General features: G+C 37.7%; 51 protein-coding genes and 1 pseudogene (1 of these 52 running past the window's edge). 28 read left to right on the top strand and 24 right to left on the bottom strand.

Annotation, left to right across the window (positions count from 1 at the left end):
- From RT723_RS06890 to RT723_RS06875, 4 genes are all read left to right on the top strand, one after another.
- Nucleotides 1-178, top strand: partial view of an ABC transporter ATP-binding protein gene (locus RT723_RS06890; protein WP_315946437.1) — the 3' end only. It extends 548 nt beyond the left edge of the window; 178 of the gene's 726 nt are visible here — the last part of the coding sequence; the start codon falls outside the window, past its left edge; its stop codon occupies nucleotides 176-178.
- Nucleotides 179-195: 17 nt separating this feature from the next.
- Nucleotides 196-2,706: an ABC transporter permease gene (locus RT723_RS06885; protein WP_315946436.1), complete on the top strand. Its 2,511-nt coding sequence runs from the start codon at nucleotides 196-198 to the stop codon at nucleotides 2,704-2,706.
- Nucleotides 2,707-2,721: 15 nt separating this feature from the next.
- Nucleotides 2,722-4,155, top strand: a complete 1,434-nt coding sequence (locus RT723_RS06880; protein ID WP_315946435.1) for a sigma-54-dependent transcriptional regulator — start codon at nucleotides 2,722-2,724, stop codon at nucleotides 4,153-4,155.
- Nucleotides 4,156-4,295: 140 nt separating this feature from the next.
- A complete protein-coding gene (locus RT723_RS06875; RefSeq protein ID WP_315946434.1) occupies nucleotides 4,296-5,513 on the top strand; it encodes a sensor histidine kinase in 1,218 nt (405 codons plus the stop codon).
- A 110-nt stretch (nucleotides 5,514-5,623) separates the two neighbouring features.
- Here RT723_RS06875 and ychF read toward each other — a convergent pair whose 3' ends face one another.
- The 17 genes and pseudogenes from ychF to leuS all read right to left on the bottom strand — a co-directional run bounded on the left by ychF (nucleotide 5,624) and on the right by leuS (nucleotide 22,557).
- Nucleotides 5,624-6,715 (bottom strand): redox-regulated ATPase YchF, encoded by a 1,092-nt coding sequence (ychF, locus tag RT723_RS06870; protein ID WP_216054416.1) that lies wholly within the window; start codon nucleotides 6,713-6,715, stop codon nucleotides 5,624-5,626.
- 42 nt (nucleotides 6,716-6,757) lie between these two features.
- Complete coding sequence (gene pth / locus RT723_RS06865) at nucleotides 6,758-7,348, bottom strand: aminoacyl-tRNA hydrolase (protein WP_216054415.1); 591 nt, start codon at nucleotides 7,346-7,348, stop codon at nucleotides 6,758-6,760.
- A gap of 26 nt (nucleotides 7,349-7,374) precedes the next feature.
- Nucleotides 7,375-7,995 (bottom strand): 50S ribosomal protein L25/general stress protein Ctc, encoded by a 621-nt coding sequence (locus RT723_RS06860; RefSeq protein ID WP_216054414.1) that lies wholly within the window; start codon nucleotides 7,993-7,995, stop codon nucleotides 7,375-7,377.
- A gap of 275 nt (nucleotides 7,996-8,270) precedes the next feature.
- Complete coding sequence (locus RT723_RS06855; RefSeq protein ID WP_315946433.1) at nucleotides 8,271-9,182, bottom strand: Tle-like phospholipase domain-containing protein; 912 nt, start codon at nucleotides 9,180-9,182, stop codon at nucleotides 8,271-8,273.
- Nucleotides 9,183-9,508: 326 nt separating this feature from the next.
- Nucleotides 9,509-10,480: a lipoyl synthase gene (gene lipA, locus RT723_RS06850; protein WP_216054412.1), complete on the bottom strand. Its 972-nt coding sequence runs from the start codon at nucleotides 10,478-10,480 to the stop codon at nucleotides 9,509-9,511.
- Between the two features lie 30 nt (nucleotides 10,481-10,510).
- Nucleotides 10,511-11,170: a lipoyl(octanoyl) transferase LipB gene (gene lipB / locus RT723_RS06845; protein WP_315946432.1), complete on the bottom strand. Its 660-nt coding sequence runs from the start codon at nucleotides 11,168-11,170 to the stop codon at nucleotides 10,511-10,513.
- 8 nt (nucleotides 11,171-11,178) lie between these two features.
- The gene (gene ybeD / locus RT723_RS06840) at nucleotides 11,179-11,451 is read right to left on the bottom strand and encodes a DUF493 family protein YbeD (RefSeq protein ID WP_216054410.1); all 273 of its coding nucleotides are present in this window, start codon (nucleotides 11,449-11,451) and stop codon (nucleotides 11,179-11,181) included.
- A gap of 91 nt (nucleotides 11,452-11,542) precedes the next feature.
- Entirely contained in the window at nucleotides 11,543-12,697 is a 1,155-nt protein-coding gene (locus RT723_RS06835; protein ID WP_315946431.1) for a serine hydrolase, read from the bottom strand.
- Nucleotides 12,698-12,897: 200 nt separating this feature from the next.
- Nucleotides 12,898-13,659 (bottom strand): septal ring lytic transglycosylase RlpA family protein, encoded by a 762-nt coding sequence (locus tag RT723_RS06830; RefSeq protein WP_315946430.1) that lies wholly within the window; start codon nucleotides 13,657-13,659, stop codon nucleotides 12,898-12,900.
- A 10-nt stretch (nucleotides 13,660-13,669) separates the two neighbouring features.
- Entirely contained in the window at nucleotides 13,670-14,785 is a 1,116-nt protein-coding gene (gene rodA, locus RT723_RS06825) for a rod shape-determining protein RodA (RefSeq protein ID WP_216054407.1), read from the bottom strand.
- Nucleotides 14,778-16,694 carry a penicillin-binding protein 2 gene (gene mrdA / locus RT723_RS06820; protein WP_315946429.1) on the bottom strand — a complete coding sequence of 639 codons (1,917 nt, stop codon included), beginning with the start codon at nucleotides 16,692-16,694 and terminating at the stop codon, nucleotides 14,778-14,780. Before mrdA ends, rodA begins: the two co-directional genes overlap by 8 nt.
- Nucleotides 16,695-16,706: 12 nt before the next feature.
- Nucleotides 16,707-17,176: pseudogene (gene rlmH / locus RT723_RS06815) on the bottom strand (23S rRNA (pseudouridine(1915)-N(3))-methyltransferase RlmH).
- 21 nt (nucleotides 17,177-17,197) lie between these two features.
- Nucleotides 17,198-17,542 (bottom strand): ribosome silencing factor, encoded by a 345-nt coding sequence (rsfS, locus tag RT723_RS06810; RefSeq protein ID WP_315946428.1) that lies wholly within the window; start codon nucleotides 17,540-17,542, stop codon nucleotides 17,198-17,200.
- Between the two features lie 120 nt (nucleotides 17,543-17,662).
- Entirely contained in the window at nucleotides 17,663-18,319 is a 657-nt protein-coding gene (gene nadD, locus RT723_RS06805; RefSeq protein WP_216054403.1) for a nicotinate (nicotinamide) nucleotide adenylyltransferase, read from the bottom strand.
- Complete coding sequence (holA, locus tag RT723_RS06800; RefSeq protein WP_315946427.1) at nucleotides 18,303-19,352, bottom strand: DNA polymerase III subunit delta; 1,050 nt, start codon at nucleotides 19,350-19,352, stop codon at nucleotides 18,303-18,305. The genes nadD and holA overlap by 17 nt, the downstream gene beginning before the upstream one ends.
- 5 nt (nucleotides 19,353-19,357) lie before the next feature.
- Nucleotides 19,358-19,846, bottom strand: coding sequence for an LPS-assembly lipoprotein LptE (locus RT723_RS06795; RefSeq protein ID WP_315946426.1), 489 nt, complete (start codon nucleotides 19,844-19,846; stop codon nucleotides 19,358-19,360).
- Nucleotides 19,847-19,983: 137 nt separating this feature from the next.
- The gene (leuS, locus tag RT723_RS06790) at nucleotides 19,984-22,557 is read right to left on the bottom strand and encodes a leucine--tRNA ligase (RefSeq protein ID WP_315946425.1); all 2,574 of its coding nucleotides are present in this window, start codon (nucleotides 22,555-22,557) and stop codon (nucleotides 19,984-19,986) included.
- A 421-nt stretch (nucleotides 22,558-22,978) separates the two neighbouring features.
- Here leuS and RT723_RS06785 point away from each other — a divergent pair, with 421 nt between their 5' ends.
- The 12 genes from RT723_RS06785 (at nucleotide 22,979) to RT723_RS06730 (ending at nucleotide 33,478) form a co-directional block, all read left to right on the top strand.
- A complete protein-coding gene (locus tag RT723_RS06785) occupies nucleotides 22,979-23,428 on the top strand; it encodes a GNAT family N-acetyltransferase (protein ID WP_315946424.1) in 450 nt (149 codons plus the stop codon).
- Between the two features lie 141 nt (nucleotides 23,429-23,569).
- Nucleotides 23,570-24,262, top strand: coding sequence for an aspartate/glutamate racemase family protein (locus RT723_RS06780; RefSeq protein ID WP_315946423.1), 693 nt, complete (start codon nucleotides 23,570-23,572; stop codon nucleotides 24,260-24,262).
- A 320-nt stretch (nucleotides 24,263-24,582) separates the two neighbouring features.
- Nucleotides 24,583-25,668 carry a GGDEF domain-containing protein gene (locus RT723_RS06775; protein WP_315946422.1) on the top strand — a complete coding sequence of 362 codons (1,086 nt, stop codon included), beginning with the start codon at nucleotides 24,583-24,585 and terminating at the stop codon, nucleotides 25,666-25,668.
- Between the two features lie 26 nt (nucleotides 25,669-25,694).
- Nucleotides 25,695-26,084, top strand: a complete 390-nt coding sequence (locus tag RT723_RS06770) for a P-loop nucleotide/nucleoside kinase family protein (protein ID WP_315946421.1) — start codon at nucleotides 25,695-25,697, stop codon at nucleotides 26,082-26,084.
- A gap of 160 nt (nucleotides 26,085-26,244) precedes the next feature.
- Nucleotides 26,245-26,751, top strand: a complete 507-nt coding sequence (locus tag RT723_RS06765) for a DUF6265 family protein (RefSeq protein ID WP_315946420.1) — start codon at nucleotides 26,245-26,247, stop codon at nucleotides 26,749-26,751.
- A gap of 266 nt (nucleotides 26,752-27,017) precedes the next feature.
- The gene (locus RT723_RS06760; RefSeq protein ID WP_315946419.1) at nucleotides 27,018-28,646 is read left to right on the top strand and encodes a methyl-accepting chemotaxis protein; all 1,629 of its coding nucleotides are present in this window, start codon (nucleotides 27,018-27,020) and stop codon (nucleotides 28,644-28,646) included.
- Between the two features lie 195 nt (nucleotides 28,647-28,841).
- A complete protein-coding gene (locus RT723_RS06755; RefSeq protein ID WP_315946418.1) occupies nucleotides 28,842-29,264 on the top strand; it encodes a tetratricopeptide repeat protein in 423 nt (140 codons plus the stop codon).
- A 249-nt stretch (nucleotides 29,265-29,513) separates the two neighbouring features.
- Entirely contained in the window at nucleotides 29,514-30,347 is an 834-nt protein-coding gene (locus tag RT723_RS06750) for a MipA/OmpV family protein (protein ID WP_315946417.1), read from the top strand.
- Nucleotides 30,348-30,363: 16 nt separating this feature from the next.
- On the top strand, nucleotides 30,364-30,819 hold the full coding sequence (locus tag RT723_RS06745; protein WP_315946416.1) for a DUF3019 domain-containing protein: 456 nt from the start codon (nucleotides 30,364-30,366) through the stop codon (nucleotides 30,817-30,819).
- Nucleotides 30,819-31,526, top strand: a complete 708-nt coding sequence (locus tag RT723_RS06740) for a response regulator (protein WP_315946415.1) — start codon at nucleotides 30,819-30,821, stop codon at nucleotides 31,524-31,526. Before RT723_RS06745 ends, RT723_RS06740 begins: the two co-directional genes overlap by 1 nt.
- Nucleotides 31,527-31,544: 18 nt before the next feature.
- Nucleotides 31,545-32,846, top strand: a complete 1,302-nt coding sequence (locus RT723_RS06735) for an ATP-binding protein (protein WP_315946414.1) — start codon at nucleotides 31,545-31,547, stop codon at nucleotides 32,844-32,846.
- A gap of 83 nt (nucleotides 32,847-32,929) precedes the next feature.
- On the top strand, nucleotides 32,930-33,478 hold the full coding sequence (locus tag RT723_RS06730) for a YdeI/OmpD-associated family protein (protein WP_315946413.1): 549 nt from the start codon (nucleotides 32,930-32,932) through the stop codon (nucleotides 33,476-33,478).
- Nucleotides 33,479-33,496: 18 nt separating this feature from the next.
- On the opposite strand, the gene RT723_RS06725 is transcribed toward RT723_RS06730, so the two are convergent.
- Nucleotides 33,497-33,916 carry a BLUF domain-containing protein gene (locus RT723_RS06725; protein WP_315946412.1) on the bottom strand — a complete coding sequence of 140 codons (420 nt, stop codon included), beginning with the start codon at nucleotides 33,914-33,916 and terminating at the stop codon, nucleotides 33,497-33,499.
- 119 nt (nucleotides 33,917-34,035) lie between these two features.
- Here RT723_RS06725 and RT723_RS06720 point away from each other — a divergent pair, with 119 nt between their 5' ends.
- Both RT723_RS06720 and RT723_RS06715 read left to right on the top strand, forming a co-directional pair.
- The gene (locus tag RT723_RS06720) at nucleotides 34,036-34,665 is read left to right on the top strand and encodes an FMN-binding negative transcriptional regulator (protein WP_315946411.1); all 630 of its coding nucleotides are present in this window, start codon (nucleotides 34,036-34,038) and stop codon (nucleotides 34,663-34,665) included.
- A 44-nt stretch (nucleotides 34,666-34,709) separates the two neighbouring features.
- A complete protein-coding gene (locus tag RT723_RS06715) occupies nucleotides 34,710-36,548 on the top strand; it encodes a hypothetical protein (RefSeq protein WP_315946410.1) in 1,839 nt (612 codons plus the stop codon).
- Nucleotides 36,549-36,628: 80 nt separating this feature from the next.
- Here the strand turns inward: RT723_RS06715 and RT723_RS06710 are convergent, their stop codons facing one another.
- The 4 genes from RT723_RS06710 to RT723_RS06695 form a co-directional block, all read right to left on the bottom strand.
- A complete protein-coding gene (locus RT723_RS06710) occupies nucleotides 36,629-36,844 on the bottom strand; it encodes a hypothetical protein (RefSeq protein WP_216054386.1) in 216 nt (71 codons plus the stop codon).
- A 163-nt stretch (nucleotides 36,845-37,007) separates the two neighbouring features.
- Nucleotides 37,008-37,745, bottom strand: a complete 738-nt coding sequence (locus tag RT723_RS06705; RefSeq protein WP_315946409.1) for a hypothetical protein — start codon at nucleotides 37,743-37,745, stop codon at nucleotides 37,008-37,010.
- Between the two features lie 158 nt (nucleotides 37,746-37,903).
- Nucleotides 37,904-41,077: an efflux RND transporter permease subunit gene (locus tag RT723_RS06700; RefSeq protein WP_216054384.1), complete on the bottom strand. Its 3,174-nt coding sequence runs from the start codon at nucleotides 41,075-41,077 to the stop codon at nucleotides 37,904-37,906.
- 12 nt (nucleotides 41,078-41,089) lie between these two features.
- Nucleotides 41,090-42,286 carry an efflux RND transporter periplasmic adaptor subunit gene (locus RT723_RS06695; protein WP_315946408.1) on the bottom strand — a complete coding sequence of 399 codons (1,197 nt, stop codon included), beginning with the start codon at nucleotides 42,284-42,286 and terminating at the stop codon, nucleotides 41,090-41,092.
- Between the two features lie 189 nt (nucleotides 42,287-42,475).
- Between RT723_RS06695 and RT723_RS06690 the strand changes: the two genes are divergently transcribed.
- The 4 genes from RT723_RS06690 to RT723_RS06675 all read left to right on the top strand — a co-directional run bounded on the left by RT723_RS06690 (nucleotide 42,476) and on the right by RT723_RS06675 (nucleotide 47,937).
- Nucleotides 42,476-43,090 carry a TetR/AcrR family transcriptional regulator gene (locus tag RT723_RS06690; protein WP_315946407.1) on the top strand — a complete coding sequence of 205 codons (615 nt, stop codon included), beginning with the start codon at nucleotides 42,476-42,478 and terminating at the stop codon, nucleotides 43,088-43,090.
- Between the two features lie 321 nt (nucleotides 43,091-43,411).
- Nucleotides 43,412-45,721, top strand: a complete 2,310-nt coding sequence (locus RT723_RS06685) for a S9 family peptidase (protein WP_315946406.1) — start codon at nucleotides 43,412-43,414, stop codon at nucleotides 45,719-45,721.
- Nucleotides 45,722-45,879: 158 nt separating this feature from the next.
- Nucleotides 45,880-46,170 (top strand): DUF1244 domain-containing protein, encoded by a 291-nt coding sequence (locus tag RT723_RS06680; protein ID WP_315946405.1) that lies wholly within the window; start codon nucleotides 45,880-45,882, stop codon nucleotides 46,168-46,170.
- Between the two features lie 147 nt (nucleotides 46,171-46,317).
- Nucleotides 46,318-47,937 carry a GAF domain-containing hybrid sensor histidine kinase/response regulator gene (locus RT723_RS06675; protein ID WP_315946404.1) on the top strand — a complete coding sequence of 540 codons (1,620 nt, stop codon included), beginning with the start codon at nucleotides 46,318-46,320 and terminating at the stop codon, nucleotides 47,935-47,937.
- 99 nt (nucleotides 47,938-48,036) lie between these two features.
- On the opposite strand, the gene kynA is transcribed toward RT723_RS06675, so the two are convergent.
- A complete protein-coding gene (kynA, locus tag RT723_RS06670) occupies nucleotides 48,037-48,885 on the bottom strand; it encodes a tryptophan 2,3-dioxygenase (RefSeq protein ID WP_315946403.1) in 849 nt (282 codons plus the stop codon).
- A gap of 317 nt (nucleotides 48,886-49,202) precedes the next feature.
- On the opposite strand from kynA, the gene RT723_RS06665 reads away from it, so the two are divergent.
- Entirely contained in the window at nucleotides 49,203-50,555 is a 1,353-nt protein-coding gene (locus RT723_RS06665) for a sodium-dependent transporter (protein ID WP_315946402.1), read from the top strand.
- An 81-nt stretch (nucleotides 50,556-50,636) separates the two neighbouring features.
- On the opposite strand, the gene RT723_RS06660 is transcribed toward RT723_RS06665, so the two are convergent.
- Nucleotides 50,637-51,542, bottom strand: a complete 906-nt coding sequence (locus RT723_RS06660; protein ID WP_315946401.1) for a helix-turn-helix transcriptional regulator — start codon at nucleotides 51,540-51,542, stop codon at nucleotides 50,637-50,639.
- A 146-nt stretch (nucleotides 51,543-51,688) separates the two neighbouring features.
- Here RT723_RS06660 and RT723_RS06655 point away from each other — a divergent pair, with 146 nt between their 5' ends.
- From RT723_RS06655 to mmsB, 5 genes are all read left to right on the top strand, one after another.
- A complete protein-coding gene (locus RT723_RS06655; RefSeq protein ID WP_315946400.1) occupies nucleotides 51,689-53,191 on the top strand; it encodes a CoA-acylating methylmalonate-semialdehyde dehydrogenase in 1,503 nt (500 codons plus the stop codon).
- Nucleotides 53,192-53,291: 100 nt separating this feature from the next.
- Entirely contained in the window at nucleotides 53,292-54,449 is a 1,158-nt protein-coding gene (locus RT723_RS06650; protein WP_315946399.1) for an acyl-CoA dehydrogenase family protein, read from the top strand.
- A gap of 51 nt (nucleotides 54,450-54,500) precedes the next feature.
- Complete coding sequence (locus RT723_RS06645) at nucleotides 54,501-55,277, top strand: enoyl-CoA hydratase (protein WP_216054373.1); 777 nt, start codon at nucleotides 54,501-54,503, stop codon at nucleotides 55,275-55,277.
- Nucleotides 55,278-55,374: 97 nt separating this feature from the next.
- On the top strand, nucleotides 55,375-56,502 hold the full coding sequence (locus RT723_RS06640; protein ID WP_315946398.1) for an enoyl-CoA hydratase/isomerase family protein: 1,128 nt from the start codon (nucleotides 55,375-55,377) through the stop codon (nucleotides 56,500-56,502).
- Nucleotides 56,503-56,555: 53 nt separating this feature from the next.
- Nucleotides 56,556-57,449: a 3-hydroxyisobutyrate dehydrogenase gene (gene mmsB / locus RT723_RS06635; protein WP_315946397.1), complete on the top strand. Its 894-nt coding sequence runs from the start codon at nucleotides 56,556-56,558 to the stop codon at nucleotides 57,447-57,449.
- The last annotated feature ends 222 nt before the right edge of the window (nucleotides 57,450-57,671 follow it).

The raw sequence follows: 57,671 nt of genomic DNA, 5'->3' as shown, positions 1-57,671 counted from the left end.
CAAAAATGCACAAGCGGTAATGAACCTTTTAGATCAATTGCATCAAGAGGGGTCAACCATTTGTATGGTGACACATGACCCTCGTGGCGCGAGTAGAGCACAACGAACTATTGAAGTATTTGACGGAAAAATTGTTGCAGATACTGTTAACGATAACACTGCCGCCATTAGCGTATAAAGGCTAGGGGAATAATTATGTCAATTGCAATTGAGTTAAAATATACCGCAAGAATGCTGCTTAAAAAGCCGATATTTAATGCGCTAACCATATTAATTGTCGCCATTGGATTGGGCTTAACCATCTACGCCTATTCAATTTTAAATAACTTAGTGTTTAAACCAATGACACTTAATGGTGATACTGAAATAGTGGCCATCGAAGCCGGATTTGATTACAACCACCAATTCCGCCAACGTCCTGACCCATTTCATTTACAGTTGTTAGATAAACAGTCTGGCTTATTTGAACAGTTAGGTTTTTATCTTGAAGGAACCACATTTGCCGGTGGCGCTAATTCCAGCAATGCAAAGCTGGCTATAGCTCGTAAATATAACGCCACTTATGTAAGTTGGAATGCTTTTGAATTAGCCGGTGTCCAGCCAATCAAAGGTCGAGGATTTACTCCAGAAGATTTCCATAACGGTGCTGAATCAGTATTTGTACTTAGTTATCAAGCGTGGCAACGCGATTTTGATGGCGATGATAATATTATTGGCCAAATGGTTCCTTTAGATGCTATGCCTTCTCGTATCATAGGGGTTATGCCTGAAGGATTTGCGTTCCCACAATTTGCTCAGATATGGCAACCTTTAAGCAGTTTAGGTGAAGGATACCTATCTCCAATCGAAGCCTCTGGCCGTAGTGTTTATGGAATGGCTCGATTAAAGCCTGGTGTTAGTTTTAGCCAAGTTGAAGATGCGGTGACGACGTTTAATAAAAATATTATTCCAGAGTTAAAGAAAGACTTTATTTGGCGCTTGACCAATGATGTTTATCTCACCGTAATGCCTTATAAACATGCCAGTATTATCCAATATTATAATGTGTTTATTGCGCTGTTTGTTGTTGTGTTCTTAATTTTGCTGTTGGCATGTATCAACGTAAGTAATTTGTTGTTGGCTCGGGTAAACGAACGCTTAAAAGAAGTTGCCATTCGGGTCGCATTAGGTATTCCTCGCAAGCGTCTGATTATGCAAATGTTATGGGAAAGTATATTTATTTGTATTACAGGTGGGGTGTTGGCCATTTTGTTTGCAGCTTATGGCTTAGAGGTCAGTAACGCTGTATTACAACAAAACTTCAGTGTACAGGGGGATAAACCATTTTGGTGGGAACTGTCGTTAGATAACAGTGCTTATTTGTTATTACTTTGTTCGGTTGTATTAATGATCATTATCACCGGTCTGATCCCTGCAATCCGTTCATTATCAGGTGATTTTAATGCAGTAATACGCGACGGTACTCGAGGTTCAATAAGTAAAAAAGCGGCTAATGCAGGTAAGGTTTTGGTGATTTCAGAAATTTTACTGTCATGCGTGGTATTAGTGATAGCAACTATATTGCTCGTCACGGGTTATTCGGCTGGTGTGGCTGACTACGGTGTTGATACAGACAAACGTTTAACGGCTCAAATTCAAATTTCACCAGAAAAATATCCAATCAGACGTAATACCGAGTTTGAATTTCAAGACAGACTAGCGCGCAGTGAAGTCTTATATAAATTAAAGTCTGCTTTAGAAGTTATGCCCAATGTCGATGCGGTTGCTATGATGAGCGAGTTACCAGGACGAGGTGAAGGTACTAGTTACTTCGAAATAGAAGGCCGTCCAGCTGCGGTATATAACGAAAACCCTTACAGTAATAATGAAGGTGTGGTGAAAGACTCTTGGCATGCAATCGGTATGGAAATGATCGCAGGTAGAGATTTTGATCATCGTGATAGAGACCCTGATACTCGCAGTTTTATCATCAATCAATCAATTGCAGAGGACTTTTTTCCTGATGGCGATGCGGTTGGTCATAGGGTGAGAAGAGTGCATAGAAACCGTGATCCTGGTGACTGGTCAACAATTATTGGTGTTGTGTCCGATACGTTTCATGGTTCGACAATGCGTTCATCGAGTGCAGCTTATAATACTTATAGTTTAGTTGATTCCTGGGGGCCTATGCGCATGAGTGTGGCTATCCATTACAATGGTCGTTATGTGGCGGCGCAAGCCTCATTAATGGATGCGGTTAACCGAGTTGACCCAGATATTGGTATTTATCATATTCAAAGTTATGACGATTTAATAAAACAACCTATGTTATTAATGTTATCTGTAAGCAAGATATTTCTATTTTGTGGTGTCATTGCGGCATTCCTAGCGGCGAGCGGTATATATGCCATGGCAGCGAATAGTATTACTCAGCGAACTCAAGAAATTGGAATACGAAGAGCCCTTGGTTCTCCGGACGGTAAGATTATAAATATGTTTATGAATCAAGCGGCTATGCAGCTAATCATTGGACTTACAATCGGCATTGGCTTATCGTTACTGTTAACGAGCATAATGACAGACACCATAGTGATCAGCGAAACGAGCTACTTACTCGGTATGTTTGGTGTGCCAATTTTGATTATATTTATGGTGTTAGTCGCCACCTTTATTCCAGCTAAAAAAGTGATCAAAATGGAACCTAGTGATGCCTTGCATCATGACTAATTAACCTTAGCCCTTATGGCAAACAAACATTTTGGTTTGTTTGCCAAACAAGTGGAAGAACAAATGAATAAACAACCTGCTTCCATTCTAATAGCAGATGATGACAGCAATGTTTTAATGGCATTAAAGTTATTATTAAAAGCAGAGAATTTTGACGTTACTGCCGTTGATAAACCTTTTGACGTATTGCAGTTAATAGAACGTAAAAACTTTTCCTGTGTGATCATTGATTTAAATTATCACCGTGACACGACTTCAGGACATGAGGGGCTTGAGTTGTTAACTGCGATAAAAAAGCGAGATGAACATTTACCTGTGATAGTGATGACGGGTTTCAGTAGTATAGATATCGTGGTTGAAGCCATGAAATTAGGTGCGGTGGATTTTGTTCAAAAACCGTGGAAAAATATTGAATTAATCGGAAAAATCCAAGCTCAAATAACCATTGGGGAATTGGCTCAAAAAGGCAGTCGTTTAGCCCAAGAAAATGCATTGCTAAAAAGTGAAGGTCAGTTAAAACGTCAACACATAGTTGCTGATTCTGCCAATATGAAAGCGCTATTGACACAAATAGAGCTGTTGGCAAAAAGTGATATGAATATACTTTTCACTGGGGAGAATGGGACAGGCAAGAGCATGTTGGCTTCTTATCTACATCATTGTTCGACACGTAATGAGCAGCCATTTTTATCAGTTAATATGGGTGCGATTACCGAAACCTTATTTGAAAGCGAAATGTTTGGACATGTTAAAGGTGCATTTACGGACTCGAAGGAGGCCAGAATAGGGCGGTTTGAACTTGCCGATAATGGCACACTCTTTCTTGATGAAATTGCAAATATTCCTTTGTCGCAACAAGCTAAGTTGCTGCGTGTTTTAGAAGAACGACAGTTTGAAAAAGTGGGAAGTGCAAAAACACAACAATTAAACATACGTATCGTTTCAGCAACCAATGCGGATTTGTCGTTAATGGTTGAACAACACCAATTTCGCCAAGACTTACTCTATCGATTAAATACAGTTGAAATTAACATCCCATCTTTGCGAGAACGTAAACAAGATATTATTCCATTAGCCGAATATTTTAGTGAGCATTTTTGTGAAAAATACCGAATAGAGAATAAAACCTTCTCTGATAAAACGAAGGATGTTCTAGTTAATTATACTTGGCCGGGTAATATTCGAGAGTTAAGTCATATAATTGAGCGTGCGATGTTCTTATCTCAAAATGATCAAATAGAAGTTTCTGACCTAGGTATTTCCGGCGTGGAGGTGATTGATAATTCACCAGAGCCGTTGAGCCTAAACAGTGCGAGTCTTGATGAGATTGAAGCTTACTTTATAAAACAACGGTTAGAGCGTTTTAATCATAACGTGCAAGAAACAATAGAGTCTTTAGGCTTGAGTCGAAGTGCATATTATCGCAGGATTGAAAAATACAAACTTTAAACATAAGCGTAGGTTATGAACAAAAAAAGCGACAAAGCTTCGAAGGGCTAATAGTTAAGTTAGTCGCTATTGCTTGTTTTACCCCAAGCATATTGCTGTTTTACTTTTTGATTAACAGCCCAATCTCAGTGTACTTGAAAATGTTAATCATCATTTTAGTTACTGTGGTTGTATCTTACGTTTGTTTTGTTGTGTATTTAAAAATAAACCATCAATTTCGTACTTCTACCAATTTACTTGAAGCCATAATTGTTGGTGATGGTTCAATGCGCGCCAGCTCGAAAATTACAGATGGCGCATTGGCTGAATTTAACCAAGTACTTAATGGCATAACTCAAGCGTTAAATAATCAGAAACAAGCGGTTAAAGAGCAACAATTATTATTTGCAAAAGTGATAGAGCAAATTGATGTGGCCATTATCGCTACGGACAATCAAGACAAAATAGTCTTGGTTAACCCAAGTGCAGAAAAGCTATTTTCTTGTCGTTTTGACGAGGTGAAATCCGCCTCAATTAGTCGATTAGGTTTACAGCATGTGGGTCAGCAAGATGTTAATAAAGTAGTGGAGTTTGAACTAAAAAAATACCGTAAAAAGGTGTATTTACATACCGATGAGTACTTATTAGGTGGTCAACGGCATAAACTTATTTTTATAACCGATATTCAACGCTTATTGCGAAATGAAGAACGCCAAGCTTGGCAACGATTAGTTAGAGTATTAAGTCACGAGATTAATAACTCATTAACGCCAATAGCTTCTATTAGCGAATCATTACAACTGATTTGTGAACAGGATTTAACCCTGTTAGATAATCAATCTGATTTAAAAGAGGGGCTGTTGGTCATTTCTGAACGAGCACAATCGTTAAACATGTTCATTAATAGCTACCATCAATTATCTACTTTACCTTCACCGGTTAAATCTCTGATTAATATTAATAAATTTATCTATTCAATTATCGCTTTATACCCAGATGTCAGATGGGATATCAAAGGCGACGCTCAACTTGATGTGTTCATAGACTCACAACAAATGCAGCAAGCGTTAGTAAATTTAATCACAAATGCCAAAGAAGCAAGTGAGTTAAACCTTGAATTAGATAGCACAATAGATTTGTCGATTAGCTGGCAAATTCTAAACGATAAGATCATTATTGAACTGATTGATAATGGCAGTGGTATCGCCAACCTTGATAATTTATTCGTGCCTTTTTACAGCACCAAAAGTAACGGTAGTGGGATCGGTTTAGTCTTGAGCAGACAAATAATTATGAATCATGATGGTGATTTACAACTTAAAAATCGTGAAGATGCTTTAGGTGTTAACGCTTCTATTTATCTACCTTTAACACTGTAGAGACTAATGCTAGTGTTGGCATTGAACCCGTTTTAAACCCTCTGAAGTTAATTTAAGCAAAAAAAACAGGCAAGTTAAGTGCCTGTTCTTTTAATCTAACAATTAGGGGGTTAGACGTTAAATCTGAAGTGGATCACATCACCGTCTTTCACTATGTAGTCTTTACCTTCTAAGCGCCATTTACCGGCTTCTTTAGCACCAGACTCACCATTGTTATCAACAAAGTCTTGATAACCTACAATTTCAGCTCTGATGAAACCTTTTTCAAAATCGGTATGGATTTTACCAGCCGCTTGAGGCGCAGTAGAACCTTCTGTATATGTCCAAGCTCTTACTTCTTTAACACCAGCAGTAAAGTAAGTGTTTAATTTTAGTAATTCATAACCAGAACGAATAACTCGGTTCAGACCTGGCTCTTCCCAGCCTAAGTCTTCCATAAATTCAGCTAAATCTTCAGGCTCTAATTCTGATAGTTCAGATTCAATTGCAGCACATACAGCCACAACTACGGCGTTTTCGGTAGATGCAATTTCACGTACTTTGTCTAAGAAAGGATTGTTTTCAAAACCATCTTCCGCCACGTTAGCAACATACATCGTTGGTTTCATGGTTAATAAGTTAAGATAACTGATTGCCGCTTTTTCTTCTTTTGTTAAATCTACAGAGCGAGCCATGCCGCCTTCATCAACAATCGGTTTTAGCTTTTCTAATACTTTAATCTCAAACTTAGCGTCTGAGTCTCCGCCTTTCGCTTTTTTAGTATTACGGAAAATAGCATTGTCGATAGAGTCCATGTCGGCTAATGCAAGTTCAGTATTGATTACGTCAATGTCTTCTTGCGGGTCGACTTTACCAGCAACGTGAACAATGTTTTCGTCGTCAAAACAACGCACAACATGACCAATAGCATCGGTTTCACGAATATTAGCTAAAAATTGATTACCTAAACCTTCACCTTTAGATGCACCTTTAACTAAGCCTGCGATATCAACAAACTCCATCGTTGTAGGTAATACTCGTTGTGGATTCACTATTTGAGCTAGTTTATCTAAACGTAAATCAGGAACTGGAACCACACCTGTATTAGGTTCGATTGTACAGAATGGGAAGTTGGCCGCTTCAATACCAGCTTTTGTTAACGCGTTAAATAATGTTGATTTTCCAACATTTGGTAATCCTACGATCCCACATTTAAAACCCATGATGGTTCCTTAATCTAATACTTAAAATTATGTTTAAATTGGTTATTCGGCACTAAACGTATGAAGTCGGCTTTGAGCCTTTTTCAAATCTTGTTTAAACCATATTTCAATACTTCTGACCGCCTCATCAATAGCGGCATCCATTTTTTCTTGGTCTGTTTGTGGCGCTTTGCCTAAAACCCAACCAGTAACTTGTTCTCTGTGCCCAGGGTGACCAATGCCAATCCTAAGCCGATAAAAATCTTTGTTGTTTGCTAACTTAGCAATAATATCTTTAAGCCCATTATGACCGCCATGACCGCCGCCTTTTTTTATACGGGCAACACCTGGAGATAAATCTAATTCATCATGTACAACCAAAATTTGTTCTGGTTTTATTTTGTAAAAATTAGCGAGTGCAGAAACAGATTTACCACTTAAATTCATAAAGGTGGTTGGGATCAGTAATTTTACTTCTTGTTCTGCAATAAATGTTTTGGCGGAATAACCAAAATATTTGGGGTCGTTTTTCAGGGTGATATTATTACTTCGGCAAAGTTCTTCAATGAACCATGCACCAGCATTATGGCGGGTGTTTTTATATTCGGGGCCTGGATTTGCCAGGCCCACGATTAGTTGAATGTCATTACTCACGAATAAGACGTAAGTTAATCAACTAATTATTCAGCGTCAGCTTCGTCAGAAGCTTCTTCTTCAGCTGCAGCGCCTTTAGGAGCGTGCAATGTAACTACTGCTAAATCGTGAGATTCACCTTTAGCTAGTTCTACAGATGTAACACCTTTAGGAAGTGTTATATCGCTGATGTGTAACGTTTGACCAAGTTCTAAACCAGAAATGTCTAATTCGATAAACTCTGGTAAGTCTTTAGGAAGACAAGTTACTTCTAACTCATTGATTGTGTGTGCAACCGTACCACCAGTTTTAAGGGCAGTTTCTTCACCAATGAAGTGAACAGGTACATTAGTGTGCAATTCTTGTTTTGCATCAACACGTTGGAAATCAAGGTGTAAGATAGTTGGTTTGAACGGATGACGTTGAACATCTTTTAAGATAACGTCTTCTTTCTTGCCATCAATAACTAATGTTAAGATATGAGAGTAAAAACCTTCATTATCTTGTGCTTGCCAAACTTTATTGTGAGCAAGAGCAATGTTTTGAGTTTCTTTTTCAAGACCGTATACGATTGCAGGAACTTGGTTAGCATGACGAAGGCGGCGGCTCGCACCCGTACCTTTGTCAGAACGAACTGTAGCTTCTAAAGTGTAAATAGCTTCAGACATTTGGAATTCTCCAGAATTAATAATTCTTTATTTAATTTTATGTTTTTTCTCGCGACCAAGAAAAAACGCATACCTCGCTTATCGAGGGCGGCGTATTCTAAGCGAAAGCCGGTTATTACTCAACCATTATATTGGGACTTGGGCGTATTTATGTTGTTTTTTATTATTAGCAATATGGCTTAAGTTGGACTGATTAGAATGAGGGGAGGGCAAGTGAAATCGATAATGGAGAAAGCCTTAGCCACTGGCAAAGTGACAAAGGCTTTTTTTAGGCGTTAAGGAACTTGGTAATTGCTACTATTGATGGATATATCGTAAAGTTTACATGCCATTACTTTCATATTGTGCTGGCTGATAGGGTTATTTGATTGCTCTAAATCATACCTAACTTCGATAATATCAGGGTTATCTACGGCTACAGGGAAAACACCTTTCATTAACAAACGTAAATAAGCGAGTATTTCACCATGTTCGTATACTCTATATATGGTTAAACCTTGTTTGCTTTCATTCCTGATTGGTGCCGGTATCGAATAAAAACCAGTGACTATCGATGGGTCAAAGGCAATGACTTGGTCAACTCTTTTATCGGCGTACGCAGCTTGTTGTGCTAATCCCCCGCCTAGGGAGTGACCCGTTGTGATCACTTTATACTCATTACCCCATCTATTCTGAATGTAATCTAACAAAGGTGAGATTAAGTCTTCAACTTGTTCATATTGATCCCACAGCAAAGGGATAGGTCGTGTTATCCATCGTAAATTAGCTGCCCAGTCTTCATATTCATTAAAGTCTGTACCTCTAAAAACAATTGAAATGATTTTGTCATTATCGTTGACCCACACTTCATAACCAACCACACCAACTTTGATATTCCACTCTGGAGTGACAGGGAAATTAGGTAAGTCGTTTGGCATTATCATTGACCATTGCTGCAAGTTAAACCGTTTTCCGTCGTCAACACATGAATTACTGGTTTCGTATGTCTCGTATACATTTGCACTTAATAAAGCAAAATGTTCCACATGGGTTAAGTTTTTGTCAATGCGGCCAGTTGGGATATCAATTACAGGTAATTGTTTAGGCTCATGAGGTTTATCTCTATAGATTAGGTGGTCTTTTTTTTGGGGAAAAGTAATACAACCGGATAGTAAAGACAGTAATAAAAGTATAAATATAAATTTCATATCAAACTACTCCTTGTAAATAAGAACATAAAAGTAACTTAATCAAGACTCCCGCAGCATATTACTAATACGCTCGAATAAGCTTTACCAATTAAAGAGGATATTTGGAATATGTACAAATTTATCGTTGAATTAATGTGGTTAGATAATGGTTAAAAGCGCGAAGGTTGAGTGATAAAAAATTACTATGGGAGTTTTCTGATTTAGTCTATCAAAATTGGGTAGGTTAAAAGGGGTATCTGGATAAGAAAGGAAGGAGTAACGTTAATATCGATGTTGTTTTGCCATCAATATTAACGTTATCAAACTTGATTAAGTAACCAAGTTTATTTTACTTCTTCACCTGCAGCTTGTTTGTCTGCATGGTAACTAGAGCGAACAAAAGGACCACTGGCAGCGTGTTTAAAACCTAGTGCATCCGCTTCGGTTTTGAACATGTCAAATTCAGCTGGCGGCACATAACGTTCAACTGGTAAATGATGTTTACTCGGTTGTAAGTATTGACCTATGGTTAACATATCTACGTCATGTTCACGTAAGTCTTTAAGTACAGCAAGGATCTCATCATTGGTTTCGCCTAAACCAACCATTAAGCCCGATTTAGTATCAACTTCTGGGTGCATTTGTTTAAAGCGTTTTAACAACTCTAATGACCATTTGTAATTAGCGCCAGGTCTAGCAAGACGATACAAACGAGGCGCTGTTTCCATATTATGATTAAATACATCAGGTGGAGCAGTCGATAGTATTTCAAGAGCCGTATCCATACGACCACGAAAGTCAGGCACTAAAATCTCTACTTTAATTCCTGGGTTGTGCGCTCGGATCGCTTTAACACAATCAGCAAAGTGTTGTGCACCGCCATCACGTAAATCATCTCTGTCTACTGATGTGATTACCACATACTTTAAACCCATTTCTTTAATGGTTAAGCCTAACTTTTCAGGCTCTTCAGCATTAGCCGGAAGTGGTCTACCGTGACCAACATCACAGAACGGACAACGACGAGTACAGATGTCACCTAAGATCATGAACGTAGCCGTACCGTGATTAAAACATTCAGGTAGGTTAGGGCATGAAGCTTCTTCACAGACAGAGCTTAACCCTTGGCTACGCATCGCTTTTTTTAGGTTATCGATTTTTTCACTTGATTTAGGTAAACGAATCTTTAACCAATCAGGTTTACGTAACATGGTTTCACGTTCAGAAGGCATTATCTTTACTGGGATTAATGCCATTTTGTCAGCATCTCTTAATTTAACACCAGCTTCTAATTTTGAAGATTTTACAGTAGTCATTATTTTTACCTAAAACACCTAATCGTGAAATTAATTATTTTCTAACCCTACAAGGGTTGTGATCTCTGTAGCGTTTAAAGACGCCGCTAGTATTTTTGTTAATCCATTTGCTGCTTCGGCCACTGTTTTAGGACCGTTGATTTTACTTGTTTGTAACATCTCTAGACCGGCATAACCACAAGGGTTAATTCTTAAAAATGGCGCCAAATCCATATCAATATTTAATGCTAAACCGTGAAAACTACAGCCTTTGCGAACTCGTAACCCTAATGACGCTATTTTCATTTCATCAACATAAACGCCTGGTGCATCTTTTTTAGCATAGGCATTGATGGAATATTGTTTTAACAACTCAACAATAGCGACTTCTATTTGTGTTACTAAATCACGAACACCCATTTTACGTCGTCGTAAATTTAGGAGTAAATATATTACTAATTGACCTGGTCCGTGATAGGTCACTTGCCCACCACGGTCAACTTTAACAACTGGAATGTCACCAGTGTTTAATAAATGTTCTTCTTTACCAGCTTGGCCTTGAGTAAATACTGGGTCGTGTTCCACTACCCATAATTCGTCAACAACAGAATCATCTCGATTATCTGTGAAGTTCTGCATGGCGTGCCAGATAGTCTGGTAATCACCAGTATCAATTTGCCTGATTATTAGTTGATCATTAAGCTCAGTCATTATTTGAACTATAAAACGTATCGGACAATATCGATAGCGCCCAATTCATTGTAAATTTGTTCCATTTGCTCTTTGCTGGTTACTGTTACAGCAATAGATACCGCATGGTAAGTACCTTTGGAGCTAGCTTTAATCTTTGGTGTGTAATCATTTGGCGCAATGGTTTGCAAAACTTCGATGATTTTAATTGGCAAATCGTCTTGGGCTAACCCCATTACTTTAAATGTCTGTTGGCAAGGAAAGTCCAATAGTTGATCAAAATGGGTGTCTTTAACTGTCATAAGGTGCGGCCTATAAAAGAAAAAATATATCGATGGATAATACCAAGCCGACCTAAAAGGTCGGCTCAATTAAAAAGGGTTATTACACGTATTACAGGTCGAGTTTTAAACGAACGTAATCTTTAAGTTTTTGGAATAAACTACCTTCATTTACTTCATCAAGCGCAACCAACGGGTATTCAGTGATCACTTCGTCTTCGATTTTTAATACCAAAGTTCCAACCACTTCACCTTTGCGAATAGGCGCTTCTAGCTCTTTATCAAGCGTAAAGTGCGCTGTTAGCTTTTCTCTGAATCCACGAGGAACCGTAATTGCAGTACTTTGGTTTATGCCTAAACGAACTTCTTCTTTGTCACCCATGTAAATACGTTGTTTAGCAAACTCAGTACCTGCTTCGTAAGCTACTAGTGTTTCAAAGAAACGGAAACCGTAATTAAGTAACTTTTTACTTTCTTTGCTACGCGCTCGTTCACTAGACGTACCCATAACAACAGCAACTAAACGCATACTGCCTTTGGTTGCAGATGAAACTAAAGAATAACCTGCAGCTGCAGTGTGGCCTGTTTTAATGCCATCCACTGCTAATGTTTTATCCCATAACAAACTGTTTCTGTTTAATTGAGATATGTTGTTAAAGGTAAAGTCTTTTTCTTTATATAGGGCGTATTCTTCTGGCACATCACGGATAAGTGCAGCACCTAACGTCGCCATATCTCTTGCTGTTGTCATGTGTCCATCGGCTGTTAAACCATGGCTATTTACAAAATGAGAAGATTTAAGACCGATTTCGTCAGCGTGAAAATTCATGATCTGTGCAAATTGTTCTTCACTGCCTGCGATATGTTCAGCCATTGCAACACACGCATCATTACCACTTTGAATAACGATACCGCGGTTTAAGTCTGCAACTGATACTTGTTTGCCAACTTCAATGAACATTTTTGATGAACCCGGGAAATTTTTAGCCCAGGCATTTTTACTGATTGTCACCATATCGTTAATCGAAATAGTGCCATTTTGAATCTCTTTACCAATGACATAACTGGTCATCATTTTGGTCAGACTGGCTGGGTTTAAACTTTCATCGGCATTTTTTTCAGCTAGTACTTTTCCGGTTTGGAAATCGACTAAAATAAAAGCTTTAGCGTTGATCATTGGAGGATTTGGTACCAATAGTTTGGCATTTGAAACAAATGAAAGGGTACACAAAGAAATACAAACTAACTTAGATAATAATTTTTTCATTTTTTTCCGATATAGGTTGAATATGATTAACGAGAATAAGAAGCGGTATTATCCACATGAGACTAACGCGTGTCTAGGGTAAAGGTAGCTTTCGTAGTGGATTTAGTAGATTAAGACAATTAAAAATGTCAGTTTTGATAAACAAAAAAAAACAGCAGAAATCACAGTAATAAAAATGATAACGAATAACGTCAACTTAACTAAGGTAAACTGCTCTCAACGATCGTTTTATTGTACTCATGAACCGACAGTTGGTTGCTAAATGATTCGGCCTCACTTTTATTTGCAAAAGGGCCAAATAAGAGGGCGACTTCATTATTAGATTGGCTAGATGAAAATTTTTGGTTCAACATAATGGATAAACCTTTACCGATTTCTTCGGCGTGTTCAAGGCTCTCTATCCCACTTAACTTGACATGGAACTGTTGCAGCACGTTTTCTTGTTGAATATCAGTTTCAGGAAAAACAACTTCTAAATGGACTTGTGCCGTACCAGTGTCATACACGCCAATTTTATAAGCCGCGGCATAAGATAAGTCGATTATTCTATCTTGATAAAAAGGGCCTCGGTCATTAACTCTGACGATAGTGGACTTGTTATTAGCGAGATTTGTTACTTTGACAAAACTCGGCAGAGGTAAGGTTTTATGCGCCGCGCTCATTTGATACATATTATAAATCTCACCGTTTGAGGTTAGGTGACCGTGAAACTTTTTACCATACCAAGAAGCTGTGCCTTTAGCGGTATATGGTTGTCGTTGGGTATGAGGCACATATTTAATACCTTTGATACTATAAGGGTTGTTGCCCCGCCCAATCCCTTCAGACGTCACAACGGCGTCTTTCAGCTCTAATAACGTTGGCGGTCTTGTTGGTGCGCTGTCATGTTTATGTTGATAACGACTTGTTGTACAGGCGGTTAGGTAGATAATAAACAGTAATGAAATAATCAGTTTTAACATAAACAATAACTTAAGTTGCTAATAATCGTTTGTTGGTTGCTATGGCCATTAATATGCCAAAACTGGCCATCAAAGTAACGATAGATGTGCCACCATAACTAACAAGAGGTAAAGGGACTCCAACCACAGGCATTAAACCCGAAACCATACCAATGTTTACAAATAAATATACAAAAAAGGTTAAAATCAAACTACCTGCGAGCAGTTTGGTAAACCCTTCTTGTGCGCGAATAGCGATAATAGTGCCGCGAATGATGACAAAGGCATAAACCGCCAATAATAATAACACCCCAACAAATCCAAACTCTTCACTAAATACCGAAAATATAAAATCGGTATGACGTTCAGGTAAAAACTCCAATTGTGATTGAGTCCCTTGTAACCAACCTTTTCCCTCAAGTCCACCTGAGCCAATTGCGATTTTTGATTGGATAATATGGTAACCAGAACCTAAGGGATCACTTTCTGGATTTAAAAAGGTTAAGACTCGTTGTTTTTGATAAGAGTGCATTAAGTAAAACCATAAGATAGGTAAAAATGCGGCGAACAAAGCAATTAAACCAAACAGTATTCTAAATCGTAATCCCGCTAAAAATAATACAAAAAATCCGCTGCTCGCGACCAACAAAGATGTCCCTAAATCAGGTTGCTTGGCAATCAATAAAGTAGGAAGGGCGATGATACAAAAGCTTATAAATGTATGTTTATTAGACGGCGGTAATGTGTATTTACTTAAAAACCAAGCCATCATCATTGGCAGCGATAGTTTCATTACCTCTGATGGCTGGAATTTAGTGACACCTAAGTTTAACCAACGTTGAGCGCCTTTACCCATATCGCCAAATAACAAAACGGCAATCAGTAAACCCACGCCAATAACAAAAATATGTGGAGCCCATTTTTGATAAAAAAATGGAGAGATTTGCGCAACGACCATTAATACACATAGGCCGATACCAAGACGAAACATTTGACGAATCGCCATGTCGATATCTTGACCGCCAGCACTGTATACCACCAAAACACTCAGTAACATTAAGGTTAGAATACCTAACATTAAAGGTACATCTATATGGAAGCGGAACCAAATGGAACTTCGGCGTCTCTCATTTTCAGTTTTAACCATCGTTTACATCCACAGTTGGGGCGGTTGTTGTTAAGTTACGTTTACCAGATAACCCTAAGCCAAAATAAAGGTCTAACATCTTACGAGCGATAGGTGCCGCATTAGCACTACCTCCGCCGGCATTTTCCACGGCAACAACAATAACAATGCTCGGGGCTTCAAAAGGGGCAAAACCGACATACATGGCATTATCTCGATATCGTTCGGCCACGTTTTCTACTTCATATTCTTCATCTTCTGCCAAGCTAAACAACTGAGCCGTACCTGTCTTACCGGCTGAACTATAAACGGCATCTACAAAGGCAGTTCTGGCGGTACCATCAGATGCATTAACTGTTTCATACATCGCATCTAATACGGTATCCCAGTGTTTTTTATCTTTGATATCGATTGGTGCTCTGTGTCTCGTAGGAGTTTCTTGGTATACACCATTTTTGGTCATTCCAGTGACTAATCTCGGCTCCACCACTTTTCCACGATTAACTAGCGCAGCAGTAGACATGGCTAATTGCACTGGCGTTGCTGTCCAATACCCTTGACCAATACCTATAGAGATAGTGTCGCCTTTATACCAAGGCTGTTTAAAGCGTGACTTTTTCCACTCTCGAGACGGCATGATTGCTTTGGACTCTTCAAATATGTCCACGCCAGTGTAATCACCAAATCCAAACTTAGTGCCAAATTCACTGATGTTGTCTATGCCTAAACGGTAAGCAAGATCATAATAAAAAATGTCACAAGATTGTTTAATCGACAGTAACACATCAACATGACCATGACCGCCAGGCTTCCAGTCTCTAAAACGGCGTTGACCTTCCACATTTGGAATATGCCAATAACCTGGATCTCTAATAGTGGTATGTTTTGTAATTAAGCCTTTATCTAAAGCTAACAGAGCAAGTTGAGGTTTTATGGTTGACGCAGGTGGATATTGCCCTTGAGTTACTCGGTTTAACATAGGTTTATCTTTTGAACCTATGATCTTTGAATATTCAACTTGGCTGATACCATTTACAAATAAGTTAGGGTCGTAAGTTGGGTTACTATAGAAAGTTAACAAAGCACCATCTCTTGGGTCCATGGCTATGATAGCGCCTTTATTTTCCCCTAAGATTTCTTTGGCTTTAATTTGCAACTCAACGTCTATAGATAAATGCAGATCAGTGCCTGAAACTGGCGGTGTAACACTTAATTGTCTTAAAATTCGACTGCGGTGGTTAACTTCAACCTCTTGGCTACCTGTGATGCCATGCAATTGATTTTCGTAATAACGTTCAATGCCGAGTTTTCCAATGCTACGAGTCGCGGCATAATTTTTAATTTGGTCGGTGTCTTCCAGTCTTTGTAAATCTTTCTTATTAATTTTTCCTACGTAACCTACGCCATGAGTAAAGTACTCACCAAAAGGATAATGTCTTGCTAAACGCGCTTCGATTGATACGCCTGGGAATCGGTGCTGATGCACAGAAAACATCGCCACTTCTTTATCGGATAATTTAGATTTTAACGGCATACCTTTAAAACGACGACGATATTTGATGGCCCGTTTAAATACTTTTATTTGCTCATCACTGATCTCTATTATTTTGCCAATTTCTGTCAGCGTTTCATCCATATCTGTGATTTGTTCTGGGACTAAATCCAAACTAAAGGTCGGTTCATTTCCGGCTAATAACTTGCCATTTATATCTTTGATTACACCGCGGTTAGGCGGAATAGGTTGGACTTTTATACGGTTGTCATTAGAACGTGTTTGATAGGTTTTATAAGAACTGATTTGTAAATAAAATAGATTGGCGATGATCAACAATAATAAACTGCCTACCCCTATTAAAGAGATAATTGCTCGACGAGCAAATAAATTAGACTCCGCGGAGTGATCTTGAATATGGTAAGAGTTTCTACGCATTGCTAATGACCCTTATTCTCTATGATAAGGATGGTTATTGTTCAAGCTCCAAGCCCGATATAACCCTTCAGCTACAATGACTCGTACCATAGGATGAGGCAGAGTCAGTGGCGATAATGACCATTTTTGTTCAGAACGTTGAATGCATTCAGGGAAAGGCCTTCAGGCCCACCGACTAATAAACTGACATCTCTGCCGTCCATTTGCCAGCTACTTAATTGTTTGGATAACTGATGGGTATCCCAAGGTTTACCGGTCACTTCTAATGTTACGACTCTATTCGATGCCGGAACGTGGGCGAGCATTTTCTCGCCCTCAATTTGAAGTATTCTTGTTATGTCAGCATTTTTTCCGCGTTTGCCAGCGGGAATTTCGATTAATTCAAATGCGCAATCTTTAGGAAAGCGTCTTTGATATTCGGCGAACCCCGTCGCAACCCAAGCGGGCATTTTGGTTCCAACAGCCACAAGTTGAATTTTCATTCAGTACAATACCTAAATTGATTATTCGTCAGAAGACGATCTATTTGACGGTTGCCATAGTTTTTCAAGCTGATAAAAGTCTCGTGTACCTTCTTGCATTACATGCAATACTACAGGTCCCATATCAACTAATACCCATTCACCTTCATCTTTCCCTTCTACACCTAGTGGTGTTTCGTCAACCGCTTTAGCTTCAAGTGCTACGTGGTCAGCGATGGATTGAACGTGTTTTTTGGAATTACCTGAGCATATCACCATAAAATCAGTGATAGTTGAGGTTTTACTTACATCTATAGTAATGATGTCACGGGCTTTAAGATCGTCAATTTTATCTAATACGAATTCGAGGATTTGTTGATTTTGCAAAGTGCTAATAGACCTGTAGTTAGCTTTTAATTAGCTTAGATTCTACTTGTCTAATGGCTTAGAGTACAGGCCTAAAATAACCTTAAACTGTATGAATTAGAATTAGCGGGTGATTAACCACTATTTGTATAAGTTATGTGTGTTTATGTAATGTTGAACCGACGTCGGCAGTAACGATAACTCTTTCAAGGATTTATTATTAGATTGGTTATACATGGCTTTTATTTGGCTGGATGAAATATCCACCTCAGTAACAGATGTTATTGTTATTTGGCTGTTTAAATAAGGGCGTAATTCTTCACACAGCTGCGATTTACTAAATGAAACCCCGGGACGTTGCATTACTAACAGATCACAAAATGACAAAATTTCCTGCCACTTAAACCAAAGATGAAAACTCAGCAGTGAGTCCATGCCTATTAAAAAATACAAATGGTGTTGAGGATACGACTTAGCAAAGTATTCAATGGTTTTTCGTGTATATGACGGGCTGGTTAATTGAGTTTCGTAATCACTGATTTCAATGGTTAATTGCTCATCGTTAATGTCTTGCAACGCTAATTTAGTCATCTCTAAACGATGCAAACTATTAACACTAGGTGTGTCTTTATGTGGTGGTATGTGGCACGGTAAATAGATAAGTTTTTCAGCATTGATTGATTTTGCCGATTCAATTGCAGGGACGATATGGCCGTTATGAATAGGGTTGAAGGTGCCACCATAGATAACGATTATTGGTTTATTGCTTAACCCCATAACGTTAAATAAACTCTGCATCTAACGGCAATTTAATGTCAGCTAACTGGGTTGCGCCGGTTAACATCAGACAAACATGGACAAACATGGAATAAGGACAGGTTAAGGTATGAAATTTTATAGCTTGATCAATTTGACTGAGTTGATTAACTGCAACATTTAAAATTTCAGCCGGTATTCGTTTGGCCTGATTAAGGTAAACCGCTTGTTTGTTTTTCCATACTTTATGTGTGTCTAAAATAGACTTAGTGTCTAAATTGTAAGTCAGTGCTTGATTCAGTTGCTGAATCAGTAAAACGTCTTTTTGTAACGCCCAAAGGATGATGTTTGGCTCCAACTCTTCTATCTTTAAACGCTCGATAATATTGACACACTGCTTGGCATTGCCTGCCCATAACTGATCGATGAGTTGAAAGACAGAATACCTAGATTGGTCGGCGACTAGTTTTTCAACATCTGAAAGTGTGATGTTTGAAGAGGAAAGTGCCATCGAAATTTTCTCTAACTCTTGCGCACAGGCCAGTAGATTGCCTGCTGTGTACTCCAGTAGATAAACTTGCGCTTCATAAGCCATTTGCATTTTACGTTTGCTTAATTGGTCTTTTAACCAACGTTGCAAATGATTACCATCAATATCATATACAGGAATATAGATACCTAAGTTATCTAATCCTTTAAACCAAGCCGCTCGTGTTTGGCTGCTTTCTAATTTGGGGCCAAATATGACTAAACAAGTATCAGCAGAAAGTTGTTCTGTAATTTGTTTAATGGCGTCACTGCCTGCTTTTGGTAATTTACCTGTGCTTAATTCGAGTTCGATTAACTTGGTTGAAGAGAATAAAGACATGGATTGACAATGTTCCACTAATTCATCCCATTCGAACTGATCGTCATCAGACAGGCGAATAAACTCTTCTACCCCTTGTTGTTTTGCCGCTTGTTTTATCTGTATACGACAGTCGTTTATCTGGAAGGGTTCATCACCAAATAATAAATAACAAGGCGCTAGACCGCCTTTAAGTGTATTGGTTATTTGATTGGCATATATTTTCATGCTGGTTACTGTATGCCATTAAGTTGGGACATGATGCGATCGCTGGCTAACACTCTTAACTCTGACAGTATCAATTCACGTTCTCTTTCTTTACCTAATGCATTATTGGGGTCGTCTTGAAACTCACGGTTTAGTTCAAAGGCAAAATGTTGAGTTGGTTTATTTGGTAACCTAACTTCAAATTTAACTTGATAAATAAGCTCGTACTCTGCGACTTGGCCATTAGGAAATAATGACAGGGTACGGCGCTGAAACGCTTCTGGCAGAATCTTTAACTCGGCATAGTCTGGATTAAACTTAGGCAGTAAGTTTACTTTATTTTGGCTAAGCCTGAGTTTGACTTGTTTGGCCAAAGGGCTAAATTTTTTGGTAGACGTTAAATATAAGGTTTGTAATGAGTCTGGAAGATAATAATGACCCTTTAGTTTAAATCCGCAACTGGAGGACAATAAAGCCAGCGAGAGAGTCATAAATAGAAATACAGATTTGATCATTTAAATGGCGCTTATTATTAAGTGAGATTAGATTTAATAAGTCTGTTATTAAACGCTATTTAAAAAGGATTTAAAAGCGATAAGAAAGAAGCCAAGTATAAACTTGGCTTCTTATTAGACTTGTTAGTGATTATTACTTAGTTAGCGACAATGTTTAACACTTTGCCTTTAACAAAAATAACTTTTCTTACGGTCACGTCAGTTAAGAAACGTTCAACATTTGCAAAACCTAACTCTTTAACTTGTTCTTCATTTGCATCAGCAGGTACGGTTATCTTGCCACGTACTTTGCCGTTAACTTGAATGATGACCAGTTTTTCATCTTCAACCATTGCTGACTTATCAGCAACTGGCCATTGTGCATTTTCAACGTCGTTCCCGTTACCTAACATCGCCCATAAATCATGACAAACATGTGGTGTAATAGGTGTTAGCATAATAACAATCGCTTCCATACCTTCTGTTAACACTGCTTTATCTGCTTCTGTCTCTAACGGCGCTTTAGCAAGCTTATTCATTAATTCCATAATGGCAGCAATGGCCGTGTTAAACGTATTACGACGGTCTAAATCGTCGGTCACTTTATCTATGGTTTTATGAACTTCACGGCGAATTGATTTTTGCTCGTTGGTTAACGTAGAGAAATCAAAATCTTTAACTAAACCAGCGTCAATCACATCGTTCGCTAATTTCCATACACGTTTGATGAAACGATGTGAACCTTCAACACCCGTATCAGACCATTCTAATGTTTGCTCTGGCGGTGCGGTAAACATCATAAATAAACGCACTGTGTCGGCACCAAGTTTGTCGATAACTTGTTGTGGGTCAATACCGTTGTTTTTTGACTTAGACATTTTAGACATGCCTGAAGAAATTACCGGTTGACCATCCTGAATATGCCATGCTTTTGTAACTCGGCCTTTTTCATCACGTTCAACATCAACTTCCGTTGGTGATATCCAAACTTTGCCGCCATTGTCAGATTCACGGTAATAGGTTTCAGCTAATACCATGCCTTGACATAATAAACGTTTAAATGGTTCGTCAGACTCAACTAAACCAACGTCACGCATTAGTTTGTGGAAAAAACGTGCGTACAATAAATGTAAGATTGCGTGTTCGATCCCGCCAATATATTGATCTACAGGTAGCCAGTAATTAGCTTGTTCAGGATCTAACATCATGTCGTCAGACTGTGGTGAACAATAACGAGCGTAATACCAAGATGACTCCATGAAGGTATCAAAAGTATCAGTTTCTCTAAATGCCGCTTGGCCGTTTATTGTGGTTTTTGCCCACTCAGGATCCGCTTTAATAGGTGACGCTGAGCCATCCATAACTACGTCTTCTGGTAAAATAACCGGTAAGTCTTGTTCAGGAATTGGAACCGATGTGCCATCTTCTAATGTTGCCATTGGAATTGGCGCGCCCCAGTAACGTTGACGAGAAACACCCCAGTCACGTAAACGGAAGTTAACGGTTTTTTTACCTTTGCCGTCTTGTTCTAATTTAGCAACAATAGCGTTAAACGCTTGAGAGAAATCTAAACCATCAAATTCACCTGAATTGATCAAAGTGCCTTTTTCAGTATAAGCAGCAACCGATAAATCAATTTCATCATCTGAAGTAATAACTTGTTTAATATCTAAACCGTATTTAGTGGCAAATTCCCAATCACGTTGGTCGTGCCCTGGAACCGACATTACCGCACCAGTACCGTAACCCATTAATACAAAGTTGGCAGTCCATACAGGCACTTCTTCACCAGTAATAGGGTGGATTGCACGGTAGCCAGTATCAAAGCCAAGTTTGTCCATGGTGGCCATATCAGCTTCTGCGACTGACTGGCTTTTACATTCTTCAATAAATTCCGCTAACTTAGGGTTCGTTTCTGCTGCTTTTAATGCAAGAGGGTGTTGTGCAGCAACGGCAACATAAGTCACACCAATAAGCGTATCTGGACGTGTTGTGTAAACTTCTAACGATTGGTCTTCACCAACAATTTCAAATTTAATATCTGCGCCTTCAGAACGACCAATCCAGTTTTTCTGCATAGTTTTAACTTGCTCAGGCCAGTTATCTAATTGGTCTAAATCAGTTAATAGCTCTTCAGCATAATCTGTGATTTTAATAAACCACTGTGGAATTTCTTTTTGTTCTACTAATGCACCTGAACGCCAGCCTCGACCGTCAATAACTTGCTCATTAGCTAAAACAGTCTGGTCAACTGGATCCCAGTTTACGGTCGCTGTTTTTTTATAAACTAAGCCTTTTTCATACAACTTAGTGAAAAACCATTGCTCCCAGCGATAATATTCAGGTGTACAAGTGGCCACTTCTCGGTTCCAGTCATAACCAAAACCTAAAGAGTTAAGTTGGTTTTTCATATAATCGATATTTTCGTATGTCCACTTAGCTGGCGCTGTTTTGTGATTGATTGCTGCATTTTCAGCAGGCAAACCAAACGCATCCCAACCCATAGGTTGCATTACGTTTTTGCCATTAAGTCTTTGGAAACGAGATATCACATCACCGATAGTGTAGTTACGTACGTGCCCCATATGCAGGCGACCACTTGGATATGGCAACATTGAGAGGCAATAAAACTTTTCTTTGGTTTTATCTTCCGTCACTTTGAACGTTTGATTTTTTTGCCAATGTTGTTGAACTTTTTGTTCAATTTCCTGATGGTTATATTCTGCTTGCATGGTTAGATCTCAGTTTGCGGTTACGCTTTAACGTCTGTTTTCAGGCGTAATATGATTAGTTTCGGCACAATTTAAATTAGAAATAATATAGAAAAATTGCCTTAGAAAATTAAGGCGCTAAGCATATCGAATAAGGCTCTTAGCAACAAGAGAGGATATGATAAAAAACAGCAAATTGAGTAAAAAAAATCAAGTTTAAAAATTGAGGTGTTTAACGCGTAAAACAAAATAAATATTCAATTACTTTTTGCTCACTCAGAATTACAAAGTGCTTATGGTGCATTTTTTGTCTTTGGTTTTCACACTGAGGTTAAGAACTAGGATGGATAACAACATTAAGGTTTATAAAATAAACAACTAGTAAAAGGGTTACTGCTTAGTTAACAATAGTCATAAATTTAAAATCGTCATAGGCCCTGTCATGATAAAGCAACTGGATAATGTAAATGAAAACATAGCTGAGCAGATTTATGCTGTGTTTCAACACGCTTATAGAATAGAGGCCGACTTAATTGGTGTGGTCAATTTCCCACCTCTGTCTCGTTCAATCAAAGATATTCAAGGCTCGAAGACACAGTTTTATGGTTTCTATGTAGACCAAATAGTCGCGGCGGTCATTGAAATTAAATTAGAAGGCCAACAGCTAAATATCTGTAGTTTAACGGTTTCCCCTAACTATTTTAGGCGAGGGATTGCGGACACCTTGATAAGTTATGTCTTAGGATTAAGCTACTTTAGTAAAGCGCTGGTGGAAACCGCCGTGGTTAATCTACCTGCGATAAAATTATATGAAAAACATGGGTTTATTGAATATAAACGATGGGTTCCATCGCATGGCATTGCCAAAGTCGCTATGAGTCGAATCTGTTAAATTCAAACAAGGCTTAGTGTAATAAAAAGTAAAGTAATGGAAGCGGATATGGTTAAACGAGATGGTATTTCCCCATTATGTTTTACGAATGATTTCCTTTACTTGACTCATCATATTATAAAAAAAGAATAGGGGAACAAAATGAAAACGATTGGATTGTTAGCCGGGATGAGTTGGGAGAGTTCCGCCGGTTATTATCGTAGTATTAACCAAGGAATAAAAGACACCTTAGGCGGATTACATTCAGCCAAAATAGCGATGGTTAGTGTTGATTTTGATCCCATTGAAAAATTACAACACAAAGGGGATTGGGCTGGGACGGCAGACATACTTTGTGATGCGGCTAAACATATTGAGCTTGCGGGCGCTGACTTTTTACTAATATGCACTAATACTATGCATAAAGTCGCACCACAAATTGAACAAGCTATTGATATTCCATTGCTCCATATCGCCGATGCCACTGCAGAAGAACTGGTAAGTAAAAATATAAAATCGGTGGGGTTGTTAGGCACATCATTTACCATGGAGCAGGCGTTTTACAAAGGGCGGTTGCAAGATAAATACGGGTTAACCGTTTTGACTCCAAATGAAACAGACCGACAAGTCATCCACGACGTTATATATAATGAGCTCTGTTTGGGTCATGTTCTTCCCGCCTCAAAACAGCAATACTTACGTATTATTAATGATTTGTCGCACAATGGCGCTGAGGCTGTTATTTTAGGTTGTACAGAAATAGGTATGTTAATACAGCAAAGTGACACAGATGTTACCCTAGTCGATACCACTCAAGTTCATGCAAATAAAGCGGTGGAATGGGCTACTAAATAAACATAATAAAAGTATGCTAATTGAAAATACGCCTAGCAATTAAAAAGTATAAAGAAATATCAAAATGAAACATTTTATCTATACCGTTATTTGCCTCTCTGTCGCATTTTAAATACATGTTAGCGGCCGCAGGGTAAGGTTTAGACGACTTAAAACTTGTTCTTAAATACAATGGTTTGGCTGGCTAAGCTAAATTGATTTATTGATTTGTCTGTAAATTCTGAATCACAGTGTTTATTAGGCTGGTGGCGAAATACAAGCAATTAATAAAGAGTAAATAATCTTCGATATGAAGCAGAATGAAAAAGGAAAATCGGTAAATGGGAACTGACCCAAGAATGGTGGATGCGAAACGGATTCGACTTTTATCTGTCATCGGTGCAGTATTACTGAGTAGTTTTATTGCTGTTGATTTGTCAGTGTTAACTGATCCCTTACAAGAGATATATTTAACGTCTCGTCTGTTAATGCAATTACCAGTATGTTTTGTTTTCTTTTTACTTACATTTTTACCAGGCTATCCCAAAATACACCAAGAGACAGTTTGTACTGTTGTACTGGCTTTGGTTTTCAGTAATTACTGGGTCATTGTGCAATGTTGGGAGTTGGAACAGTTTGTTTTTCCTTACGAAGGCACCTTAGTTTACAGTTTATTTGCATTATTTGTTTTTCGAATAAGATTCAGTACCGCCTTGGTTTTATGTGCTATTTCATTAGTAGGTTTTGCCATTTTATTATTTAACTATCCTGTTTATGGTGATTTAAATTCAATTAACTTTGGTTTTGTTATTTGCTCCATGTTCGTGGGGTTAATAGGTGTCTATCAAATCGAAAGCGGTTTATCTAAGCTTAGAACGGCAAACGGTAAATTATTTGAACTCAGCCAAATTGATCAGTTAACCAATATTTATAATCGAGGCACCTATGAAACCAGATTTTCAGATCAGTTAGAGTTTAACAAACGAACGGGCAATACCATGTGCGTGTTTATTGTCGATTTAGACTCGTTTAAAAAATACAACGATGGTTATGGTCATGTACAAGGAGACAAGATCATTCAGTTGCAGGCAGAGATGTTAAGCAAAACGTTCCGTCGTACTACGGATATTGTCGCCCGTTATGGTGGAGAAGAGTTTGTGGTGGTCACCACCAATAATACAGAACAAGAATGTGAACAATTAGCCCAACAAATTATAGCTCAATGGGAAACTCAACATATTCCACATAACAATAGTGATGAAACAGGGCATGTGACTTGTTCTGTTGGTTATCACTTTGAACGTGTAGATAGCAGATCGCGAAAAGAGAAAATAGTGGAAAAAGCCGATTTAGCGCTGTATCAAGCAAAAGCAAATGGTCGAAATTGTTTTGTTCGTTATCAAGAAGACATGATTGACGTTAGTTAACGCTTTAGGATTAAGGATATTTGACAATGCAGTTGGGTAAATTGATTTATTTCTGCGGTAAAATGGGAGCCGGAAAGTCGACCGAATCTAAAAAAGTGGCCGTTAGCATCAATGGGGTATTAATTTCTGAAGATGATTGGTTATCTGCATTGTATCCAGAACAAATTTTAAGCTTTGATGATTACATTCAGTATTCAAATCTATTAAAACCTTTAATAAAAACCCATGTGCAACATTTATTACGTATAGGTACCAATGTAGTGTTGGACTTTCCAGCCAATACTAAAAAACAGCGTCAATGGTTTAAGCAATTAACTACAGAAATTTCAGCGGACAGTGAACTCATCTACTTAGAAGCTGAGAATGAACTATGTTTAACCCACATAGCACAAAGAAGAATAGAACAACCCTCATGAAGTGCTTTTGATACTGAGGAGGTGTTTCATCACGTGAATCAATATTTTGAGGCTCCAACCCCAAATGAGGTCTATAGTCTAACCGTTATTAAACAAACTTGTTAATAGATATAAGGTTATTAGTCGTTTACCCCTAGTTATTAAACTTGAAGAGAGAATAATGATAAAAAGTTTATGTTCCTTAATTCTATTACTTAGTTTTAATTTACTCGCGAATAAGCCATTTCCCAATGTTTTACAGCTAGCACCAAATCAATCATCTCCAACGGCTAATTTAAATGCAGTGAAGTGGATGGCTGGGCATTGGCGAGGAGAAGCATTTGGTGGAATAACGGAGGAAGTTTGGTCTGCGCCATTAGGTGGAAGCATGATGGGCGCATTTAAGCTAGTTGTTGATAATCAGATAAGTTTCTATGAGATAGAGGCCATATCGGAACTAAATGGCAGTTTAATATTTCAGTTAAAACATTTTGCTAAAGACTTAAAAGGTTGGGAAGAAAAAGACGATACCATTGATTTCCCCTTAGTTAAGGTCACCCCTAATAAAGTCTATTTTAATGGGTTGACGTTGGAGCGTGTCAATAATGACGAAATTAATATCTATGTTGTTATTGAAGATGATGGGGGTAAAACGGAACAAAAATTTAACTATAAAAAAGTGAAATAACCACCTTAATATTCACGTCCATTAAAATCAGATGTAATTCATAAACAAGCCAGCACTGCATTTTAAAAACAAAACATATTGAAAGAGAAATCACATAATCTAGGTCTAGTAAACTCGCATCTAATAATCAAGATGAGAATAATGCCAATTTTCTTAAGTACTTAATGAAATTGGTATAAGTACACAGCAGAGTTAGTTTAAAACACGGAGTGTTCTAATTTTAGAATGCTTTTATTCAGCACCATAATTTGTAAATGAGTAATTATATGAAAATGAGCACGCGGTTGATCGTCGGTTTTGGAACCTTATTGTTGATGATGTCTTTATTAACACTAATCGGCATTAATAGAGTTAACTCGATAGATCATATTCTGACTCAAATGACAGATGTTAATTCTAAAAAGCAGCGATACGCCATTAATTTTCGGGGTAGTGTACACGATCGTGCCATAGCATTACGTGATGTGGTTTTAGTGCAATCTAAAAGTGAATTTGACGCGACTGTAAAGTTAATTAAAGACCTTGATAATTTTTACCAAATCTCGGCAAAAGCGTTAAACCGCGAAATCTCTGCTGATATGCATATGAATAGAAAAGAAAGTGAAATATACCAGCGCATTCAAAGCATTGAAAAACAATCAGTGGCGTTGTTAGATCAGGTTATTAAACAAACTAAAAATAATAATATTGAACAAGCAAAACAAACGTTACTTAATAAAGCCAGACCTGCCTTTGTAACTTGGTTAAACACGATAAACGAATTTATTGATTACCAAGAAGGGTTAAATAAAGTGGCGACGGTAGAGGCGAGAGCTGTCGCCAGTGGCTTCCAGAATTGGATGATAATACTCACTTTAGTGGCGTTAATACTTGGTGCGGCGTTAGCCTTTTTTATCTTAAAACGAATTGAAGAGTCTGTAGGTGGTGAACCTCAAGAAGCGGAAGATTATATTTCTCATATTGCTCAAGGAGATTTAACCGGATCAATAGTAACAAAATACAACCGCAGTATTATGGGCTCAATTGTTAGCATGCAAAGCACGTTGAAAAAAATAGTGAATAATATTTCACTGTCCTCTAGTGAGCTATTACAGCGTGCAGAAACCGTGACACTGTCATCAAAAAGTTCATTAGATTTAGCAGAGAAACAAATTAGACACACTTCTTTTGTAGTGGACTCACTGCAACAAATGGCTGAACGAGTAAAATCAATCGTCAATATAGTTCACCAAACAGAAAGTAATTCGAGAGAAACTGTAAGTTTGTCATTATCTGGTCGTGAGGCCGTTCAGAAATTGGCAAATGAAATTGAAGATATATCTAGTACGGTCGCGAATACCGTTCAACAAGTTAATTTGTTAGATCAAACAGCAAAAGAAATTGGCACTATTATAAATGTGATCCGTTCTATTTCAGATCAAACAAACTTACTGGCATTAAATGCAGCAATTGAAGCCGCCAGAGCAGGAGAAGCGGGTCGAGGTTTTGCGGTCGTTGCAGATGAAGTTAGACAGTTAGCGCAACGAACCGGTGATGCTACCGGTGAAATCGAAACAATGATCTCACAAGTACAAACTAACACCGAAGCTTCGGTTACGGCGATGGAAACCACAGTGCCTAAAGTTGAGAGAGGGTTGGTGTTAACAAAAGAAGCAAGCAAATTACTGGATGAGATACAACAACAGGCAAATAGTTCGATGGAGAATGTTCTACAAGTGGTGAACCTGACGAGTAAACAAGAATCAACGATTGGCGATATTAAAGATTCAGTGACAGAGTTAGATCATATGTCGAAAGATACCAGTATGTCGTTAAAAGAAAGTTCTGAACAAGCGGATCATCTTGAAAAACTATCCTCAAAACTCAGCGCTGATATTGAATTTTTTAAAGTATAAAGCATGAATGTTAGCTAGAATTTGGCGTGCAACGTTAATGGCTTAAAAGGTAAATGTTGGAGCTTATTAGACATAATAACGTTAATATAGCGACGACCATTAATTACAGTGGTACAAACGGTTAATTCGATATAATGCTAACAACATAGTTAGCATTATTTTAACGTGAACAAGTTGTAACAAAGGCAATTTAGCATGATGAGCACCCAAATATATAAATCAGTACATGATTTAGCTGAGCAGTTAATGACAGCGGCGAAAAAAGAGGACAGAGAAACATTTGAATCTCTTTATGCAAAGTTACAATCAATCTGTATTGATAATGAAAGTAGCAATAAAGATCATCCTGTACAGTGGGAAACCCTTGCTGATTTTACTGAAGATCTAGAAGATGCTGTTGCCGGATATGCTAAAGCATTGGAAAAAGCTACGGCAATGAATTCTAAAGATTATATGTCTTCAATTGCCTTTTCTATGGCCACATTACAACTTGAATTAGGCCTGACTGACGAAGCGATTAAAAACCTAGAAGCGGCAAAAGCTAGTTCAAATAAGATTGAAGATAAAGAGCTTAAAGCGGAAATACATGATCTACTAACATCGTTATTAGAAAAATAACCGTCATCGCCATTAAGATCACTTAATGGCGAACCTATTTACCAGACAAGTATTAACGAGTAAGGCGTTTATCACTACCATCAGGTAATTAGGAACTTGTCCATATTTCCCTCAACCAGTTGGTTTTATTACATTATTCGCTATTTTTGGCTAATGTACATATTGTTACATCTTGCAAATCTTGTTACGTTTAAAGTGATACCATCACTATTGCCAAAGTGTGAACTCGTCAACTGAAAAGAATATAAGATGCCTATAATCAGTAAATTACTCCACATCATCCTAATCGTGTTAAGCCTAATGTTTATTAACCAAACTATGGCATCCGATATCGCGCATTCACTAAGAAACAATACGCAAGGTAATTCATTAACCGAAAACTATATCGAACTCGGTATTTTCGGATTTACTGGAGTATTACCATCGGTAAAAGAAGATGATGATGGCGTGAGTGGTATTGGTATTTTGGCCAATGGCAGTTTCAACATAAATGGTTTTTTCATTGAGAAACAAGGAGAGAGTCAGGAGCCTTTTGTATTTGGTTATAACGCTTATGATGACGACTTGTGGTCATTTGATATTGTAATAGCAACCACATTTGGTGGCTTACCGGATGACGATCGGTTTAAAGATCTTGATGCTCGTCGTGCATCCATTATGTTAGGAGGAAGACTTACCGGAAACGTCTTTGGAAATACTATTCAACTCTTGGCCAAAACGGACGTATCAAGTCATTCAAACGGCACCACGTTTTCTGCATTGTTAGGCCGTAATTGGCAAATACGAAATCTGAATCTTCATGCCATGATAGGCCTTAACTATATCGACGATAATCAAAGTAATTATTATTATGGTATTAACCAAAAAGAAGCCAATAAAACAACATTTGAAACTTACAGGGCCGCTGACCATTATTCCACAAGATTAGAGATAGGCGTAACCTATCCATTAACGCAACATTGGGTGTTTAGAGCCACAGGACAGGCATTTACGGTTTCAAATGAAGTAACTGACAGTCCTTTGTTTTTGAATAAACGTAAAGGCGGTGCGTTATTAGAGTCGAGCTTAAGTTATGTTTTTTAACAACGGATATTGTTATATGTTAATTCGTCAAAGACTGAATTTAGCCGAACCGCGCAAGACGATATTTGTTTTGGTGACTATGTTTATATTCACACTGTTATCTTTGCCGTTAAGTGCTAATACAGACATAGAAACAACGGCAGTCACTGAACCGATACTTAGATTACAAGTCTCACCGGAGCGTTGCATCGCGCTTCACAGAGGGCAAACCTGTTATTTAGATGTTGAGTTCAAATGGACGTTAGATGTCGTAGATGATTATTGTTTAATTAATACCACCACCAATGAGCTGCTGAAGTGTTGGAAACAACAAAAACAGGGACAACATATACATGAGTTTCAATCATCACAAAGCAACCGATTTAGTTTGATCACGAGAGCGGAGTCTATCGAAGTTGGTGCAACAAAAATAGAAGTGGCGTGGGTTTATAATTCTACGAAACGAGCAAAGTCAGGTTGGAGATTATTTTAATGGAAGGCATCAGCGCAAAACATATCATGTTAGTGGAAGACGATATGTCATTAGCCCAGTGGTTTAGTGATTATTTAATTGAACAAGGGTATTTTGTCACTATCGTAAATCGTGGCGATCTCGCTATTGAGTTAATAGAAGAAGATATACCGGATATGGTGTTGTTGGATATTATGCTGCCTGTTAAAGATGGATTTGATGTCTGTAAAGCGGTCAGAGCGTTTTATCATGGGCCTATTTTAATGATGACGGCTAGAGATCAAGAGACAGACGAAGTTTTAGGATTAGAGTTAGGAGCAGATGACTACTTAACCAAACCCGTTAAACCTAGGGTACTTTTATCCCGCATTAAAGCCTTGTTTAGGCGAGTGAATACCGACACAGCACTAGATAGCCATAACATCATCACATTTGGCAAGTTAACGATAGATAAAAAATCACGAAGCACTACATTAAACGGCGAAGTTGTTGCTGTATCTTCTAATGAGTTTGATGTGCTTTGTTATCTTGCAGACAAAGCAGGACAAATTGTTAGCAGAGAAGAATTAATTCAGAGTTTACGTGGAATTGAATACGATGGTTTTGACCGTTCTATTGACATCTTAGTGTCTAGACTTAGGAAAAAACTTGGCGATGACTCATCGAGCCCATTTCGGATTAAAACGATTTGGAGTAAAGGGTATTTATTCGTTCAAGATGCTTGGTAGTCCATTGGGAATTCTGTTTTGAAAAAACTCACGTTATCACTAATCGCCGTTATTTTATTTACCATTTATGCTTTAGGTTGGGGGTTAGATGAACTATTTTCTCAATATCAATCGAATGACCAAGAAACGATTAACGCCGATGAACTGTCTCCATATATCAGCTTGGGTAGGTATTTAGCTAAAAATATAGATCAGCAATCCAATACCCAACAATTTGTAGATAGTTGGGAGGATACTCAACAACTTTCTTTGACGGTTACCTCACTCGATGAATTTCAATTACCAATGTCATTGCAACAAAGTTTTAATCAAGGTGAACCTTTGATGCTTGAGTCAGATGAGAATATTTCAATACACTTCATTTTACCTAAACATCAACAAGTGATGACGTTAGTTGTAGAGCGAAGTTTAGTTTTTAAGGGCAATGATAAAATTAAAATAACCTTAACTCTGGTATTTTACTTAGGGATTATTTTCATTTTATTTATTTGGTTGTATCCACTAATCCGAGATCTGCAAGCCCTTAAACGCGGCGCTAAAGTGGTAGGTAATGGTGATTTAACCCATAGAATTAATATGCCAAAACGTTCATACATTACCGAAGTACAAGATGAATTTAACCGGATGGCTAATCGTATTGAGACCTTAGTGTCTGATAATGAAATGTTAGGTAATGCGGTTGCCCATGATTTAAGAACCCCATTGGCTAGACTGAGGTTTGGCATTGAAATGTTGCAAGACACGGATGATCACATCAAACGTAAAAAATACGAAAACCGAATGAACAACGACATCAACGAAATGGAAAAGTTGGTGGACGTTTTATTATGTTATGCCCGTTTAGAACAGAATATGGTCGCCATTGATAAACATGAATTAAACCTACTCAGTTCAATACATCAATGTGTTGATGCATTTAAAACGCCTGACAATAACAATAGTTGGGAGATTGAGGCGGTATCACCACCTTATTTGGTTTTAGCCGATGAAAAATACTTAAATATGTTAATCAATAATTTATTAAAAAATGCAGTTCAGTACAGTAAAAGTAAGATCAAGATCTCACTAGAACAGGTTGATGGGCAAGTTCATTTTTCTGTTGAAGATGATGGTGTTGGTATCCCAAGGCACAAAAGGCAGGATTTACTTAAACCTTTCTGCCGAGGCTCCGACTCAAATGAAATTACTGGTTTTGGTATGGGATTAGCCATCGTAGATAGGATAACCCAATGGCATAACAGTCAATTATTTATTGATGATTCGTTAACATTAGGTGGAGCTAAATTTACGGTTATATTTAGTCAACTGGCTAAAACCTAACTTTGTTACTTCCCAAGTTGATATCTATTGTAGTAATTTAACTTAATACACCTCAACATTGTTATTTACAGGGATAACAATTGATGAATAAAAACAATAAAACGTCACTATTTCAAGCAACATTATTAACACCGGCATTGTCTGAAACAGATGAACAATGGGCATTTGTTGTGTTACCAAAAGAAGTCAGTGAAACATTACCCAGACGTGGCAAGACAAGTATCGAAGGGACAATTAATGGACATGAATTTACTGCAACATTAGACCCTGATGGACAACTCAGTCATTGGTTGAAACTAGATCAACATATGCTCAAAGTCGCAGGTTTAGTGATTGGAGATCTTGTTACATTTGACATCAAGCCAATGGAACAAGAACCAGAACCAGAGGTACCAACGGATTTAGCCCAAGCACTTGCGGCAGATCCAGTTGCGAAAACAGTTTGGAATGATACAACAACAATAGCTCGGTTAGATTGGATACATTGGATTATCTCTGCTAAACAAACCAAAACTAGGGTTAAGCGCATAAACGATGCGTGTTCCATGTTAGCGTCGGGTAAACGTCGAGTGTGTTGTTTTGACCCATCAGGCTTCTACAGTAAAGCCTTGAATGCCCCTAAGCCGTATTAGTAAAATTTAAATAGCACCCTAGTTAACACTTGTAAGAACATCTTTCAGCTCTAACATCATTTTGTATATACTTTCACTCGACATTTCACTTGGATTGAAAATAGTAGAGTTAGAGTATTTTAAGTTTATGGGAGCAGATAAACTCGATTCTGGTACATATGCCATTGACCAATTACTAAAGACTCTTTGAGAAATCTCCTCATAATTCAATAAAATAATATTTGAATGTCGAGTGTCATTTAAAATTGTATGATAAGTTTCATTTATGCTAACTCGTCCACCTTCAAGACACTGTAAAAATTTATTTCTACTAAAATATAGCATTCCAGTAATATCTTTTTTGTCATTATTACTCTGAGCCTTAGTAAGGATTTTTTCTATTTCTTTAGGTGTGATGTCATTTGAAATAGTACTGGTGTAAATGATTCTCGAAAGCATATGTAAAGCCTAAAGTAAGTGATTTTATATATTATAGATGGTGTTAATTTTTTCGCAGAAAAGTTAATTTAAATAAAAAAATTGTTACTAAGAAATTTGCATATTGGAATCACCAACAAATGTACGCCCCAAATAATTTTAAACAAACTGATATTCGTGAACTCATAGCCATAATGCGTGAATACCCATTTGCTACTTTAATAACGCATTCTATTTCAGGCATCGAAGCAAATCATTTGCCTGTTACAATTGTTGAATCTGATGGAGGAATGGCTATTCATGCACACATTGCCAAAGCTAATAAACTTTGGCAGTCTGTCGAACAAGGGGCAGACGTATTACTTATATTTAATGGCCCTAACTGTTATGTTTCCCCCAATTATTACCCAACTAAAAAAGAAAATGGTAGAGCCGTACCAACATGGAATTATGTTGTCGTTCACGTTAAAGGTAATATTTCATTTATTCATGATGAACAATGGGTATACCGTATGCTCGACACGTTAACTAAAGAACATGAAGCAGAACAAATATCTCCTTGGTCAATTACAGATGCACCTGTGGAATATATCGACAAAATGTTATCTGCTATTGTCGGTATTGAAATTTCAATTGATGAAATAGAAGGTAAGTGGAAGTTAAGTCAAAACCAGCCGGATGTTAATAAGCTTGGCGTGATGCAACGTTTAATTGAAAACGGACAAGCTCAACAAGTTAAAATCAGTGAGTTAATTAATGATTTGCAATAAAACGTCGATATAGAAGTGATTATTTTACTTTCAATGGATGACAAGTGTTTAATTCAATCGAACAACCTATTTCAGCTAAAGTGGCAAGTACTAGCCACAATCAGGCGCAATCTGTAAATAATACGGATAACCAGAAGCGTATTGAAAATGATACTTCTGTGAGTCACCCGCCTAAAGTTGCTACATCAGTAACAAAAGATAAGTTACCGTTATCTGAGTCCAGTATTGAACAATGGCTATCTAAGGTATTATTAAGCCCGAGTGACACGTTAAGTTTTTCTAATACAGCAATCTCAAACAGCATGTCCTCAAGGCTCACTGAACGATATTTAGATTCAAATCTGAATGACTCACTTGAATCAGTTCAAGATAACTATTTACGCCTTTCCAAACAAAGTTTCACAATCACAGAATTTAAATACGTTGACCTTGAGAGAGATAGGGCGGCAAAAATTGCTGAATTGTCAAAATCGCACATTACACATTCAAAACAAGCTCATACACAAGTAAAAGAGATCTTATCTAACTTAGGTCGTTTAGATGAAGATGCACAACAATACTTAGCGAACAGTGAATATTACATTGAAGGTGAGATTAATAAATTAGAAAAATTAGCCTTGGCGTCTAAAGAAGAGAATAATTATTTTACCTTTGAAGTAAAGACGCAAGATGGGGATACGATATTTATAAAGTATCACAAACCGAATTTTGCACTTGCTGATTTAGACAGTATCAGTTTGCATTCAAACTTTTCTATCACGGTTGATGGTGATATCTCCGAAGAAGAACAGCACGCGTTAGAATCCTTGTATGAAAAGGCTTCCGTATTTATTGAAGATAACCTTGATACCATGCAATCTAATAACAAAGGATTTTCATTAGATAAGCTTGTGTTGGGGGATAGTTTCGATAGCAGTATATTAACTGGATTCGAAATTAACATGCAGAAAAATTTAAACAAGTCGAGTTACCACTATCAAATAGATAAGGCGAATCAAACTCAAACGTTAACCACGAGCATGCAACATGCTACCAAGCAGTTAAGTTACGACTTTTCATTAACAACTGGGTTAAATCAATCACAAGACAATGGCCAACTGGCTAAGAACATTGAGCAATTAAAAAAGGTATTAGACGACTCCAATGGATCTTTTGCCGGAAATAGCGGCCTAAACCAATATTTATTAGACAGTTATTCGTCACTTTTTACCAATATGGAAGCGGTTAATAATAACGACAGTGATAACCCAAATAAGGCTACTACGCTAAATTTGGTCAATGACCAGCTTTTAGGTCTAGAATATTCGCTGCCGTCGATGAACTTAATGAAGTTCAGCACCTTAATGGATTTTGAATTTACCTTATCCGTCATGTCTCGTTCAGGCTTAAAAACCTATGATACCCAAATTGATATGTCGCAAAATACCCAGGTTGAGACCGTAAACCAAACTAAAAAAATCACGCAATCAAAACAACTAGATGTGGAAAGTGAAATCGTTACTTATATTCCTAATAGTCTAGATGTGAAAAGCCATTCAAGAGATTACCACTGGGAACAGACATTAAGTGCGACCTTAGATAACGCAGGTAAATTATCTAACTATAAATCTATTAGTAATGAGTCGATTGAAGATATCAAAAAAAGAATTGAATCGAGCGGAAAGGTGTCTACTGAGATAAATTATAAAGAAAATTCAGCGTTATTAGATTTAAAGGTTTTGGATGATGTTATTAAAATCACAAAAGCTAATACCGCAGTAGAAGAGAACAAATCTATAGTTAAATTTAAAGATCAACGTCCGATAACCTTGTCACATGACAAACAGGTGTCGGCTTATTTAGAGGTTGAATCTTATAAGCTACCTTCAGGTAAAATAAGTTAACTTAGCGTTCTTAAGGTAGTCATTAAATAGGCAATAAAAAAGGAGCATTCGCTCCTTTTTTGCTTTAAGTTTAGATTATGTTATCTAACAGCAAGTGATTTGGTGAAATCTATAATACGGTTTTTGACTTGTTTGTTTAACCCTAAGGTAATTAAACTCGCAGCAATTAAGCCAATCAAAAATATGCCTTTGTAAATTTTAGCGCCAGTGAAAATAGCCACGGCTAATAACAAAGCCACATAACCTAAACTTAACATGCCCAGAAATAAGCATAATCCTTTTAAATCATCTCTCATGGTGAGTTCCTTTAGATAATTTTTAACAACCTTAAACAGCTTAACAAAAGTACAAAATTTTTCTTTAACATTTTAATTAATTGCTAAATACAATTGTAAACAAATATGAATGCATCAAGATTTGACTACTAATTAGCAACGTTAAGCATGATAAGGTTAAACACTAAGTGGCTTTTTCTGCGCTAATCGAAAGCTTCCCATCGGTATCAAAATTTAACAAAATTATGTCGTTCTCTCTATTGTCATTAAGTAAATGTTGATACTTTTTCGCAATCAAGTTTTGCTCAGAAAGGCTTTTGGCTTGCGAAAACTCTTCATTAAAGGGGGTTAACTTTTTCATCTCATTAACATGAGAGGCTAGGGCATTAACTGTATGTAATTCACGAGCCATAGCAGGTTTTTCTTCTAATGCTTGTTTGAACTGTGCTGCATAAGGATAATCATGGGGGAGTTGAATTTGTCCTAGGTTATCGTATTGAATAGTACTCGGAGGCTCAGGAATATTATTGTCCTTTAAAAACTGCGGCATTTTTTTCGAAAGGTGTTCCGTTATTGCGTCAACATTATCTTGAGAGGGCAATAAAAATACAACATCATTTAATCCCTTTACCCCTTCGTTGCCTTGTGGCGGCAAAACGTAGTCATCTAAATCTAACTTTTTATACCCTTTGTTGGTATTCATCGTAACTGAATTATCATCACGTTGATCAGAACTTAAAATTGATTTTGCCGTATTAGATATTGTTACGCTATCACCATAATGATGACTAGTTAAAGAAGATGCCGTGTTATTAGTAACTGTATTATCAAGCTTTGAAGCTGTGTTTTGGCTATGTTGATTATATGGCGTTTGGCTTACGTTATTAGAAAATAGCGAAGATAGTTGGTTTAAAATTGACATGCTCGATTCCTTTCATGTAACGATAAAGATAGTTTTGTCTGATGAATAAAGGGGTATTTGAACATGGAATAGCAAGGTATATACCAATAGAGTAAATGCATAAAAAAAGGGAACCACTTAGGTTCCCTTATTAAATATTTATAAAAACAAAGTCGTATTTACACTAAACCTTCTTCTGTTTTCACATGTTCTTTTTTGTGATTATCAGCAATTTCTTCAGCAAGCTCTTGGCGAGAACGTTTCTCTGTTAACTTACGATCTGTTAACCAGAAGAAAAATAAAGGCACAAAGAAGATAGCTAAGAACGTCGCTGCAATCATGCCACCCATAACACCAGTACCAACACTGTGACGAGCACCTGCGCCGGCACCAGAGCTAAACGCTAATGGCACAACACCTAAGATAAAGGCTAACGATGTCATAAGAATTGGTCTGAATCGTAAACGTGCGGCTTCTAATGCTGCACTGCTTGCACTCCAACCTTCTTGATATTTCATTAATGCATATTCCACAATTAATATGGCATTTTTACTGGCAAGCCCCAACAGGGTAACAAGGCCAATTTGGAAATAAACATCATTTGTTAAACCTGCAATCCAAACAGAAACAAGCGCACCAAATGTACCAAACGGTAGAGCAAGTAATACTGAAACCGGTAACGACCAACGCTCGTACAAGGCCGCTAAGATTAAAAACACCATGATAACAGCTAAACCTAACGCTAGACCCGTTGTGCCAGATGTTTGTTTTTCTTGGAACGCTGCGCCAGTCCATTCGTAAGTTAAATTAGGTGGTAATACTTCTTTTGCAATTCGCTCTAACTCAGCGATAGCTTGACCAGAACTGTACCCCGGAGCGGCACTACCTAATAGTTTAACCGCAGGTAAGTTATTGTATCTGTCTTGGCTATCGGGCCCACGACTAAACTTAATATCTGAAAACGCAGAGATAGGCACCATTTCACCAGAACTACTTTTTACGTAAATACGGCCAATATCTTCAGGTGAATTCCTAAATTCAGCTTCTGCAGACATAATAACCTGCCATGCACGACCAAACTTATTAAAGTCGTTTACATAATAAGTGCCTAAGTTGCCTGCTAATGCAGTAAATGCATCGCTAATATCAACACCCATAGCACGAGCTTGTTCACGGTCAACATCTACATTTAACTGAGGTGCATTTGGACGCCATAAAGTTTGTATACCACCTAAGATTGGGCTTTGTTGAGCAGCCCCCATAAGGAGCTGCATACCTTGTTTTAACTCTTCCGTACTATTGCTGCCTTTACTTTGCAGATACACTTCAAATCCACCTGTATTACCTAATCCCATTATTGCTGGTGGGTTAAACGCTAATACTAATGCTTCTTTGATGTGTGCGGTTTTCATAAACAATTCACCAACTAATGACGTTGTATCTTGTTCACGTTCGCTCCAGTCTTTTTGCGTTACAAATAAAGTGGCTGCGTTATTTTTATAACCACCACCAATAAAGTCAAAACCGGTAAAGGCCACAACATCTAGATTAGCCGGGTTAGATTTGGCCGCTGCGATAACTTCATTTGTTACTTTTTCAGTACGTTCTAAAGACGCGCCATCGGGTAAGAATATTGCGGAAATATAGAAACCTTGATCTTCGTCTGGTACCAATGAACCAGGCGTGTTTTTCCACATAACTCCGGTAATAGCGACCATTCCAACCACTAAGGTTAGGCCTAATAATCCACGGCGAACAAAGAAACTTACGCCACCAACATACTTACCGGTAATTGCGGTAAATACACGATTAAACCATAAGAAGAATCGAGCAGTTTGTTTGTGTTCTTGTTTTAATATCAACACACAAAGGGCAGGGGTCATCGTTAATGCCACGACACCTGATAAACTTACAGCAATTGAAATAGTGATAGCGAATTGACGGAATAACTCACCTGTTAACCCACCTAAGAAAGCAATTGGAACAAACACTGAACATAAAACTAATACGATAGCGATAACTGGACCACTGACTTCTTTCATCGCTTTAATAGAAGCATCACGTGCGTTTAAGCCTTCTTCGTGCATGATACGTTCAACATTCTCAAGCACAACAATCGCATCATCTACCACAATACCAATTGATAACACCATACCAAACAAGGTCAGAGTATTGATTGAATACCCCAACATATACAAACCAGCAAATGTACCAAGTAAGGATACCGGAACCGCTAAAATAGGAATTAATGTCGCGCGCCAGTTTTGTAGGAATAAGTAAACAACTAGGAAAACAAGTAACATAGCTTCTGCAAGCGTTTTTACTACTTCAGTAATAGATACTTCAACAAAACGTGTGGTGTCGTATGACGTAGAGTGCTCAAGTCCCATAGGGAATTGTTGTTTCACTTCTTCCATTACACGTTTAACTTCACCCGCAACATCTAACGCATTGGCGCCTGGATTAAGGAATACACCTAATAAAACCGCGTCTTTTCCGTTAAACGTCCCTTTAAAGTTGTAATCTTTAGAACCAAGTTCTACACGAGCGATATCTTTTAATCTTAACGAACTACCATCGGCATTAGCTCGAATGATAATCTCTTCAAACTCACTGGCATCGGTTAATCGTCCTTGTGCCGTAACGTTATAAACTAACTCTTGAGGTGAGCTTGATGTAGGTGTAGCACCAATTTTCCCCGCGGCATATTGCGAGTTTTGACTACTAATTGCCGCAGCCACTTCAGGCACAGTTACTTTTAATTGACTCATGATGTCTGGGCGTAACCAGATACGCATAGCATAATCACGGGCACCAAACACAGTCACACCTGTTGTACCTGGAATACGCTTGACTTGATCAAGTATATTTAAGGTCACGTAGTTAGACGTCCAAAGGCTTGAACGACTGCCATCTGGTGAGAAAAAGGCATGAATTTGTAAAAAGCTTGATGAGGCTTTTTCAACTTGTACACCTTGACGTCGGGTTTGTTCTGGTAATCGAGCTTCAACTTGTTTAACTCGGTTGTTGACGTTTACGGTTGCTTGGTCAACATCGGTTCCAATTTCAAAAGTAACAGAGATAGTAACAACACCAGAGCTTGAAGAACTTGATGACATATACATCATGCCTTCAACACCCGTTAGGGCATTTTCGATAGGCGCCGCAACGGTTTGAGACAGCACTTCAGCAGATGCGCCTGGGTAAACCGCAACCACTTGTACAACCGGCGGTGATATTTCTGGGTATTGTGAAATAGGTAAGCTGCGCATGGCGGCCAACCCAGCCAATACAATTATAATAGATATGACAAATGCAAAGATTGGTCTATCGATAAAAAATTTAGAAAACATACGTTATCCTTATTATTGAGCTTGGCTATTATCAGCTATGGCTACAGGCATACCCGGGAAGAAAATACGAGCCATTCCATCTACGATCACTTGGTCATTTTGTTTAAGACCTGAACGTATTACCCAATAATTATTAACTACACCGTCAACTTCTTGTTGAACCCATTCGCCTACTTTTACTGGCGCAGGAAGGGCAACGGTCATACCTTTATCATTAGGCGTTGCTAAATATACAAATTTACCAGTTCCATTATCTAACACGGCACGTTGTGGTACTAAATACGCATTTTTGCGAACGGCACCAGATAAAATTACACGTACAAATTGACCTGGACGTAAACTAAACTCTGGATTGGCGACAACCGCTTGTAATTCACTAGTACCTGTGGATTGATTAATACGGATATCACTGAAGTTAACTAAACCTGTGTGCGGGTACTGTGAACCATCTTGTAATTTGATGCTTGCTTTCCAATGGCCATCTTCAGGTAACGTAAGAGTTCCAGCTGCTTGGTCTGTACGCATTGCTAATTGCTCACGCTCTGACAAACCAAAACGTAAACGAATAGGGTCTAATTGTGTGATTTGACTTAATAACACTTCTGGACCAGTAATAAAGGTACCTTCAGAAACAAATTCTCTACCCATTACACCATTAACCGGTGATTGCACTTGAGCATAATCTAAGTTTAACTTGGCTTGTTCTAATTCGATATTGGCTTTATTCAATTCAGCCGTTGCTATTTCGACTGAAGCTTGAGCATTATCAAAGTCACTTTGTGAAATTGATTTATTGTCTTTTAGCTCTGAAAGACGAGCTACGTCTTTTTTAGCTTTAGATAATGTGGCTTTTGCACTTTGCAATACAGCATTGGCACGAGCAACCGCTAATTTATAAGGTTCAATATCGATTGTGAAAAGTGATTGACCTTTAGAAACCGGTTGACCTTCATCAAAGTTACGTGATGTTAAGATGCCACCAACACGAGCTCTCACTTCAATTTCTTTAGAACCTGAAAGGGTTGCTGGTAATTCAATATTAAAAGCCACATCTTGTGTGGTTGCTGACATTACCGAAACGCTCGCTGGAGGCATTCCACCATGTCCACCAGAAGCTGGGGCTTCACCACAGCCAATGATAAAAGTTGAAAAGGCTCCCAAAACAGCTAACTTTAGCGGGGTTAAAACAGTATGGTTTTTAATTGGCATATTGGTTCCAAACTTAATTTAAAAGTAAAATTAAAATAACGGTTAATCAAAAGTAAACGATAGTGTATACTAAAATTATTATGAGGTACACGGTGCCGTTTACTTTCTTTAGAATAATTTAACTAACTCTTAGTTAAACTGGTTCTAAGCTAAAGTTTGGATAGAAATAATTAAGGTAGTTTGATTTTTATGGAGCATTGCAATGCTAAACAAAGTGATATACTTCATGCCGCTATTGCAGAGTTTGCAAAATGTGGCGTGATGGGCACCACTATGGAACAAATTGCAAAAAGTGCTCAGGTTTCTAAACGTACCTTATATAAACATTACGCTAATAAAGATGAATTGTTTGATGAAGTTGTTGAATTACAATTAAATACCATTAGACGATTAAAAGACTTTCCTTACCACCCAAACATGCCTTTGTTCGATCAGCTAAAGTTATTGGCTAAAGAAGTGATCAAACTAACCCAAAATGAAGACTATCTTACGTTATCTCGTATCGTTATTATCGAGTCTATGCGCTCTAAAGAAGCGGCTGACAGAGTAAATGTTAAATTTACCGATTGTGAAAAAGGACTAACCGGTTGGTTTTCCTATGCTGAAAAAGCCGGTACATTGGGTGAGTTAACGGCCAAAACCGCAGGCACTATGTTTTACGGCAGTATTAAACAATTGATCTATTGGGAACAAGCAATTAAATGGCAACCGCCTCTTCCTCAGGAAGAGATTGAGTTATTGATTGATCAGGTTTGTCATGTATTTTCATTTGGCTTATCACCAAAAACACTCAATAAAATCTAGTTTTTAAAACATCCAAATATCGATAACCGCACACTTCCATCACAAATAACCCTTGGAATTATTTAAGGCTTATCAATCAGCCTATCTGTAACTTTCTTATAAATTGGCGACTCTGAACTGATTCCACTGATTATTAATTCAACATTAATAACTATTGTTATTGGAATAAACTCGATTTTATGTAGATTCGTAGCAATTAATCACAGGGCACTTTAGTTTTAATTGCAGTTGGTATACCTTTGACCACGATTAATAAGTCTAAGCAAAATCTTTAGCACTTATTCTAAGAACTAACAGCAAGAATTAACTTAGGAACGATAGATGAAAAATCTAAACGTATTTCGATTGCTATCTTTGATTGCAGCTGGATTTCTAGTCCAAGCCTGTGGCCAATCTGAGACGCAAAATATCGAAGTGGGCAGTGAGCAACTGACACTTGAAAGCATTTATAAAGATAAAACTTTTAGCGGAGAGCGTGGCACCTATTTTAGATGGTTAAAAGATGGGTCAGGTTACACCGTATTAGAAGAACGTGAAGGTGTATCTGAAGATTCAGAGCAAACTTCAGATGAAGAACACGGCATAAGCGGCAATGATATTGTTTTTTATAACCCAGATGCCACCGGTCGAAACGTACTGGTTGAATTTGAAAAACTGATCCCTAAAGGTGCAGAAGAACCTCTATCTATCGAAGATTATCAATGGTCTGAAGATGGTAAGTGGTTAATGGTATTTACCAACGGTAAAAAAGTTTGGCGCTCGCGTAGTCGCGGTGATTTCTGGGTATTAAACCTTGAAACGTCGGCTTTATATCAACTTGGTGGTGAATCACCAGAACCTTCAAAATTAATGTTTGCAAAATTTTCACCTGACAGTACACGTGTTGCTTATGTAAAAGACAACAATATTTACACTGAAAAAGTGGGTGATCAAACTATTACAGCCTTGACCACTGACGGTGATGAAAACACAGTTAATGGTAATTTTGACTGGGTGTATGAAGAAGAGTTTTCAATCCGTGATGGTTTCCGTTGGAGTCCTGACAGTGAAAATATTGCCTACTGGCAGTTAGATACCTCTGGTGTTAAATACTTCACTATGATCAACAACACTAAATCGTTATATCCTGAATTAACTGAATTCCCGTACCCTAAAGCCGGTGAGCAAAACTCCGCGGTTAAAGTGGGTGTTGTGAAGTTGTCAGATAAAAAAACACGTTGGGCTAATTTAGAAGGTGACAACCGCGACCGTTACATTCCAAGAATAAGCTGGACTGGTAACGGAAAAGAGTTATTGATCCAAGATGTTAATCGTCCACAAAATCACAATACGTTGTGGTTGTTTGATTGGGAAAACAACAAACTAGCTAATATCTTAGAAGACAAAGATGAGGCCTTTTTAGAATGGTTTTATGATGCAAACTGGTCAAAAGATGGCGAGTACTTTGTATGGCACAGTGAAAGAGACGGCTGGCGTCATCTTTATCGAGTTTCTCGTGACGGTAAAACGATTGTTGATTTAACGCCGGGCGAGTATGACATCGTTTCTATGTTAGCGATGAACGAAGAAAAAAATGCCATTTACTTTACCGCATCACCAGATGACCCAGGTCAAAGGTATTTATTTAAAGCTACATTAGATGGTTCTGCAAAACCGGTTCGTATTACACCAGAGCAACTTTCTGGTTCAAATTCGTATTACATGTCTGAAGACGCATCTTGGGCTATGCATACCCACTCTAGTTATGGCGTTCCATCGACCAAACAAATTGTTAAAGTGAGCGATCATTCAACGGTTAAAGTGTTAGTTGAGAACAAAGAACTTAAAGAAAAACTAGCCAAACTTGAATTACCAAAACACGAGTTCTTTAGCGTAGTTGCAAAAGACGGTACAGAATTAGATGGTTATATTATGTTCCCAGCGGACATGGATAAATCTAAAAAATACCCAATCGTATTTTATGTTTACGGCGAACCTTGGGGATCGACAGTGCAAGATCGTTGGGAAGGTGGAAACTATTTATACAAGTCTTTATTAACGCAAAAAGGTTTCATAGTCGCATCTGTGGATAATCGCGGAACCCGAGCACCTAAAGGTCGTGACTGGCGCAAATCAATTTATAAAAAAATTGGTATTGTAACCGTTCAAGATCAAGTTGATGCGTTAGAAGCTATGGCTAACCGTTGGTCTGTTATTGATACTGACCGTGTTGGCGTTTGGGGACATTCTGGTGGTGGTAGTTCAACATTGAACTTATTGTTCCGTCATGGTGATAAATTCCATGTGGGTATTGCCTCAGCACCGGTTCCTGATATCCGTTTATACGATACAATTTACCAAGAGCGTTATGCGGGCAACCCAAATGATGATCCAGAAAGCTATGACAACAGCTCACCTGTTCATTTTGCGAAAAACTTAACTGGTAAATTATTGTTAATTCATGGCACTGGAGATGACAATGTTCATTACCAAGGTTCTGAAAGACTGATCAATGAATTGGTAAAACATGACAAACAATTTGAGTTCATGTCTTATCCAAACCGTTCACATAGTTTACGTGAAGGCAAAGGAACGAGCTTACACAGAGCAAGATTGATGGTTAATTTCTTTGAGAAAAACCTGATTAAATAAGTTAATCAATAAACGTATTTAACTACGAATAATAAAGGCGACTAACTTAACCGTTAGTCGCCTTTTTATTTGCGTTGAACCTAGTTTCTAAAACCTAGCGTCAATAAACAATTTACTTTAAGCTAACGTCATAAAATTAAGTTAAAAAGGTTACGATTATGGATAAAGAAATAGAAATTCAAGCGGCGGTATTTCGTCGATTATTAGCGCATTTAGACAGCCGCAAAGATGTGCAAAATATTGAATTAATGAACTTAGCTGGTTTTTGTCGAAACTGTTTTTCAAAATGGACAGTGCAAGAGGCGGAAAAAATAAGTGTCGAAGTAGACATAGACACTGCCCGTGAACAAGTTTACGGTATGCCTTATTCGCAGTGGAAAGAACAACATCAATTACCTGCCACACCAGAGCAATTAGCGCGTTTTGAACTATTAAACGCCAAAAAATAATTAGGTTTCTGATAAAACGAGATATGAAAAAATGAATCAACTGCCTATTAAATTTAATTACAAATAAAACGCTAAACAATTTAGCAATTTCTCTAACTAATGCCATGCTAAGTATTCGTAATTAACTCGTAATAAAAGGAATTGGATTTGAACGCTGCTGATAAACCTTACGACGAAAACGCACGACTAAAAGCGCTATTTGAATACGATGTTTTAGATACTCAAGCAGAAAAAATATTTGATGATCTGACCGAGTTAGCTTCCGAGATTTGCGAAACACCCATTTCTCTAATTAGTCTAGTCGATCCAGATAGGCAGTGGTTTAAATCAAAGGTAGGTTTAGATGCAGAGTCAACTGATCGAGATATTGCATTTTGTTCTCATGCAATACTGCAAGACGATATTTTCGAAATACAAGATGCACTTAAAGATGAACGCTTTTTTGATAACCCACTTGTCACGTCTGCGCCAAATATTCGTTTTTATGCTGGTACCCCTTTAAGGACACCATCTGGTTATAAAATTGGTACTTTGTGCGTAATAAGCGACCACCCTAAAAAGTTAAGTGACAGACAAAAGAAGTCCCTCAAGTTATTAGGCCGTGAAGTTATTGCTCAATTAGAGATTAGAATGAGTAATATAAAGTTAGAGGTTGCGAATCAGTATAAAACAGAATTTTTATCAAATGTATCCCACGAAATACGCACACCATTAAACGCAATTATTGGTTTTTCAGAGTTGTTACTAGAAAACAAAGAGTTGAAGCAAGCTTTTTCGGAGCAGTATGATTTTATTGAAAAAATTGATTTTAGCGGTAAAAGATTATTAACGATTATTAACTCAGTGTTGGATTTAAGTAAAATTGAAGCTGGAAAAATGGAGTTAGAGCAAGTTAACTGTAATTTACTTGATTATATAAATAACATTTTTATGTCGCTGTCGGGTAAAGCGAAAGAAAAAAATATTAACTTTTCAAAAGTTGAGCATAACGATATACCGAAAATTATAATAATCGATGTATCAAAACTAGGACAAATATTAACGAATCTTATTGGAAATGCGATTAAATTCACAGACCCTGACAAATCCGTTCGATTAGAGCTTTGTATTATTGATAACATGTTAAATATTGTCATTGTTGATGAAGGGGTAGGAATAGAACTTGAAGATCTATCGTTATTATTTGATAAGTACTCGCGAGTTGGTAAAAGTAAAACTAATTTTGAAGGCACTGGTTTAGGATTATACATCACTAAAGGACTTGTTACTTTGATGGGCGGAACAATAAACCTTAAAAGTAAGCCTAATGTAGGCACTGAATTTCATGTTCAATTGCCTTTCAAATTACCTAATGATGAAGAGCTAATAAAACTAGAGGCTAAAAATGTCGACATTAGTATGTACAATCGTTTAACGCTACTTGTTGTTGAAGATAATATAGTGAATCAAATGGTTATTTCTGCAATGTTAAAATCACTAGGTATAAAGACAAGTGTGGTTGGCTCTGGAGAAGAAGCATTGGATAACTTAAAGTCTAATGAATACGAAATTATTTTAATGGACATTAATTTACCAGGTATAGATGGATTAGAGACAAGCCGTATGATCAAATCTATTAATCCAAATCAATACATATTTGCTTTAACAGCAGATGTGTACCGAAGTACTAGAGAAAAGAAATTATTTAATAACTTTCTTACTAAGCCTATTTTGCTAGAAGATTTAAAAATGGCGCTATCGGAAGCTATTGTAGAATTTAAGTGGTGAATTGCAGGTTAATAAGATAGACCGTTAATATGACGGCTTAAGTAGTGATGATTAGAATTCATCAATAAAACGTCACATTAACAGTTGTATTTTTACAAATTAGAGTTTTGTTCTTAACTCTAATAACTCAGGGAAAAAACTAATATCTAAAGCTTTTTTAAGGAAAGAAACGCCAGACGAGCCACCAGTGCCCATTTTATTGCCAATGATACGTTGTACGGTATACATATGTTTAAAACGCCATTGTTGGAATGCGTCTTCAATGTCCATAAGTTTTTCGGCTAATTCGTATAATTCAAAATGTTTATCGGCATTTCTGTAAACTTCTAACCACGCATTTAATACTGACTCATTACTCTGGTAAGGCTGGTTAAAGTCTCTTTCAACCATGTTTTGGTCAATTTTAAACCCTGAGCTTGCCATTATTTTAATGATCTCGTCGTAAATGCTCGGTGCATCTGAAATAGCAGATAACTCTTCGTGAACAGTAGGATTGCTGGCGTGCACTTTTATTAGTTCTTGGTTTTTATTGCCCAGTAAAAACTCCATCTTTCTGTAACCATAAGATTGGAAACCAGAAGAGTGCCCTAACGAGTCGCGGAACTTTAAATAATCAACAGGGGTTAACGTTGATAATATATTCCAAGATTGCGTAAGTTGAATAAAAATTTGTTTAACTCTAGAGATCACTTTAAAAGCCGGGCCAAACTCCGCTTGTTTTAGCATAGATATAGCTGAAGTTATTTCATGACCTGCTAATTTCAACCATAATTCACTGGCTTGATGGATTACAATAAACAACATTTCATCATGTTGATCAGACTGAGGTTGTTGAGCGGATAAGATTTTTTCTAAATTTAAATAGTCGCCATAAGACATATCATCTTTAAAATCTGTTTTTATTGAGTCTTCCATCTCGCGATAATTACTTGAATGTGGACATGACATACATTATTTCCTTTAAACCGATTAATTTATCTCATGTGAGTGAACATAAATTAATCATCTCTAATTGGTTTCTTAACTGTATTTTAACCTGCATAAGCAAAATTTAATAATGATAATAATTTTAGCTTTTGATAAATTTTACGAATGTGACAAAAGCTAGATAATTTCTTTACAGATTAAATTGACTAAGAACAAATATGACGTTAGTTTCAAGTTCAAAATCTAGTTACTGCTCATGATGTCTATTTCTTTGCTAAACAGACATTCCATTTATAAAGCAGAATATTAAAAATAATTATAATAAAAAGGTGTCATCCATGGCGGTTAGAGGTCAATTTTCATCTCGATTAGGATTTATATTAGCAGCGGCTGGGTCTGCTGTAGGTTTAGGTAATATATGGGGCTTTCCCACTCAAGTTGCCAGTAACGGTGGTGCTGCATTTGTACTGGTTTATTTAGTACTTACCTTTATTGTTGCTTATCCAATATTAATGGCTGAATTAGTGATTGGGCGACATTCGCAATCAAACATGGTTGATGCGTTAAAAAAGATATCTGCGGGTAACATAGCTAAAAAGATTGGCGCTGGCACAGGTTACTGGGCATTAATTGTTGTGAGTCTAATTCTCAGCTTCTACATGATAGTTGCGGGTTGGATGATTGCTTATATGTTTCAAGCGGCAACTGAAGTATTAGGCTGGTCTGCTGCATCTACTTGGTTAACGGACTTTTCAATTTCCAGAAATATTGTATTCAGTTTAGTTTTTGCCTTAATGACTATAGTGATTGTATCTCGTGGCGTTAGTAGCGGTATTGAAAAATGGTCAGGTCGATTAATGCCTATGTTATTAGTATTAATTGTATTGTTGATAATTTATGTGAGTATGCAAGCTGGTGCATCAGAAGGTTGGAAAGCCTACTTAGTACCGGACTTTTCTAAAATTCTAAATGGCGATTTAATACTAAGTGCAATGGGCCAAGCATTTTTCTCTTTATCATTGGGCGTAGGTTCAATGCTTGTTTACGGTTCGTATGTCAGTAAAAAAGAAAATCTTGTGTCTTTAGGTGCATCGGTTGCCTTAGTTGACGTTGGTATCGCTATTATGTCAGGTATGTTAATTATTCCTGCTATGTATGTAGCGCTTGCGAATGGTGTAACTATCTTTAATGAAGCTGGTCAATTAATAGGTGGAGATCAATTAATCTTTACTGTTATTCCTGCCTTGTTCGACACTATGGGTGGTGCTGGTGATTATGTTTCTTTTGTCTTTTTTGTATTAATGACAATAGCGGCATTAACCTCATCGATTTCAATGTTAGAAGTGCCAGTGGCTTTCACCATTGAAAGCACGAAGTTAGAACGAAAAGGTGCTTCTTGGGCGATCGGTATCTTTGTTGTTCTGATCAGCATGTTACTGATCTTCAACTTTGAAGTTTTATTTGGTTTAGTTATTTCTTTAACCACACAATATAGCCAACCTTTATTAGGCTTGATGTTGTGTATCTTTACCGGTTGGGTATGGAAACGAGATTCTATACTACAAGAAATTAAACAAGGTGCAGATGATGTAGAGTCATCTTTGTTTTGGAAGATCTGGCCTGGTTATGTTCGTTTTGTTTGCCCATCGCTCATTTTAGCTATGGCTTACCACACAATTTTTGTTGGCTAAGAAACATAAGGTATTTCTAAAATCAAAAACCGACAATCGTCGGTTTTTTTATGCCTATTATTTAGTTTGGTACAGATAATTTTAGTGGCCGTGACGAGAAAGGCGATATTGTTTAGGTGATAAACCCATTACGTTTTTAAATAAACGTGAGAAATAATAAGGGTCGTCATAACCTAATACTGCAGCAACATCTTTAATGGGTTTACTCGACCTGTCTAATAAACCACAAGCGTGTTGTATTTTAATTTCCAAAAAGTATTTCACTGGACTTATTCCTGTGGTGGTTTGAAACTTCTTCGCAAAATGAAATTTAGATAACCCCATGTATGAAGCCATTTCATCTAACGAAAGCTGTTTGGTAATATTCTCTTCCAAAAAGGCATTGAAGGTAATTAAGTTGAAATCTTTTTGCGGCGTAACATGCAAAGCAGGAAGTTGCATGGTTAACAAACTCAATATTTTTTTTAAGATGTTCGCCGCTAATATAAATGAGTTAAGTTGGTAACCTTGGTGGCGGGTTTCCATTAATTGTTCAAATTCATTCTTTATTTGTATTGGGTTTAATATTTGGATTTTTAATTGTGATTTATTTAAACCAATAATATCCATAAATTGCATAAACAAATGTCCATCCATATGCACCCAATAAATGCTCCAAGGATCTTTACTATCGGCTTTATAATGATGCGTAATTCCTTTGGGGATCATCAAAATGTCATTTTCCATTATAGTTTGATTATAGTGTGGTGAGCTGATTGTCCCTTTGCCTGCACAACAAAAAATTAACAAGTGGTCTGTATGCTCCAGCCTTTTAATTGCGTGGTTGTGGGCATTTTCGTAATAACCAAAAGCTAAAGGAAATAATCCACGGCTCACCACATTCAGTTCAAGTTGTTCAATCATAGGTTTCGGTATTAGATAACGAATACTAGACTTAGGTAGTGGCCAATTTGACGGAGCGCTCATAAATTCAACTCGATTAGTCATGTATGGCAAGATAGTCCATTAAAATAACAATTTAATCAATGTTAAATAGTTGGAAGCTCTGTTTTAATCAGCTCAATGAAATTTCCTTGTACTTAAAACTGTAAAACGCAGTAGCAAGAAATAACTAAATTATAAAAGGCATAAGCATGAAACAAGTACCTCTATTTATAAACGGCGAATGGGTGTCGTCAAAATCAACCCGCGTGATTGATGTTACAAACCCTGCAACTCAAGAAGTGATTGCTCAGGTACCTTGCGCGACAGCAGATGAAATGCAACAAGCTATTACCAGCGCTAAAGAAACGTTTAAAGTTTGGAAAGACAAACCAATCATGGAACGTGCTCGCATTATGATGCGTTATGCTGCTTTATTAAAAGAACATCAAGAAGAAATCGCAGGTATCATTTGTGAAGAGTTAGGTAAAACCCACGAAGATGCGATGGGCGATGTTTGGCGTGGTATTGAAGTGGTTGAACATGCAGCAAATATCCCTTCTATGATGATGGGCGAAACCGTTGAAAATGTTGCGACCAGTATTGATACATATAGCTATACACAACCTTTAGGTGTTTGTGTTGGTATTACGCCATTTAACTTCCCTGCAATGATACCGCTTTGGATGTTCCCACTATCAATTGCTTGTGGTAATACCTTTATCTTAAAGCCGTCTGAACAAGATCCATTATGTCCAACTCGTTTAGTAGAGTTGTTTGAAGAAGCTGGTGCACCAAAAGGTGTATTACAAGTGGTTCATGGTGATAAAGAACAAGTTGATATCTTATTACATGAAGAGTCAGTGAAAGCGATTTCATTTGTCGGTTCTGTTGGTGTTGGTCAATACATCTATAAAACAGGCACAGACAACATGAAACGTGTTCAATCCTTCTTAGGTGCTAAAAACCATATGGTGGTTATGCCAGATGCAAATAAAGCTGCAGTTATTAACAATATTGTTGGTGCATCGGTTGGCGCAGCAGGACAACGTTGTATGGCAATCTCTGTTGCCGTCTTTGTAGGGTCGGCCAAAGAATGGATACCTGAAATAAAAGAAAAATTAGCATCGGTACGTCCTGGTCATTACACCGACTCAGACGCGGCTTATGGCCCTCAAATAACTCCAGCGGCGAAGGATCGTATTGAAGCGTTAATTGAAACAGGTAAACAAGAAGGAGCCAATTGTGTTTTAGATGGGTCTAACTTTACCGTGGCTGGTTTTCCAAATGGGAACTGGGTTGGTCCAACGATGTTTACAGATGTGACGACTGAGATGGAAATTTACAAACAAGAAATTTTTGGCCCAGTATTTTTAACCATGAACGTCGATACATTGGATGATGCGATTAGTTTGATTAATTCAAATCCATACGGTAACGGCACGTCAATATTCACATCGTCAGGTTTTGCAGCGCGTAAATATCAGCATGAAATCGAAGTTGGTCAAGTTGGTATTAATATTCCAATTCCAGTTCCATTACCATTCTTTTCATTTACGGGTTGGAAAGGTTCTTTTGCAGGCGATCAACATGCCTACGGTAAACAAGCCGTTAAGTTTTATACAGAAACTAAAACCATTACAGCACGTTGGTATGATGATCACGCTGATGAGTCAGCTGATGCGGGTCCTAACATGTCAATTGCTCTTAAATAAAGATAAATGTAACTTGCCGCATTGTTGTTAAGTGTCATAAACACAGTGCGGTAGTACACCGAATAATAAATAACGAATAATAAAATAAGTCGGATCTTTCATGAATTTTAATTTAAATGACGATCAAAAAGCGTTTGTTGATGTTGCTAAACAGTTTTCGGATGCAGAGTTACTGCCAAACGCAGCAAAATGGGATGCAGAACATATCTTTCCAAAAGATGTGATGGCCAAAGCTGGGGAGCTAGGTTTTTGCGGTTTATATTCACCGGAAGACGCTGGTGGTATGGGGTTATCCCGGTTAGATGCTTCGTTAATATTTGAGCAACTCGCCATGGGGTGTACAGCCACTACGGCTATGCTCACAATTCACAACATGGCAACTTGGATGATAGCAACTTGGGGGACCGACACAGTTAAACAACAATGGTGCCCAGGATTAGTCATGGGAGAACAATTAGCTTCTTATTGCTTAACAGAACCTGGGGCGGGGTCCGATGCAGCTTCATTAACGACTTCTGCTAAACATGATGGCGATGAATATGTCATTAACGGTTCCAAGATGTTTATCTCTGGCGCGGGCGAAACTGACGTTTTAGTAGTGATGGTAAGAACTGGTGAAGCTGGCGCAAAAGGCATTTCTGCAGTTGTTGTCCCTGCTGATGCTGAAGGTGTCATATATGGTAAAGCAGAAGAAAAACTCGGTTGGAATGCGCAACCAACAAGATTAATAACGTTTGATAATGTACGTATACCACTTGCCAATTTACTTGGTGAAGAAGGCCAAGGTTTTTCTTTTGCTATGAAAGGGTTAGATGGTGGTCGAATTAATATTGCAACTTGTTCAATTGGTACGGCCCAGCAAGCATTAGATACCGCATTAAATTACATGAAAGAACGTGTGCAATTTGGCAAACCGTTAGCGGCATTTCAAGCTTTACAATTTAAACTGGCCGACATGGCAACAGAACTGGTCGCCGCCAGACAAATGGTGAGACTAGCTGCATTTAAATTAGATCAAAATGATCCAGAAGCAACGGCTTATTGCGCCATGGCAAAGCGTTTTGCTACCGACATTGGTTTCCAAGTCTGTAATGAAGCACTGCAATTACATGGTGGATATGGCTATATCAAAGAATATCCACTTGAACGTCATTTTAGAGATGTACGTGTACATCAAATCCTTGAAGGGACTAACGAGATCATGCGTTTGATTATTGCTAGACGATTATTAGACGAAGCTGCAGGGCCAATACTATAGATCTTAATCTGTAACAGCTTTAGCTATAACGATAAGAAATAAGGAACAATTATGTCAGATTTACTTAAATTAAAAATAGATGGGCACATAGCTCAAATCACTATCGCTAACCCTCCAGCCAATACTTGGACATTTGATTCATTAAGCGAATTAAAATCATTAGTTGAAGCCTTAAACATAAATAAAGCCGTTTATGCTTTAGTGATCACCGGGGAAGGTGACAAGTTTTTTTCTGCCGGTGCGGACTTAAACGTGTTTGCTGACGGTGATAAAGGCGTTGCCTCTGACATGGCAAGAGTATTTGGTGCCGCTTTTGAAGCACTACGTGATTTCCAAGGTGTATCTATTGCCGCAATTAATGGTTATGCCATGGGCGGTGGATTAGAAGTTGCGTTAGCTTGTGATATTCGAATTTGTGAAGAGCAAGCTCAAATGGCATTGCCTGAAGCAAAAGTAGGTTTGTTACCTTGTGCTGGTGGCACACAAAACTTATCTTGGTTAGTGGGTGAAGGTTGGGCAAAACGTATGATCTTATGTGGTGAACGCATTAAGTCAGACGTGGCGTTAAAAATTGGTTTAGTTGAAGAAGTCGTTGCCAAAGGTGAGTCGTTAAATGCAGCGATGAAATTAGCCGAACAAACGGCAGAACAAAGTCCAACTTCAATTACCGCTTGTAAAACACTTATTCAAGCAGGCAGAAGTGGCAATATAAATGCGGCGTTGCCATTAGAACGTGAAATGTTTGTTGGCTTATTTGACAGTAAAGATCAAAAAGAGGGCGTGAATGCCTTTTTACAAAAACGTAAGCCGACTTGGTTAAACGAATAGTAGATATAGCAGTTCGTAGTCTTTTAAATAAAAGTCTTTTAAATAGAAAGCCTTGTAAATAGTAAGTTTGTAGGTCGTAGGCCTTTTAGGAAAAAATATGTCTAACCTTGTTTTATTTATAGAGCTAGAGTCGGTATCTGATAAAAAAATTGGTGTCGCCACATTAAACTCTGAAAAATCACTAAATGCACTTAGCCTAGATATGGTTAACCTTTTAATGCCTCAGTTACTCGCATGGCAAGCAGATAAAGACATCGCTATGGTGATGTTAGAAGGTGCCGGTGAAAAAGCATTTTGTGCCGGTGGGGATGTCGTTCAATTATATAACTCAACGGTAGCAGCAGGAAAAGGTAACTATTCAATAGAAGTAGAAGAGTTCTTCACAAAAGAGTACGAGCTTGATCACTTAATCCATACTTATACTAAACCTATTTTATTATGGGGACATGGCATAGTCATGGGCGGCGGACTTGGTTTGTTGGCTGGCGCAAGTCATCGAGTCGTGACAGAAAAATCAAGAATAGCAATGCCAGAGATCACCATTGGTTTATACCCTGATGTCGGTGGAAGTTATTTCTTAAATAGAATGCCTGCAGGTTGTGGCTTATTTTTAGGATTAACCGGAGCTTCTATCAATGCAGCAGATGCGAAGTTTGTTAATTTAGCGGATTACTTTATTAGTGCTGAGCATAAAATTGATTTAATCGAAGAGTTGTTATTAGTGAATTGGGAAAGTCTGGACAGATTAAATCATCAAAAACTCTCACAATTATTAGCTAAGTTTGAAAAACAAGATGAAAGCTTGATCCCTGAAGGAAACTTACACCGCTTTGCACCACTATTAACTGAATTAGACGAATGTGAAATAGTTGAAGCCGCAGTGGTTAAAATTTTGGATCAACAAATAGAAGATAAGTGGTTTAATAAAGCGCAATCCTCTTTAGCTCATGGCAGTGCATTAACCGCGCATATAATCCATCGCCAATTATCAGTTGGTAAAAATCTATCAATTGCAGACTGTTTTCGCTTAGAGCTTGGACTATCTGTTCAATGTTCGGCTATTGGTGAATTTGCCGAGGGAGTACGTGCACTATTAATAGATAAAGACAATAAACCTCAGTGGCACTTTAATACCGTACATGACGTTGATGAAGAATCTGTAAATAACATGTTTGTTTCACCTTGGTCTTCTGACAAACATCCGTTAAAAAATTTAGGCAACTAGATTGTCTAGTTTGTTAAGACAATCCCCTTAGAACAAATAAAGAGAATTTTAACATGGCAAATATCGCATTTTTTGGATTAGGTAATATGGGCGGCCCAATGGCTGCTAATTTAATACAAGCAGGTCATCACGTTTGTGTGTTTGATTTGTTCCCAGCAGCGGTTGAAAAATTAGTAACACTTGGTGCGACGACAGCTGAAACGCCAACGCTTGTTGTTAAAGATGCCGATGTTGTAATTTCTATGTTACCAGCAGGTAAACATGTCTATGACTTGTATTTAGGAAATAATGGTTTAGCTGAGGTTTTAACAGCGGAAACATTGGTTATAGATTCTTCAACTATCGACTCTGCCACCGCTATTAAAACAGCAGAAGGCTTAAAAGCGCATAATATTCATTTCATTGATGCACCTGTATCGGGTGGTGTAGCTGGAGCAACTGCTGGTACCTTAAGTTTTATGGTAGGTGGTTCAGAACAAAACTTTGCAGTAGCAAAACCTTTTTTAGATGTGATGGGCAAAAATATCTTCCATGCAGGAGAGGTTGGTGCAGGGCAAGTTGCTAAAGTTTGCAACAACATGTTGTTAAGCATTTTGATGGTTGGTACGTCTGAAGCAATACAGTTAGGGATCGACAATGGCTTAGATCCAAAAGTGTTATCTGAAATTATGTCTAATAGCTCGGGCAGTAACTGGACATTGGAAGTCTATAATCCTTGTCCAGGCGTTAGTGAAGGGGTGCCATCTTCGAATGATTATAAAGGTGGCTTTATGACTGACTTAATGGCAAAAGATTTAGGCTTGGCAATGGATACCGCCGTTCAGTCAAATTCATCCACTCCTTTAGGTGCATTAACAAGAAATTTATACGCATTACATCAAAAAGCAGGAAATGGTAAAAAAGACTTTTCGAGCATCTTTCAGCAATTCAGTGCTAACGATGCTTAAAAATTAGCCTAAATCGTATATAAGTGAATAAATAGAAATATATTCATCATTAAAATTGCCAAAGCCTGGAACTTAACTATAGTTAATTTCCGGACTTTTTTAGTGGAAGAGCAAAGAATATGACGCTGTTCGGTTCACTTATACAGCGGTTTGTGTGTTTATTGTTCGGTTAAACGTTTTTTGTAATTTATTTGCAATAAAGGGTTGCGCCGAAAACAAAAC

Source organism: Psychrosphaera aquimarina (genome assembly GCF_032461525.1).
Classification (GTDB): domain Bacteria; phylum Pseudomonadota; class Gammaproteobacteria; order Enterobacterales; family Alteromonadaceae; genus Psychrosphaera; species Psychrosphaera aquimarina.
The sequence above is the reverse complement of the archived record's forward strand: the minus strand, read 5'-3'. Positions and strand labels throughout refer to the sequence as shown.

Excerpts from the sequence above, each read along its gene's own strand:
- RT723_RS06755 (WP_315946418.1), top strand. The coding sequence starts at position 28,842 with ATGATGAGCACCCAAATATATAAATCAGTACATGATTTAGCTGAGCAG.
- nadD (WP_216054403.1), bottom strand. The coding sequence starts at position 18,319 with ATGCAGAGTTTATTTAACGTTATGGGGTTAAGCAATAAACCAATAATC.
- RT723_RS06650 (WP_315946399.1), top strand. The coding sequence starts at position 53,292 with ATGAATTTTAATTTAAATGACGATCAAAAAGCGTTTGTTGATGTTGCT.
- RT723_RS06660 (WP_315946401.1), bottom strand. The coding sequence starts at position 51,542 with ATGACTAATCGAGTTGAATTTATGAGCGCTCCGTCAAATTGGCCACTA.
- RT723_RS06745 (WP_315946416.1), top strand. The coding sequence starts at position 30,364 with ATGTTAATTCGTCAAAGACTGAATTTAGCCGAACCGCGCAAGACGATA.
- mmsB (WP_315946397.1), top strand. The coding sequence starts at position 56,556 with ATGGCAAATATCGCATTTTTTGGATTAGGTAATATGGGCGGCCCAATG.
- holA (WP_315946427.1), bottom strand. The coding sequence starts at position 19,352 with ATGAAAATATATGCCAATCAAATAACCAATACACTTAAAGGCGGTCTA.
- RT723_RS06725 (WP_315946412.1), bottom strand. The coding sequence starts at position 33,916 with ATGCTTTCGAGAATCATTTACACCAGTACTATTTCAAATGACATCACA.
- RT723_RS06665 (WP_315946402.1), top strand. The coding sequence starts at position 49,203 with ATGGCGGTTAGAGGTCAATTTTCATCTCGATTAGGATTTATATTAGCA.
- RT723_RS06880 (WP_315946435.1), top strand. The coding sequence starts at position 2,722 with ATGGCAAACAAACATTTTGGTTTGTTTGCCAAACAAGTGGAAGAACAA.
- mrdA (WP_315946429.1), bottom strand. The coding sequence starts at position 16,694 with ATGCGTAGAAACTCTTACCATATTCAAGATCACTCCGCGGAGTCTAAT.
- leuS (WP_315946425.1), bottom strand. The coding sequence starts at position 22,557 with ATGCAAGCAGAATATAACCATCAGGAAATTGAACAAAAAGTTCAACAA.
- RT723_RS06760 (WP_315946419.1), top strand. The coding sequence starts at position 27,018 with ATGAAAATGAGCACGCGGTTGATCGTCGGTTTTGGAACCTTATTGTTG.
- RT723_RS06795 (WP_315946426.1), bottom strand. The coding sequence starts at position 19,846 with ATGATCAAATCTGTATTTCTATTTATGACTCTCTCGCTGGCTTTATTG.
- RT723_RS06875 (WP_315946434.1), top strand. The coding sequence starts at position 4,296 with ATGTTAATCATCATTTTAGTTACTGTGGTTGTATCTTACGTTTGTTTT.
- RT723_RS06695 (WP_315946408.1), bottom strand. The coding sequence starts at position 42,286 with ATGCCAATTAAAAACCATACTGTTTTAACCCCGCTAAAGTTAGCTGTT.
- RT723_RS06765 (WP_315946420.1), top strand. The coding sequence starts at position 26,245 with ATGATAAAAAGTTTATGTTCCTTAATTCTATTACTTAGTTTTAATTTA.
- RT723_RS06770 (WP_315946421.1), top strand. The coding sequence starts at position 25,695 with ATGCAGTTGGGTAAATTGATTTATTTCTGCGGTAAAATGGGAGCCGGA.
- RT723_RS06730 (WP_315946413.1), top strand. The coding sequence starts at position 32,930 with ATGAATAAAAACAATAAAACGTCACTATTTCAAGCAACATTATTAACA.
- RT723_RS06830 (WP_315946430.1), bottom strand. The coding sequence starts at position 13,659 with ATGTTAAAACTGATTATTTCATTACTGTTTATTATCTACCTAACCGCC.
- RT723_RS06785 (WP_315946424.1), top strand. The coding sequence starts at position 22,979 with ATGATAAAGCAACTGGATAATGTAAATGAAAACATAGCTGAGCAGATT.
- lipB (WP_315946432.1), bottom strand. The coding sequence starts at position 11,170 with ATGACTGAGCTTAATGATCAACTAATAATCAGGCAAATTGATACTGGT.
- RT723_RS06835 (WP_315946431.1), bottom strand. The coding sequence starts at position 12,697 with ATGAAAAAATTATTATCTAAGTTAGTTTGTATTTCTTTGTGTACCCTT.
- ychF (WP_216054416.1), bottom strand. The coding sequence starts at position 6,715 with ATGGGTTTTAAATGTGGGATCGTAGGATTACCAAATGTTGGAAAATCA.
- RT723_RS06720 (WP_315946411.1), top strand. The coding sequence starts at position 34,036 with ATGTACGCCCCAAATAATTTTAAACAAACTGATATTCGTGAACTCATA.
- RT723_RS06860 (WP_216054414.1), bottom strand. The coding sequence starts at position 7,995 with ATGTCTGAAGCTATTTACACTTTAGAAGCTACAGTTCGTTCTGACAAA.
- RT723_RS06685 (WP_315946406.1), top strand. The coding sequence starts at position 43,412 with ATGAAAAATCTAAACGTATTTCGATTGCTATCTTTGATTGCAGCTGGA.
- RT723_RS06645 (WP_216054373.1), top strand. The coding sequence starts at position 54,501 with ATGTCAGATTTACTTAAATTAAAAATAGATGGGCACATAGCTCAAATC.
- RT723_RS06680 (WP_315946405.1), top strand. The coding sequence starts at position 45,880 with ATGGATAAAGAAATAGAAATTCAAGCGGCGGTATTTCGTCGATTATTA.
- RT723_RS06710 (WP_216054386.1), bottom strand. The coding sequence starts at position 36,844 with ATGAGAGATGATTTAAAAGGATTATGCTTATTTCTGGGCATGTTAAGT.
- RT723_RS06885 (WP_315946436.1), top strand. The coding sequence starts at position 196 with ATGTCAATTGCAATTGAGTTAAAATATACCGCAAGAATGCTGCTTAAA.
- RT723_RS06740 (WP_315946415.1), top strand. The coding sequence starts at position 30,819 with ATGGAAGGCATCAGCGCAAAACATATCATGTTAGTGGAAGACGATATG.
- rodA (WP_216054407.1), bottom strand. The coding sequence starts at position 14,785 with ATGGTTAAAACTGAAAATGAGAGACGCCGAAGTTCCATTTGGTTCCGC.
- RT723_RS06780 (WP_315946423.1), top strand. The coding sequence starts at position 23,570 with ATGAAAACGATTGGATTGTTAGCCGGGATGAGTTGGGAGAGTTCCGCC.
- RT723_RS06705 (WP_315946409.1), bottom strand. The coding sequence starts at position 37,745 with ATGTCAATTTTAAACCAACTATCTTCGCTATTTTCTAATAACGTAAGC.
- RT723_RS06655 (WP_315946400.1), top strand. The coding sequence starts at position 51,689 with ATGAAACAAGTACCTCTATTTATAAACGGCGAATGGGTGTCGTCAAAA.
- RT723_RS06690 (WP_315946407.1), top strand. The coding sequence starts at position 42,476 with ATGGAGCATTGCAATGCTAAACAAAGTGATATACTTCATGCCGCTATT.
- ybeD (WP_216054410.1), bottom strand. The coding sequence starts at position 11,451 with ATGACAGTTAAAGACACCCATTTTGATCAACTATTGGACTTTCCTTGC.
- lipA (WP_216054412.1), bottom strand. The coding sequence starts at position 10,480 with ATGACTACTGTAAAATCTTCAAAATTAGAAGCTGGTGTTAAATTAAGA.
- RT723_RS06855 (WP_315946433.1), bottom strand. The coding sequence starts at position 9,182 with ATGAAATTTATATTTATACTTTTATTACTGTCTTTACTATCCGGTTGT.
- kynA (WP_315946403.1), bottom strand. The coding sequence starts at position 48,885 with ATGTCATGTCCACATTCAAGTAATTATCGCGAGATGGAAGACTCAATA.
- RT723_RS06750 (WP_315946417.1), top strand. The coding sequence starts at position 29,514 with ATGCCTATAATCAGTAAATTACTCCACATCATCCTAATCGTGTTAAGC.
- RT723_RS06775 (WP_315946422.1), top strand. The coding sequence starts at position 24,583 with ATGGGAACTGACCCAAGAATGGTGGATGCGAAACGGATTCGACTTTTA.
- RT723_RS06700 (WP_216054384.1), bottom strand. The coding sequence starts at position 41,077 with ATGTTTTCTAAATTTTTTATCGATAGACCAATCTTTGCATTTGTCATA.
- RT723_RS06640 (WP_315946398.1), top strand. The coding sequence starts at position 55,375 with ATGTCTAACCTTGTTTTATTTATAGAGCTAGAGTCGGTATCTGATAAA.